Origin of the sequence: Arthrobacter sp. SW1 (assembly GCF_001766675.1) — a bacterium.
Taxonomy (GTDB): domain Bacteria; phylum Actinomycetota; class Actinomycetes; order Actinomycetales; family Micrococcaceae; genus Arthrobacter.
In genome coordinates, this window is record NZ_MJLT01000045.1 from 341,959 (window position 1) to 399,629 (window position 57,671).

Sequence of the window (57,671 nt, forward strand, 5' to 3'; positions counted from 1 at the left end):
CAGTACTTCCCGTGACCAAGGCCGAGCTCGAGCGCCTGCGCAGCAGCCTCGGCTAAAGCGCACGACGACGCGCTTCCGTCCTGGCGACACAGAAATGCCCTGGCGCTGCGGGAATTCCCGTAGCGCCAGGGCATTTGCGCAGCGTCACCCAAAAGGTGCAGCGCGTGCTTAGTCTTCCTCGACCTCGATATGCGTCGGGTCCAGGACGCGGCGCAGGAATTCCTGGGTACGCGGCTGCTGCGGGTTGCCGATGACCTGCTCGGCCACGCCTTCCTCGACCACCACGCCGCCGTCCATGAAGACCACGCGGTCTGCCACTTCACGGGCGAAGGCCATTTCGTGCGTGACCACGAGCATGGTCATGCCTTCACGGGCCAGCTTGCGCATGACGGCGAGCACGTCGCCCACCGTCTCGGGGTCGAGCGCCGAGGTGGGCTCGTCGAAGAGCATCAGCTCGGGGTTCATGCTCAGTGCGCGGGCAATCGCGACACGCTGCTGCTGGCCGCCGGAGAGCTGGTCCGGGAAGCGCTTGGCCAGGTGTCCCAGGCCCACGCGTTCCAAGTTGGCCTGGGCGATCTTGTCCGACTCTTCCTGCGAACGCTTGAGCACTTTGGTCTGCGCCACCGTGCAGTTGCGCAGCACGTCCAGGTGCGGGAAGAGGTTGAACTGCTGGAACACCATGCCCACCTTGCGGCGCATCTTGTCGATGTCCACATCGGGATCAGTGGCTTCGAAGCCGCCCACGTGGATGGTGCCCTGGTTGGGCTGTTCGAGGAGGTTGACGCAGCGCAGCAGGGTGGACTTGCCCGAGCCCGAGGGGCCGATCAGGCAGACGACCTCGCCGGGCTGGACGTCCAGGTTGATGCCCTTGAGCACTTCGTTGGAGCCGTAGGCCTTGCGGAGGTCCTTGATGGACACACCGGCGGCGTGCACCGTCCGGGCGCCGCCGGGAGTAGTGGTTTCGACGTCGTTCATGGCTTCCTGCCTATCGCTTGGTCCGCGCGCTGCGGCTCTCGAACTTCCGGGCCAAGAGGCTCAACGGGATGGTGACCACCAGGTAGAAGGCACCTGCCACCAGCAGCGGCGTCAGGCCGGCGCCCAGGCTGGAGATGCCGTCGCGGCCGAACTTGGTGAGCTCGTACTGCGAGGCGGTCAGGCCCAGCACGTAGATCAGGGAGGAGTCCTTGGTCAGCAGGATGATTTCGTTGGTCAGCGGCGGCAGGACGATCTTGAAGGCCTGCGGGATGATGATGGTCACCATCGCGCGCCACTGCGGCATGCCCAGGGAGCGTGCGGCCTCCAGCTGTCCCTTCGGAACAGCCTGCAGGCCGGCTCGGAGGGTTTCGGCGATGTAGGCCGCGGCCACCATGCCGAGGGAGACCATGACCACCACGAAGATGGGCCACTGGACGCCGAAGGCCAGGGGAACGCCGTAGCCGAAGGCGATGAAGACGAGCAGTGCCGGGATACCGCGGAAGAATTCGATGTAGCCCGTGGCGATCCAACGGTACAGCGGGAAGCTGGAGAGCTTCATGAGGGCCAGCAGCAAACCGCCGGAGAGGCCCACGATGAAGCCGAGGGCGGTGTAGATCAGCGTGTTGAGCAGGCCCACGGTGAAGATGCCCGGGAACATCGGGCCGATCTTGCCGAAGTTGAAGACGTTGGCGCTGATGGTCTTCCAGTCGGTGGCCAGCAGCAGGGCTGCGATGGCCACCACGAAGATGCCTGCCTGGACGTACAGGCTGACTTTGGCTCGTTGACGTGCGGTCATTGCCATGGTGTTCTCACATTCATATTGCGCAGCTGAGGCCCCGTGCAGCGTGCTTCACGGGGCCTCGCAGCGTATGTCTCTGGCCGGACGTACTTACTTGGCTGCTTCGCCGAAGTACTGGGTTTCGAGCTTCTTCAGCGTGCCGTCGTCGGTGAGGCGCTTGAGGGTGGCGTTGACCTTCTCGGCCATGGCCGTGTTGCCCTTCTTGATGGCGATGCCGAGCTTTTCACCGGTGGCGTAGTTCTCCACGCGCTTGAACTTGGTGTCGCCCTTGATGGCGTAGCCGAGCACGGACTGGTTGCCCAGGGCGGCGTCGATGGTGCCGGCCTTGAGGGCCTGGACCAGGAGGCCGGTGTCCTCGAACTGCTGGGCGTCGATGCCCTTGTCCTTGGCGTACTGGGCACCGGTGGTGGCCTGCTGCACGCCGACCTTCTTGCCCTTGGCGCCGTCGATGTTGGTGATGCCGGAAGCCTCGGAGGCGACCAGGGTGAGGTCGTCGGCGAGGTACGGGTCGGAGAAGTCCATGACGTTCTTGCGGGTGTCCGTGATGGAAACCGAGGAGATGGAGAGGTCACAGCCGGTCAGCGCGGTGCCGGTTTCGATGGCTTCGAAGGAGCTGTCCACGATGTTCAGCTCGGCGTTGAGGTCCTTGGCGATCTCGTTGGCGATGTCGATGTCGAAACCGACGATCTTGCCGTCCTTCTGGTACTCGAACGGCTCGTAGGGAACGTCGGAGCAGACAGTGAGCTTGCCGGCGTTGATCAGCGAGACGCTGCTGCCGCCGGCGGAGCTTGCTGCCGGGGCGGGTGCGCCGCCACCGCAGGCGGTCAGGGCGAGGGCGCCGGCTGCGAGGAGGACTGCGGCCTTGACTTTGGAGCTGCCGAGGAACGAACGGGAGATATGCATTTGTTTACCTTTTGTTGCGGGGGACGCGAAGCAAATCGGTCTTTAGTGTAGCGCTGACCATGAGATGTTCGTCACAGGAAACTAAGTTTCACTATTGGATAACCAATACGGGTCAAAAATCAAGCCCGCGCAGCCCGCTTCAGTCTGAGATCCCGGATTCAGCGCTCGATGCCGAGGGATTCGAGCATCGGACGGAACTTCGCCCACGTCTCCGCAAGCTCAACCTCCGGCACCGAGCCCTCCACGATCCCGCACCCGGCGAACATCCGCACCGAGGTCGGCGACTCGATGACCGCCCCGCGCAGCGCGATGCCCCACTCGCCGTTACCGGCCGCGTCCAGCCAGCCCACCGGACCGGCGTACGGCCCGCGGTCCATGTGCTCCAGGCGCCGGATCAGCTCGCCCGCCACCGAGGTGGGCGTGCCGCACACCGCCGCCGTGGGATGCAGGGCGTTGATCAGGGCCAGGCAGGTGGGCACATGCCCCTCGATATCTGCCAGTTCGGCCTTCACATCCGAAGCCAGGTGCCACACGTTCGGCAGTTCCAGGATGAACGGTTCGCTGTGCGCGTTCATTGCCTCCGAAAACGGTGCCAGCTGGGTGGTCAGCGACTGGATGGCGATCTCGTGTTCGTGCCGCTGCTTCTCCGAGCCGGCCAGCACCCGCTCGGCGTAGTCCATCGGGGAGCCGTCCACGCCCTCGGCATCGCGGCGGTCCAGGGTGCCGGCCAGCACGCGCGCCTGCGCGGTGCGGCCCTCCACCTGGATCAGCATCTCGGGCGTGGCACCCACCAGGCCGTCGACGCCGTACGTCCAGCACTCGCGGTAGTTGCGCGTCAGGTTCCGCAGCACCTCCGCCGGCCGCACGCCGTCGGGCAGGGTCGCCACGACATCCCGGGCCAGCACGAGCTTTTCCAGCTTTCCGGTGCGGATTTCCGCGACGCCGTCCGCCACCGCCTGCTTCCAGTCCTCCTCGCTCAGCGAGCCGCTCTTGAGCGTGAACCGCCCGACGCCGGTGCTGCCGCCCCCGGCCGGGGTGAGTCCGGTATCCGGGACATTGAGCCAGCCCGCCAGGGCGGCGCGGGCGCCCGCCTCGGTGAGTTCGACGTCGTCGAGCGTCAACTGGGTCAGCCAGGAGCGGCCGTCGCGGATGCCCACCACGATTTCGGGCAGGATCAGCCGGGACTCAAAAGGCGAAGTCTTGGAGAAAGCGAAGGTGCCGAAGGCCAGGGGGCCGGTACCGGGAATGCCCACATGGTCTGTGATGTCGGCCTCGATCACCATGTGCCGCCACCAGATATCGGCCTCGAGGAAACGCTCCGGGCCCGTGCCGGTGAAGCGGGTCAGTTCGCCGAAGGCCACCAAGCCGTCTTCGCGGCGCGTCCAGCACAGCGCGTCATCCCGTACCAGAAACGACGGCAGCCCCCCGGCGGTGAAGTCTTCATCGAGGGGGACTGTCAAGGTCTTCAAAGTGCTGGCGCGGAGCGTGGTGGTCATGATGGAACAACAGTACTCCGCGGAATGTCTGAGACAATTGCATGGTGAACCGAGCATCCTTGGAAAAGCGTCCGGACGAAGTTGCGACGATGTTTGACGATGTCGCCCCCAAATACGATGTCGTGAACGATGTCCTCTCCATGGGGCAGACCCGGCGGTGGCGCCGCGTGGTGGTCGAAGCCATGGACGTCAAGCACGGCCAGCGGGTCCTGGACCTCGCCGCCGGAACCGGAACCTCCAGCGAACCGTATGCGGATGCCGGCGTTGACGTGGTGGCCTGCGATTTCTCCCTCGGGATGCTCAAGGTGGGCAAGCGCCGCCGCCCGGACATCAACTTCGTGGCCGGTGACGCCACCAACCTGCCGTTCGCGGACAACAGCTTCGACGCCACCACCATTTCCTTCGGCCTGCGCAACGTCAACGAACCGCACAAGGCGCTCCAGGAGATGCTGCGCGTCACCAAGCCGGGCGGCCGCCTGGTGATCGCCGAATTCTCGGCCCCGGTGGTTCCGCTCTGGCGCACCATGTACACCGAATACCTCATGCGCGCCCTCCCGGCGATCGCCACCAAGGTGTCCTCCAACCCGGATGCCTATGTGTACCTCGCCGAGTCCATCCGCGCCTGGCCGGACCAGGACCACCTGGCCGCGTGGCTGCAGGAAGCCGGCTGGCAGGACGTCACCTATCGGAACCTCAGCGGCGGAATCGTGGCCGTGCACCGCGCCTCCAAGCCTGCCAACGGGCACTCGGACAGCGTTCCCGTGGCCAAGCTGCGCCGCCAGCTCAAGCCGCGCAAGGCGTCCTAGCGCCCGGGCTTCCAGACCGTCCCTGCATTAACACCAAGGCTGTTGTGAACGTACTGATTGTTGGCGCCGGGCCCGCCGGGTCCACCGCCGCGTATTACCTTGCCCGCGCCGGCATCGCCGTGACCGTGCTGGAGAAGACCAGCTTCCCCCGGGAAAAGGTCTGCGGCGACGGCCTCACCCCGCGCGCTGTCCGCGAGATCCAGAAGCTCGGACTGCCGCATGCCGAAGCGGACGGTTGGCGCCGCAACAAGGGCCTGCGCCTGATTGCCGGCGGCCGCACCATCGAACTGCCCTGGCCCGAGGTCTCCGATTTCCCCACCTACGGGCTGATCCGTACCCGCCTGGGCTTCGACGAGGAACTGGCCCGGCACGCCCAGGCTGCCGGCGCCGTCGTGCTGGAACGCCACAGCGTCACCGAAGCGCTGCGCTCCGAGGACGGCCGGGTGATCGGCGCCCGGGCCGCGATCCTTGACGAGTCCGGACGCAAGACGGGCGAAACGCGCGACTTCCACGCCGACGTCGTACTCGCCGCGGACGGCAACTCCACCCGCACGGCTGTGTCCCTGGGCATGCACAAGCGCGACGACCGTCCGCTCGGCGTCGCCGTCCGCACCTACTTCACGTCCCCGCGCACGGATGACGAGTGGATGGAAGGCTGGCTGGAACTTCCGGGTAAGTCCGGCAAGCCGCTGCCCGGCTACGGCTGGGTGTTCGGAGTCGGCGACGGCACCTCCAACGTGGGCCTGGGCATCCTGAACTCCTCCAAGGAATTCGGCAAGCTGGATTACAAGCAGGTCCTGCGCGAATGGACCGCCGGCATGCCCGCCGAGTGGGGCTTCACCCCGGAGAACCAGGTGGGGGAGATCCGCGGCGCCGCACTGCCCATGGGCTTCAACCGCACCCCGCACTACTCGCCGGGGCTCCTGCTGCTGGGCGACGCCGGCGGCATGGTGTCCCCGTTCAACGGCGAGGGCATCTCCTACGCCATGGAGTCCGCGCGCTTCGCCGCGGAGTTCATCATTGACGCCTCTGCACGTCGCGCTGCTGCGGGGGAGTACGACGCCGACGCGCACCTCGCGCGGTACGCGGACTACGTGCGGGATGAGTGGGGATCGCACTTCACGCTCGGACGGGTCTTTGCCGCGCTGATCGGCAAGCCGGCCGTCATGAAGCTCGCGCTGCGGACCGGCATGCCCCTGCCGCTGCTGATGCGCTTCGTGGTGCGCCTGCTGGCCAACCTCACCGATTCCTCCGCCAAGGGCTTCGAAGACCGCATGATCCGGGTCCTCGAATCCTTGGTTCCCGCCACCTCCAATATGACGCCTTCCGCTTCCACCGCGCCCGCGACGCCGGGCGGCGGCACCGAATCAGCGGTTTCCGCTGCGAAAAGTTAGGGTTAACCCTGTGACTCACTCTGCCGAACACAGCTGGACGCATGCCGGGCACGGATTGCCCAGCACTGCGGAACCCGCTCCCAGCACCACAGCCATCGCCACGGGGCTCCAGCTTCCCGCGGGATTCGCCGCCATCGCCGCCGACGCCGAGCTGGGCCCGGCCATCACCACCAATCTTGCCCGTGTGGAAAAGAAGCTCCGCGAGGCCATCGCCAACTCTGATCCGCTGGCTGACGCAACGTCGCGTCATCTGGTGGAAGCCGGCGGCAAGCGCATCCGTCCGCTGCTGACCCTGCTGTGCGCGCACCTGGGTGACGCCTCGCGCGCCGAAGTGGTGCAGGCCGCCGTCGTCGTCGAATTGACGCACCTGGCCACGCTCTACCACGACGACGTCATGGACTCCGCGCCCTTCCGCCGTGGTGCGCCGACGGCGCACGAAGTGTGGGGCAACTCGGTGGCCATCCTTACCGGCGACCTCATCTTCGCCCGTGCCTCGATCCTGGTGTCCGAACTCGGTTCCCGCGCCCTGGGTATCCAGGCCCGGACCTTCGAGCGCCTGTGCCTGGGTCAGCTGCACGAAACCGTGGGCCCTCGCGAAGACGAAGATCCCGTGGCCCACTACCTTTCGGTGATCGCGGACAAGACGGGCTCCCTCGTGGCTGCCTCCGGCCAGCTCGGTGCCATCTTCGCCGGCGCGGATGAAGCCTTCGAGGACGTGCTGGTGGAATACGGCGAGAAGGTGGGCGTTGCCTTCCAGCTGGCCGACGACGTCATCGACGTCACGGGCGTCAAGGTCAAGTCCGGCAAGTCCCCGGGCACGGACCTGCGCGAAGGCGTGCCCACCCTGCCGGTGCTCCTGCTCCGCAAGGCCGCTGCCGCCGGCGACCAGTCCGCCGTCTCGCTGCTTGAACTGGTGGACGGCGACCTGTCCTCCGATGAGGCGCTGGCCGAGGCCGTTGCCGGGCTGCGCGAGCACCCCGTGACGGCGGAGTCCTGGGTCATCGCGCGCCAGTGGGCTGCCGAGGCCGTTGCCGCGCTGGCCCCGCTGCCCGAGGGCGTGGTGAAGGATTCGCTGACCAACTTTGCGCACGCCGTGGTGGAGCGCAGCAGCTAGTTTTCCTGGCTGAGGCGGGCGTCCGGTCCCTTGGTGGGCCGGGCGCCTGTTTTTGTTTTGCGGGATTTGGCCGGGTGGCAGCGCGGATGGCAGCGAATTGCCGGCTTAAACGGAATGACCCCGGCTCCGAGCAACGCTACGAGTCAAAGCGCTGCGCGAAACCGGGGTCACAATCTCCGTTCGCATCAGACCCACCGGAGGCATTTAGTGAATCCGAGAAACAGCATATGACAGTTTTGTCATAGATGCAACTGTGGTGGTCAACTCTCATTTACTGGGTCGAAATGGCGTCGGCCAGGCCTACGGCGAGCGGCGCTCCTGACCTGCTATGGCTTGCTTGACCGCCGAAATCCGCCGGAATTGCCAGGACCTGCCGTGAAACAAGGTCAGGAAGGCAGCCTGAGTTGTCCACATACGGCACTTTCGGGCCCCGCCGTGCTTTATCCGGGTGCTGAAGTCGGTGCATGGATCTTGTTCAATTCGTAAACAGCCGCGGTGGCGTCGTCAGGACCGCTCAACTTCGAAAAGCGGGATACGGCCGTTCCGTGCAGAAAAAGGCTGTTGAAAGCGGCGCGATAGTTGTGCTTCGCAGGGGTGTGTATGCGGCGGGAACTCTGGACGCTGCCATCCTGGCTGCCGTGCTGGCCAATGCGAGGCTGACGTGCACTTCCGCAGCAATGACCTACAGGCTCTGGCAGCTACCGAAGCCCGCGAACGGCGAAGCGAAGTTCCTTCACCTGAGTTGTGGCAATGGCATCCCCAAAGCCATGGTCGTGGATCATGCTCCGTGCCTGCACCCCGCCCACCCTTATCTTCCGGTGGCGGGCCTTGCCGATGTGCTTCTCCGTGCGCTCCGCTGCCTGCCGGAACTGGAAGCACTTGTCATGGTGCAGTCGGCGGTTGGCCAGGGCGCCATCACCGTGGATTTCCTGCGGCGGAAGCTGCCAGGCAACCGGAACAGCGCGGCACAGAGCGTTGCTGGACCTGGTGATTCCGAGGGCGGATTCCCTGCTGGAGGTCCGCCCTGAGGGCCGGGTTGTTGCCTTTGAGGTTTTACTACGACGACGTCGTCCACCACCCGGAGCGCATGGTGGCCCAGGTGCTTGAGGTACTTGAACTCCAGCGGCGGGGAGCTTTCGCGTCTTAGTCCTCGTCGCTGAAGGCCCAGTCGAACATGTCGAAGACGAACTCGGAGAACGTTCCGTCTTCGCTCTTCCACTGTCCGCGGGCGTTGTTGCGGCGCCACACGATGGGGTCCGGCACGCTGAGGTCGGCTACCCGGAAGCCCCAGGTGAAGCGTTCCTCTTCGTCTTCGAGGAACATGAGGAAGCCTTCGTCATCCACTTCGAGTTCCTCGGGGTCCCAGAAGTAGTGGTAGGCCTCCATGAGGTCTTCGCAGCCGCCCAGCGCCAGGTAGAACTCGCGCAGCACCAGCGGGATGGTGAAGCTGTGGGCGGACAGGGCCTCGTCCAGCTCGGCGGCGCTAAGGCCGTCCTCTTCCTGCCATTCGTCCTCGAGATACTTCGGAACAAGCGCGCGGAACTTCTCGAGGAACATGTCAGTCATGGCTTCCATCCTAGCCAATCAGGAGCGGCCGAATTTCTTCCGCTGCCGGACCCTGACCTTGGTGCCGTGGGGTGTCCGGTACCAGCCGCGCACGGCCAGCGGGACCCGCCAGCCGTAGTGCCAGGCGGCCACCCGGAAGAGGAAGACGCCGCCGGCCACGAAGGCTGCCGTGGTGCCGTTGAAGTTGCCGCTGTGCCACAGCCATGCGGTCAGGGCGGCGCCCATGAAGGCGGGCAGGGCGTAGAGGTCGCGGTCGTTGAAAAGGGACGGCACCTCGTTGGCGGTGATGTCCCGCAGCACGCCGCCGCCCACTGCCGTCGTCACGCCCAGCAGCACCGCGGCCACCGGGTTCATGCCGGCCACGAGCGCCTTCAGTGTTCCGGTGATGCAGAACAGGGCGAGCCCGCCGGCGTCGAACAGGGTGAGCAGGGAGGTGAAGCGCTGGACGCTGAAGAACAGGAAGTACACCAGCGCGGCGGCCAGCAGCGGTGGCAGCACGTACACGGGGTTGCTAAATGCGGCGGGCACGCCGGTGCCGATGATGATGTCCCGGATGACGCCGCCGCCCAGCGCCACGAGGCTGGCCAGCATGATCGAACCGATGATGTCGAACTGTTTCCGGGCCGCCAGCAGCGAGCCCGATACGGCGAAGAAGAACACACCTGCCAGATCCAGCCATACCAGGGCCAGGTCGAAGCTGAACACGTGCGCGTCTCCTCGTCGTCGGGGTGGTGGTCATACTGGCGGGCAAGTACCGACTCAAGGTTACGCTGGGGGAATGAGCAACCCCGTCCTCATCGCCTGCGCCCACGGAACCCGCAACGCCGAAGGGCAGGCGGCCATCCGGCGCGTGCTCGCGGAGATCGCGGAAATGCGTCCGGGGCTGGAGGTCCTCGAAGCCTATGTGGATGTCCAGGAACCCGAGCTCGGCACTGTGGTGGCGGGACTGCCGGAGGGGGCGGCCGCCGTCGTCGTTCCGCTGCTGCTGGGGACCGGCTACCACGTGAAGGTGGACATCCCCAAGGCCATCAAGGACCGCCCGGAGGTCACCGCGGCACCGCCGCTGGGCCCGGATCCGCGGCTCGCGGAGCTGCTCGCCGAACGCCTTCGCGAGGCGGGACTGAAGGACGACGACGGCGTGCTGCTGGCCGCCGCTGGCTCATCACTGCCGGACGGCTCGGTGGATTCGGAGGAGCAGGCGCGCCTGCTCGCCGAACTGCTGCCGAACCCGGTGCGCGTCGCCTACGGTGCCAGCGCCGAACCCAACGTGCCCGACGGCGTCGCGGCCCTCCGCGCTGAACTCACCGGTGCCGAACTCGCCGGTGCGGGGCGCGTGGTGGTCGCCTCCTACCTGCTCGCCACGGGTTACTTCCACGACCAGCTGTTCAAGGCGGAGGCGGATGTGGTCACGGCGCCGGTGCTGCCCTCGCCGGTGCTCGCGGAGATCGCGCTGGAACGGTACGACGCCGCCGTCGCGCTCCGTCCGTAAATCCCCGGTAAGGCAAGGCTTACAGCGGCTTCGTGACGAAATGTTTCCCTAGGTGACTTAGCGTTTCCGGTCCTTTGTGACGCAATTCCGGCCACACCTACAGTCGATGCATGACTGATACAGCTCTAGCCGGAGCGTCCGCGGACCAGGCTGCCCCGAAGCGCCCTGCCCGGCCGTCCCGACCTGCCGCCAAGCCCCACGGCCAGTGGAAGGTTGACGGCACCACGCCGCTCAACGCCAACGAAACCTGGAAGCAGGAAGACAACGGACTGAACGTCCGCGAGCGTATCGAGTCCGTTTACTCCAAAGAGGGCTTCGACGCGATCGATGGCACGGACCTGCACGGCCGCTTCCGTTGGTGGGGCCTCTACACCCAGCGCAAGCCCGGGATCGACGGCGGCAAGACCGCAACGCTCGAACCGCACGAGCTCGAAGACAAGTACTTCATGCTGCGCGTGCGCATCGACGGCGGTGCCCTCACCACCGAACAGCTGCGCGTCATCGGCGAAATCTCGGTGGAGTTCGCCCGCGACTCCGCGGACCTGACCGACCGCCAGAACGTCCAGCTGCACTGGATCCGCGTGGAAGACGTCCCGGAAATCTGGCGCCGCCTCGAAGCCGTGGGCCTGTCCACCACTGAAGCCTGCGGCGACGTTCCCCGCGTCATCCTCGGCTCTCCGGTGGCCGGCATCGCCAAGGACGAGATCATCGATCCCACGCCGCTGATCCACGAACTCTCCGAGCGCTTCATCGGCGATCCGGAACTGGCCAACCTGCCGCGCAAGTACAAGACCGCCATCACCGGCCACCCGTCCCAGGACGTGGTGCACGAGATCAACGACTTCGCCCTGGTGGGCGTGGTGCACCCCGAACTCGGCGCCGGCTACGACCTCTGGGTGGGTGGCGGCCTGTCCACCAACCCGCGCCTCGCCGAGCGTCTCGGCGTCTTTGTTTCCCCGGACGTTGCCGCCGAAGTGTGGCTGGGCGTCACCAGCATCTTCCGCGACTACGGCTACCGCCGCATGCGCACCAAGGCCCGCCTGAAGTTCCTCATGAACGACTGGGGCCCGGCCAAGTTCCGCCAGGTGCTTGAAGACGAATACCTCGGCTTCAAGCTTCCGGACGGCCCCGCCGCGCCGAAGCCTTCCACCCCGGGCGACCACGTGGGCATCCACGAGCAGAAGGACGGCAAGTTCTTCATCGGCGTCACGCCCACCGTGGGCCGGGTCTCGGGTTCCATCCTGGTGAAGCTCGCCGACACCCTGGAAGCCCGCGGCTCGCAGCGCCTGCGCACCACGCCGCACCAGAAGCTCGTGGTGCTGGACGTGGACAAGCAGCAGGTGGAGCCGCTCGTGGCCGAACTGGACGCACTGGGCCTGTCCGCCCGCCCGTCGGTGTTCCGCCGCGGCACCATCGCCTGCACCGGCATCGAGTTCTGCAAGCTGGCCATCGTGGAAACCAAGGCCACGGCCGCCACCGCGATCGCCGAGCTGGAGCGCCGCCTGGCGGACCTCGTGGAGAGCAAGCAGCTGCCGCAGGCACTGTCCCTGCACATCAACGGCTGCCCCAACTCCTGCGCCCGCATCCAGACGGCGGACATCGGCTTGAAGGGCATGATGCTGCCGACCCCCGACGGCGATCCCGCCCCGGGCTTCCAGGTTCACCTGGGCGGCGGGCTGGCGAACAACGACCGCGCCGAGGCGGGCCTCGGCCGCACGGTCCGCGGCCTGAAGGTCACCGCCGAGGACCTGCCCGACTACGTGGAGCGTGTGGTCCGCAAGTTCGTGGCCGTCGGCGCCGAGGGCCAGACCTTCGCCGAGTGGGCACACTCTGCCGATGAGGGGGATCTCCAGTGACAGTAGCTACCAAGCGCACGGTCGAAGACCTCAAGGCGCTGGCCGCTGCCGGTGCCGAGGAGCTCGGCTGGAACGCCAAGGCAGAGGACGTCATCGCCTGGGTGGCCCGGAACTTCGAACTGCCCGCCGTCGCCGTGGCCTGCTCCATGGCCGACGCCGTGCTGCCGGCACTGGTCGCGGACCAGCTTCCCGGCGTCGAGGTCCTCTTCCTGGAGACCGGCTACCACTTCCCGGAAACCTACGCGACCCGTGACGAGGTGGCCGCGAACCTGCGCGTGAACGTGGTGGACGTCCTCCCGGAGAACACCGTGGAACAGCAAGACCGGCTCCTGGGCAAGGACCTCTTTGCCCGCGACGCCGCCCAGTGCTGCTCCCTCCGCAAGGTCCAGCCGCTGCGCCGCTCCCTGGCCGGCTACGAAGTATGGTTCACCGGCGTCCGCCGCGACGAAGCCCCCACCCGGACCAACACCCCGGTGGTCACGTGGGACGAGTCCTTCGGCCTGGTCAAGGTGAACCCGATGGTCGACTGGACCTTCGACGAACTGGTCCAGTACTCCGAAGACAACATCCTTCCCGTCAACCCCCTCCTGAGCCAGGGCTACCCGTCCATCGGATGCCAGCCCTGCACCCGCAAGGTGGCCCCGGGCGAAGACCCCCGTGCCGGCCGCTGGGCAGGATCCGACAAGACAGAATGCGGACTACACACATGAGCACTCAAACAAGCAACGAGGAACTGGAGCTGTCTGTGCTGGAGAACGACATCGCCGAGACGCCGTCTGCCGCCCAGGGAGTGGCATCGGGCCTGTCGGAGCCGCGCGCTGGGCTGATCGAAGATCAGCCGCGCGGCGAAGGGGCGGGGGCGGCAGGCGGCGTTTCGGGCCGTTTGAGCTCCTTGGACACGCTCGAGTCCGAGGCCATCCACATCATCCGTGAGGTTGTTGCCGAGTTCGAGCGTCCCGCGCTGCTGTTCTCCGGCGGCAAGGACTCCGTGGTCATGCTGCACCTGGCCACCAAGGCCTTCTGGCCGGGCAAGGTGCCGTTCCCGGTGCTGCACGTGGACACCGGCCACAACTTCCCCGAGGTCATCGACTTCCGCGACCGCACGGTGGAGCGCCTGGGACTGAAGCTCGTGGTGGGCTCCGTGCAGGAGTTCATCGACCGCGGCGAGCTCGCCGAGCGCGCCGATGGAACCCGCAACCCGCTGCAGACCGTGCCGCTGCTGGACGCCATCCAGCGCAACAAGTTCGACGCCGTCTTCGGCGGCGGCCGCCGCGACGAGGACAAGGCCCGCGCCAAGGAGCGCATCCTGTCCCTGCGCGACGAATTCGGCCAGTGGGACCCGCGCAACCAGCGCCCCGAGCTGTGGAACCTGTACAACGGCCGCCACACCGTGGGCCAGCACGTCCGCGCGTTCCCCATCAGCAACTGGACCGAGCTGGACGTGTGGCGTTACATCGAGCGCGAAGGCATCGAGCTGCCCAGCCTCTACTACGCCCACGAACGCGAAGTTTTCGCCCGTGATGGCATGTGGCGCGCAGTCGGCGAGGTCTCCCAGCCGCTGCCGCACGAGGAAGTCATCACCAAGCTGGTGCGCTACCGCACCGTGGGGGACATGTCCTGCACCGGCGCCGTCGAATCCGACGCGCGCACCGTGGCCGACGTCGTTGTCGAAGTCGCCGCCTCCACCCTCACCGAACGTGGCGCCACCCGCGCAGATGACCGCATCTCCGAGGCCGCCATGGAAGACCGCAAGAAGGATGGCTACTTCTAATGATTTCGACAGGCTCAATCACCGGGGCGACAGGCTCAATCACCGGGGCGACAGGCTCAATCAACGAGAACCTGCGCGAATCCACCCTGTTCCGTTTCGCCACCGCCGGATCGGTCGACGACGGCAAGTCCACCCTGGTGGGCCGCCTCCTGCACGACTCCAAGGCGATCCTCGCGGACCAGCTCGACGCCGTCGCCCGCACCTCCGCGGATCGTGGCTTCGGCGGGGAAAAGGGCGGCATCGACCTCGCCCTCCTGACCGACGGCCTGCGCGCCGAGCGCGAACAGGGCATCACCATCGACGTCGCGTACCGCTACTTCGCCACGGACCGCCGCAGCTTCATCCTGGCCGACTGCCCGGGCCACGTGCAGTACACCAAGAACACGGTGACCGGCGCGTCCACCGCGGATGCCGTCGTCGTGCTCATCGACGCCCGCAAGGGGGTCCTGGAGCAGACCCGCCGCCACCTGTCCGTGCTGCAGCTGCTGCGCGTCGCCCACGTGATCGTGGCCGTGAACAAGATCGACCTGGTCGATTTCAGCGAGGATGTCTTCCGCGCCATTGAGGCCGATGTGCAGCAGGTGGCGCGCGAGCTTGGGATCGGCACTGATGAATCAAATGCTGGCGGCGGCACCGATATCTTGGTCATCCCGGTGTCCGCGCTCGACGGCGACAACGTGGTGGACCGCTCCGACCGCACCCCCTGGTATAGCGGCCCCGCCCTGCTGGAGGTCCTGGAGACGCTTCCGGCCGCCGATGAGCTGGAAAGCCACCTGGAAAGCTTCCGTTTCCCCGTGCAGCTGGTCATCCGTCCGCAGGGTGCCTTGGCGCCGGATGCCGTGGCCGGCGGGCTCGACGTCGAAGCGTACCGGGATTACCGCGCGTACGCCGGGCAGATCACCGAAGGTTCGGTGAAGGTGGGCGACCAGGTCACCGTGCTGAGCCCGGGCCACGAACCCCGGAACACGACCATCACCGGCATCGATTTCGCAGGCAAGGAACTGCAGGAGGCTGCGGCCCCGCAGTCGGTGGCCATCCGCCTGGCCGAGGAGATCGACATTGCCCGCGGCGACACCATTGCCGCCGCCGGAACTGTCGCGGACAGCACCGCGGACCTGTATGCCTCCCTGTGCTGGCTGTCCCCGAAGCCGCTCCGCGAAGGCGCCAAGGTGCTGGTCAAGCACGGTACCCGTACCGTCCAGGCCCTGGTCCGCAACGTCAGCGGCAAGCTGGACCTCGGCACCTTCAAGGTGGAAGAAGCCTCCACCCTGGAGCTGAACGACATCGGCCACGCCCAGCTGCGCCTCGCCGCGCCGCTGCCGGTGGAGAACTACCTCCGCCACCGCCGCACGGGCGCGTTCCTGGTGATCGATCCGCTGGACGGCAACACCCTTGCCGCGGGCCTGGTCAAGGACCACCCGGGCGACCACGAGGACGAGCGCTACGTCATCTGAGGTTTATGCGCCTTGAAAGGTGCCGCTCATAGACCGCAGCCCGTTTGCGGAACCGGAACCACAAGGCTCCGGAATCGCGGACGGGCTGCGGTTTTTTGTTCCTTGACGCCCAGACATCGGATGTTTATGCTCGTGCTGAGCTGCGTGGAATCGACGCGGTGAACTGACGCAGTGACATGCCGATCCAGCGGGGAGCCGAATGCAGGACAACGACGCCCGGAAGGCCCGCCCGCTCAGGCTGGGCGCCAACTACACCCCCAGTCGCGGCTGGTTCCACAGCTGGCAGGACTTCGACGCCGACGAGGTCCGCCGCGACCTCGAATCCATCGCAAAGCTCGGGCTGGACCACATCCGGGTCTTCCCGCTCTGGCCCGAACTGCAGCCGTCCCGCAGCCTGATCCGCCGCAAGACCGTGGAGGACGTGGGCACGGTGGTGGACGTGGCCGCCGAGTTCGGGCTGGATGCGAGCGTGGACGTGCTGCAGGGGCACTTGTCCAGCTTCGACTTCCTGCCGGCCTGGCTGCATAGCTGGCACCGCCGCAACATGTTCACGGATCCGGACGTCGTGGCCGCGGAAGCTGAACTGCTGCGGGCCCTGGCCGCGGAACTCTCCGGCCGGTCCAACGCCCTGGGCCTCACCATCGGCAACGAAACCAACCAGTTCGCCGCACCGTGGCACCCGGACCCGCACCGGCTCTCCAGCGAAGAAGCCGGCAGCTGGCTCGGCACCCTCCTGGGCGCCGCGAAAGAGGCCTGGCCCGCAGGAACCCACCAGCATTCCTTCGATGACTCGGCGCTCTTCAAGGAGGACATGCCGTTCACGCCGCGGCACGCGGCCACCCTTGGTGACCTCAGCACCGTGCATTCCTGGGTGTTCGGCGGCGCAGGGGCAGCGCTACGGCGAACGGCACCCCGCGCTGGTCCATTTCGCCGACTACCTGGTGCAGTTCGTCACGGCCTTCGCCGCGGATCCGGCCCGCCCCGTCTGGGTCCAGGAAGTCGGCGCACCCGCCCCGTGGGTCGCCGCCGGGGACGCCGCGGACTTCGCCACCGCCACGGTGCGCCACCTCGCAGGCAATCCGAACCTCTGGGGCATCACCTGGTGGTGCTCGCACGATGTCAGCCGGGACCTTGCCGATTTCCCCGAGCTTGAATACTCGCTCGGCCTGCTGGACAGCAGCCGCAAGCCCAAGCCCGCCGGGCTGGCCCTGGCCGGACTCATCGGCGAGCTGCGCAGCTCACCACCTGCCGCCGTCGTGCCGGGCAGTTCAGTACACAAAACCGCCATGGTCATAGCGCTCGACGACGAACACAGCACCGCGGGCCGCAGCCGTTACGGCGTCACGGGGGAGTTCTTCGACGCATGGCTGCAGGCCGCCGTCGACGGTGAACCGCCCGCGCTGGTGCTGGAAAGCCGCGCCACGGACCCCGCCTACCTCGCCGCCCGCGGCATCACCAGCCTCATCGGCAGCCCCCTCCGAAAGTGAGTCCCATGCATTCCCTCAAGGCCACCCCCGAGCAGCTCGCCTGGCAAGCAGACCGCATGGGCGTCTTCTTCCATTTCGGCATCAACACCTTCCACGGCAAGGAATGGAGCGACGGCACCCTTCCTGCGCAGTCCTTCAACCCCACGGAACTCGACGCCGAACAGTGGGTCCGCACCGCGAAAGAAGCCGGCGCGAAGTACGTGGTGCTCACCACCAAGCACCACGACGGTTTCTGCCTGTGGCCCACCGCGCTCACGGAGTACTCGGTGGCGTCGTCGCCGTGGAAGGACGGCAAGGGCGATGTGGTGGCGGAGGTCGCCGCGGCATGCCGGAAGCTCGGCGTGAAGCTGGGCCTCTACCTGTCGCCGTGGGACCGGAACGCGGAGTGCTACGCCGATTCGAAGGCGTACGACGAGTTCTACCTTGGCCAGTTGCGGGAACTGTGCAGCAACTACGGGCAGCTCCACGAGCTCTGGTTCGACGGCGCCGGCTCCGAAGGCCACGAATACGACTGGGCACGGATCGCGGCCCTCATCGAAGAACTGCAGCCCGGTGCCATGGTCTTCAACATGGGCCGCCCCACCATCCGCTGGGTGGGCAACGAGGACGGCCTGGCCGCGGATCCCGTGGAGTACGTGGTGGAGCAGACGGATTTCTCCAACTACACCGTGGTGACCACCAAACTTGAAGAGGCCCTGTACCTGCCTCCCGAATGCGATGTCTCCATCCGCCCCGGCTGGTTCTGGCACGCGGACCAGGAGCCCAAGACCCTGGAGCACCTGCTGGCCATCTACTACCGTTCGGTGGGCCTGGGCGCGAATCTCCTCCTCAACCTGCCGCCGGACACCCGCGGCCTGCTCCCGGAGGAGGACGTGCGGCGCGTGCGGGAATTCGGCGCCGAGGTCACCCGCCGCTTCGGCTCGCCGTTGCCGGCTGCCGTGCGAGAGCTGGGGAAGGGGCGCTGGGAATTGGACTTCGGTGAGCCTGTCACGATCGACCACCTCCTGCTCGCCGAAGACCTCTCCGACGGCCAACGCGTGCGCGGCCACCGTGTCCTGTCCGACGACGGCCTGCTTGCCGCCGGGAAAACCATCGGCTCCCAGCGCATCCACGCCTTCCCGGCCGCCACAGTGCAGCGGCTCACCGTGGAGCTGGAAGCCGTCGACGGCGCCCGGCTGGCCGCCGTCGACGGCTTCCGGACCGGTGCCGAAAGCATCCCGGAGGTCGCCTACTTGGCGCCCACCGACTACCCGGAAGATCACTGAACCGGCACCCGTATGTGACGCTGCATGAAGTTGCGTGACCCCCGGTTTCCATGCCGTTGAACGGCAAACAGGCCAGTCCCTACTGTGAATCCATGACCACGATGGACTGGTCCTTGCCTGCCCTTTACGGGCGATGTTGCGGGACCTGATTTTTCAGCCCCAACCCGCACCATCTTCAAAGGAAACCTCCCATGTCACAGACCCCTGAGTCTTCGCAGCCATCAAGCGGCACCGTCCGCATCGTCGCCGGACAGAACCCCAAGCCCAAGGCCGGCCGCGGCCTCAAGGTCGGCATCGCCGTCGGACTCGCCCTGCTGATCGGCGCGGGCGCGGCCGTCGCCTCCGTCGTTGCGGGCAACGGCAACGCGGCACCGGCCGCGGCCCCGTCACCCGCCACCGAACTCAAGCTCGGCTACTTCGGCAACGTCACGCACGCTCCCGCACTGGTGGGCGTCAGCAAGGGCCTGATCGCCAAGGAACTGGGCAGCACCAAGCTCAGCACCCAGACCTTCAACGCGGGCCCCGCCGCGATCGAAGCCCTCAACGCCGGCGCCATCGACGCCACGTACATCGGGCCCAACCCGGCCATCAACTCCTTCGTCAAGAGCAACGGCGAATCCATCCGCATCATCGCGGGCGCAGCAGCCGGCGGTGCACAGTTGGTGGTCAAGCCGGGAATCAACTCCGCGGCGGACCTCAAGGGCAAGACCCTCGCCTCCCCGCAGCTCGGCGGCACGCAGGACGTCGCCCTCCGGGCTTGGCTGCTGAAGCAGGGCTACAAGACCTCCACGGACGGCAGCGGCGACGTCAACATCAACCCCACGGAGAACGCCCAGTCCCTGAAGCTCTTCCAGGACGGAAAGATCGACGGCGCGTGGGTACCCGAGCCCTGGGCCTCCCGCCTGGTGCTCCAGGCCGGCGGCAAGGTGCTGGTGGACGAGAAGGAGCTGTGGGAAAAGGGCGAGTTCGTCACCACCGTGCTGATCGTGAACAAGAAATTCGCCACCGAGCACCCGGAGACCGTCAAGGCACTCCTGAAGGGCCATGTTGAATCCGTGAAGTGGCTGAACTCCGCGCCGGCCGATGAAAAGGCCTCCGTGATCAATGCGGCGCTCAAGGACAGCGCCGGCAAGCCGCTGGCCGCGGACGTGATCGCCCGCTCCCTGAAGAACATCACGTACACCACCGACCCCCTGGCCGGCACGTACAAGAAGCTCCTGCAGGACGGCGTGGACGCCGGAACCACCAAGCAGGCGGACATCAACGGGATCTTCGACCTCCGCGGCCTCAACGAGGTCACCGGGACGAAGACCTCGGCAGCCGGCCTTGGTGCGGACTGACACCACGACCGACCACGTTGCCGGCCCGGGCACACCGCCCGGGCCGGCAACACCAGCAAACAGCAAGCAACGCAAAGGACGGGACCATGCCAGTCGTACTGGAACATCTGGGTAAACGCTTCGGCGACGGCGCCCCGGTGCTGGACGACGTCAACGCCACCATCGCGAAGGGCGAGTTCGTCGCGCTCCTCGGTGCCTCCGGCTGCGGCAAGTCCACCTTGCTGAACATCCTCGCCGGACTGGAACAGCCGACGTCGGGCGCCCTGGAAGTGCCGGCCGACGGCGCCGCCTTCATGTTCCAGGACTCCGCCCTCTTCCCGTGGCTGACCGCCCGGGCCAACATCGAACTTGCCCTGCAGCTGGCCGACAAGAACGCCGGCAAGCGCAGCAGCAAGGCCGAGCGCAGCGCCCGCGCCACCGAGCTGCTGGAGCTGGTGCACCTGGGCGGGGCCGGGGACAAGCGCCCCCACGAACTCTCAGGCGGCATGCGCCAGCGCGTGGCACTGGCGCGTTCGCTGGCGCAGGACCGGCAGCTGCTCCTCATGGACGAACCCTTCGCCGCGCTGGACGCCATCACCCGCGACCTCCTGCACGATGAACTGGAACGGATCTGGAAGGAAACCGGCCGGACCATCGTGTTCGTGACGCACAATGTGCGCGAAGCCGTGCGCCTGGGCCAGCGCGTCCTGCTGCTGTCCTCCCGCCCGGGCCGTGTGGTGGCCGAATGGGACGTCACCGAAGAACACCGTACCGACGCGGGCCGGGCCGGGGAACTGACCGCGACCATTACCCGCCGCCTGCGCGAGGAGATCCGCCGCCATGCCAACTGAACAGGACGTCCGCCCCGTGACTGATCCCAACGTCGAAACCGGTCACATCACCTCGCCCGTCCTCAAGGGCAATCCCGAGGACTTGCGCGACCTCGAAGCCGGCCTGGACAAGCTCCAGTCCGACACGCAGCGCAAGGCCGGCATCGATTGGAGCCGCGTGCTGCTGCCGGTCGCGGCCTTGGTGGTGCTGATCCTCGTGTGGCAGTTCTACGTGTCCCTCGGCGTGAAGCGCCGCGACCTGGTCCCCGGACCGCTCGACGTCCTCGGCCAAATGGGCGTGCTCTGGTCCGAAGGCAAGGTCCAGGAATCGGTATGGACCTCGCTGCAGCGCGGCGTATTCGGCTTCCTCATCAGCGTGGTGATCGCGACGCCGGTAGGCCTGCTGCTGGCGCAGACCGCGCCGTTGCGCCGTGCCTTCGGCCCGCTGATTTCCGGCCTCCAGGTGCTGCCGTCCGTGGCGTGGGTTCCGGCCGCCATCATCTGGTTCGGCCTCAGCGACGCCACCGTGTACTTCGTGGTGTTCATGGGCGCCATTCCGTCCATCATCAACGGGCTCATCTCCGGCGTGGACCAGATCCCGCCGCAGTACCGCAGCGTGGGCAAGGTCCTGGGCGCCAACCGGCTCCAGATGGCGTTGCAGATCATCCTTCCGGCGGCGCTGCCCGGCTACATCGGCGGCCTCAAGCAGGGTTGGGCCTTCTCCTGGCGCTCCCTCATGGCGGCCGAAATCATCGCCACCGGCGGCACCATCGGCTTCGGCCTGGGCTCGCTGCTTGACCAAGGCCGGCTCCTCTCGGACATGGCCACCGTGATGTCCGCCATCCTGTTCATCCTTGCCGTGGGCATCCTCATCGAGCTGCTGGTCTTCGGACCCATCGAGAAGCGGCTCCTGCAGCGCCGCGGCCTGCTGGCCGGCGGAACGCGCTGAGCGCCTCCTAACGCAACACCAGGGCATCGCAACATCAGGGCCCGACGGCGACCTCCCGCCGTCGGGCTTTTGCGTTTCCTTGGGCGGTTCTTCCGGTGGTTCGGCCGCCAAATCGATGGTTCCCTTCGAAAACGATGACGCGCACCATCGTTCCTGTAGCGAAACATCGATTCCGGGGAAACCCCGGGCCACCCGTGGCAGGAATTCCCCGGCCCGCACGCGCGTTGACGCGGACATGACTCCGCACCCGCAGCGCATCGGCTTCCTCTCCTTCGGACATTGGGGCCGTGCCCAGGGCTCCAGGGTGCAGACGGCCCGCGACGCGCTGCTGCAGGGCATCGAGTTGGCGGTGGCAGCGGAGGAGATCGGGATCGACGGTGCCTTCTTCCGCGTCCACCATTTCGCCCGGCAGCAGGCCGCGCCCTTCCCCCTGCTCTCGGCCATCGCGGCCCGGACCAGCCGGATCGAGATGGGCACCGGCGTCATCGACATGCGCTACGAGAACCCTCTGTACATGGCAGAAGAAGCGGCGGCCACGGACCTGATCAGCGGCGGCCGGCTGCAACTGGGCATCAGCCGTGGCTCACCCGAACCGGCCCTCAACGGAGCCGCAGCCTTCGGCTATGAGCCCGGCGACGGCGAAGACCCGGCAGCCATGGCGCGTCGGCACACCGAACTGTTCCGGCACGCCATCGCGGGCCGCGGCGTCGCGCAGGCAGACCCCGCCTACGCCGGCGGCGGTACCGGGCTCCTGCCCATCCAGCCCACCGCGCCCGGCTTGCCTGAACGCATCTGGTGGGGTGCCGGCACCCGGAAGACCGCCGTCTGGGCCGCGGAGCAGGGCATGAACCTCATGAGCTCCACCCTGCTGACCGAGGACACGGGCGTGCCCTTCGACCAGCTGCAGGCCGAACAGATCCGCCTCTACCGGGAGGCCTGGGCCGGTGCGGGCCATGGCTTCGAGCCGCGGGTTTCCGTCAGCCGCAGCGTCATTCCCGTGGTGGACGACGAGGACCGGCACTACTTCGGACTCCGTGCCCAAGTGGACGGCCGCGACCAGGTGGGCGTGCTGGATGGCGCGCTGTCCCGTTTCGGCCGGAGCTACATCGGCGAACCGGATGTCATCGCCGAGGAACTCGCCAAGGATGAGGCAGTGCAGGCGGCGGACACCCTGATGCTCACCGTGCCGAACCAGCTCGGCGTCGACTACAACGCCAAGTTGCTGGCCAACGTCGCGGAGCACATCGCCCCGGCACTGGGATGGACGCCCAAGGCCTGAACGCCACCCGGCGGTCAGGCCGGGACCGCTGATTTGGCCGGCGGGCCACATTCGCGGTCCTTTTCTTGTGCTGTCCGGACAACATGCGCGCATCGAAGGCTCGGTAATGTTTCTGGCTGTGCGCGTGCACGGAGCCACCCGGAACCTTCAATGGCGAAGGTCTCCCGGCCTGAAAATCAATGTGAGAGGAAGCGGCAGCTTCGTTGAAAGCCCTGGACCCCGACGACGACGGCGTCGTCACCCTGCTGAGCGACATCCTTGAGGACCTGGGCGTGGACAACGCGCGGCTGCTGCTGGCGCCGGCGGCGGACAACCGGACCGTACTCGAAACGCTGATCGTCGACGCCGAAGATGAAGCCGAAGTGCCTCCCGGCACCTTGGTGCTGCTCATCGGAGCCCGTGGCCGGGCCGCGCTGCCCGCGATACGGCGGATCGCCGCCCACCGGCCCGCGGCAGTGGCCATCAAAGGCAATGAGCACGACCTTGAAGCGGTGGCTGAAGTCCTGCAGCCCACGGGCGTGGGGCTGGTGGCGGTGGCGCCGGGCCTGCGCTGGGACAAGTTGGAGGGCGTTGCCCTGGACCGCGTCCGCGAACCCGGGATGCCGGCGGAAGGCACCGGCGCTGTTCACCGGGACCTTTTCGCGATCGCCCAGACCACGGCCACGCTGACCAACGGACACGTGGTGATCGAAGACCCGGCCAACAGGGTCCTGGCCTATTCACCGGCGTCCAACGACGTTGATGAGCTCCGCCGGCTTTCCATCCTGGCAAGGCGGGGACCGGAGCGGTACCAGAAGCTCCTCAAGGAATCGGGAGTGTACAAGCACCTCCAGGCCGCCGAGGTACCGGTCCACGTGGAAGCCAACCCGGAAGCCGGACTCCGTGAACGCGTGGCCATCGGCATCCACGCCGGAAGCCGCGTCCTGGGTTACATCTGGCTGCAGGAAGGCGCCGGCCCACTGGCTCCCAACACCGACCGGCTCATGATCGGGGCGGCACGGCACGCGGCGATCGAGCTGGCGCGCCACCGCAATGAACAGGCCCAATCGATGCGCGAAGACCGTGTATCCGGCCTGTTGAGCGGCACGGCCCAGGTACATTCGCAGGCCCAGGCCGCGGGCATCGACCCGGCCAGGCCTGCGGCGCTGGTCCTGGTGTCCGCCGGCGGGCTGGACCAGAGCCCCGCCGGCCTTCAGCTCCGCAGGGGAGAGCTGTCCAACCTGGCCTCCATCCACGCGGCTGCATATCGGCCTGGAGCAATAGTGGGGGCGCTCGGCACGGAGACGGCCATCATCCTGCCGGACCTCGACCCGGCAAAGTCGCTTCCGGCCATCAACCGCCTGGTCAACGTGATCGTGCGGGACGCCACCACGCACCTGCATTTCCAGGTCCAGGCGGCCGTCGGGCCGATCGTTCCGCGGCTGGACTCCCTGCACACCACCTTGGGGCACGTCCGGGGTGTCCTGAAGGTCATGGAAGCAAGGCCTTCTCTCCGGGTGGCCTCCTACAGCGACGTGGAAACGACCGTCCTGAGCAATGAATTGATGGAGCTGCTGGAGGCCAGGACATCCCTGCGGCACGAGGGAATCGCCACCCTCTGCACGCGGTACCCGGAGTTCGCGCTGACGCTGTTGAGCTACCTGGACTTCTTCGGCGACGTAAACCGCTGCGCGGAAGAGCTCGCCGTCCACCGCAACACCGTCCATTACCGTCTCCGGCGGGCATGCGAGGTGGCGGGCCTTGACCTGCAGTCCGCGGACGAGCGCCTTCTGGCCCACCTCCAAATCAAGCTGTGGAACCGCACCGGGAACAAGGGGTAACGCCGTGAACATGCAGAACCTCCTTGAGGACATTGCCGGCGCCGTGCAGTCGCAGCTCGGCCAGGGCCAGGTGGCTGACTACATCCCGCAGTTGGCCACCGTAGACCCGTACTGTTTCGGCATTTCCGTGGCCACCCGGGACGGGGAGGTCTACTCCGCCGGGGACGCCCGCACCGCCTTCTCCATCCAGAGCATCTCCAAGGTGTTTGCCCTCGCCCTGGTGCTGGCCCTCGACGGCGAAGACATTTGGAAGCGCGTCTTCCGCGAACCCTCCGGCAATCCCTTCAATTCCTTGATCCAGCTGGAAAGCGAAGGCGGCATTCCCCGGAATCCCTTCATCAACGCCGGGGCCATCGTGGTGACGGACAGGCTGCTCAGCATGACCGGCGACGCCGCCGGCGCCGTGCGCGGACTGATGCGGGAGGAGACCGGCAACGCGGGGATCGACGTGGACCCGCGCGTGGCCGGCTCCGAGCTCGGGAACAGCCACCGCAACGCGTCGCTGGCGCACTTCCTGGCAAGCTGCGGCAACCTGGAAAACCCGGTGGAGGACGTGCTCGACTCCTACGTGAAGCAGTGCGCGCTGGCCATGAGCTGCGAGGACCTGGCACTGGCCACCAGGTTCCTCGCCTCGAACGGCCTGCGGACGGACGGTACCCGCCTGCTGTCCCCGGCTCAGACCAAGAGGATCAACGCCGTGATGCTCACCTGCGGCACCTACGACGCCGCCGGCGAGTTCGCCTACCGCGTGGGCCTGCCGGGCAAGAGCGGCGTGGGCGGCGGCATTGTGGCGGTGGTTCCGGACAAGTGCGCCATCAGCGTGTGGAGCCCGGGGCTGGGCCGTTCCGGGAATTCCGTGGCCGGCGTTGCCGCGTTGGACGAGTTCACCACGCGCACGGGGTGGTCGGTCTTCTAGACGCAATGTGACGCCGGATTACCTCCCGTTAACCGGTGTTTCCGGGCCTTTGAAGCATGTTACGGCGCGGCCCTACAGTCTTTGCATGGCACTACAGGACATCTATCCCACGGCACTGCGCCTGCTCGGCCGCCCCGTGCTGGTGGTGGGCGGCGGCCCCGTTGCCGCGCGCCGCGCCAAGGGATTGCTCGACGCCGGGGCCGAGGTCACCGTCGTCGCACCAGTTGCCTCTCCCGCGCTCCGCGAACTCGCCGACGCCGGCCTGCTCGCCTGGGAGCAGCGGGACTACCGCTCGTCAGACGTCGACGGCGTGTGGTTCGTCCAGACCGCCACCGGCGTTTCGGAGGTGGACGCCCAGGTGGCCGCCGACGCCGAGGCGCAACGGATCTGGTGCGTCAACGCCTCCGACCACGAATCCTCCGCCGCCTGGACGCCCGCCGTCGCAGTTGTCGAGGACGTCAAGATTGCGGTGAACGCCGGGGGAGACCCGCGCCGCGCGATGGCGCTGCGCGACGCCGTCGCCACAGCCCTTGAAACGGGAGACCTCCCGCTGCGCCGGCACCGCCGGGTCTCGACAGGCTCGACCACCGGCTCGGTTGCCTTGGTGGGCGGCGGTCCCGGCGACACCGGGCTCATCACCGTCCGGGGCCGCCGGCTCCTGGCCCAGGCCGACGTCGTCGTGGCCGACCGCCTCGGCCCGCGCGAGCTGCTGAAGGACCTTGCACCGGACGTCCGCGTCATCGAAGTCGGCAAGACTCCTGGCCACCACCCCGTACCGCAGCTGGAGATCAACCGCATCCTCGTGGACGAGGCTCTGGCCGGAAACCGCGTGGTCCGGCTCAAAGGCGGCGACCCCTACGTGCTGGGACGCGGCGGCGAGGAAGCCGAATTCTGCCGGCAGAACGGCGTCGAGGTTGAAGTGGTTCCCGGCGTCACCTCCGCCATCTCGGTCCCGGCCGCGGCCGGGATCCCCGTGACGCACCGCGGACTGGCCAAGGGCTTCAGCGTGGTGACCGGCCACGAGGAGCTCGCCGAAGTCCCCGCCCGCCCGGACCACACTGTGATCCTGCTCATGGGCGTGGCGAAACTCCGCGGATCCGCGGCCGCCCTCGCGGCCGCCGGAATGCCTCTGGACACGCCGGTAGGTATCGTAGAGAACGGCTACATGCCCGAACAGCGCGTCACCATCGGCACCCTGGAAAGCATCGCGGACCAGGCGGAAGCCAGCGGTGTGGCCAATCCCGCAGTGGTGGTGATCGGCGACGTCGTGCGTGTCAGCCCGTACGCTCCCGAACATTTCAAGACCGCCGATTACAGCACTTTGACTCCCAACAAACCCCGGGCAGCAGCCCTCTAGCCCCTGCGCCAAACACAGCCCGCGCCGAAGAAAAGGAACACAGCCGTGTCATCAAGCACCACCGTAGGATCCATCGAGCGTCCGCTGCGCGTTGCCGTCATCGGCTCCGGCCCGGCCGGCGTCTACGCCGCGGACATCCTCACCAAGAGCGAAGCCGTCAAGAGCGGCGAGCTGAATGTCAGCATCGACCTCTTCGACCGTTACCCGGCACCCTACGGCCTGATCCGCTACGGCGTTGCCCCGGACCACCCCCGCATCAAGGGCATCGTCAACGCCCTGCACAAGGTCCTGGACCGCGGCGACATCCGCTTCTTCGGCAACGTGGACTACGGCACGGACCTCTCCATCGAGGACCTCCGCACGCACTACGACGCCGTCATCTTCGCCACCGGCGCCATCAAGGACGCGGACCTGAACATCCCCGGCATCGAACTCGAGGGCTCCTACGGCGGCGCCGACTTCGTCTCCTGGTACGACGGCCACCCGGACGTCCCCCGCGAATGGCCGCTGGAGGCCAAGGAAATCGCCGTGCTCGGCAACGGCAACGTGGCCCTGGACGTGGCCCGTGTCCTCTCCAAGCACGCCGACGACCTCCTGGTTACCGAAATTCCGGACAACGTCTACGCCGGCCTGAAGAACTCCCCGGTCACCGACGTGCACGTCTTCGGCCGCCGCGGCCCGGCCCAGGTGAAGTTCACCCCGCTGGAACTGCGCGAACTGTCCCACTCCAAGGACGTGGACATCATCCTCTACGCCGAGGACTTCGAGTTCGACGAAGCTTCGGACGAGGCCATCCAGACGAACAACCAGGTCAAGACCATGGTGGGCACCCTCACCAACTGGATCGCCGAACAGCCCGAGGACCTCTCCGAGCTCAAGGCCTCCCGCCGCCTGCACCTGCACTTCCTGCACAGCCCGGTGGAAATCGTGGACTCCGCCGAGGCCCCCGGCAAGGTGGCAGGCATCAAGTTCGAACGCACCGAACTGGACGGCACCGGCAACGCCCGCGGCACCGGCGAATTCATCGACTACCCGGTCCAGGCCGTCTACCGCGCCATCGGCTACTTCGGTTCGGCCCTGCCGGACGTCGAGTTCGACCACAAGAAGGGCGTCATCACCAACGACGGCGGCCGCGTGCTGGACGCTTCCGGCGAGCACGTTCCCGGTCTGTACGCCACCGGCTGGATCAAGCGCGGCCCTGTCGGCCTGATCGGCCACACCAAGGGCGACGCGCTCGAGACCGTCACCTACCTCCTGGAAGACCGCGAAAACCTGCCGTTCGCCGCCGTTCCGGAAGCGGACGCCGTCGTCGAACTGCTTGAGGCCCGCGGCGTGAAGTACACCAGCTGGGAAGGCTGGCTGGCACTGGACGCCCACGAGCTCGCGCTCGGCGCGGCAGCCACGGAGGCCGGCACCTCGCACGGCGTCGAGGTCGCCCGTGAGCGCATCAAGGTTGTCTCCCGCGAAGAGATGGTGGCCATCTCCCGCGACGGCGTCGCCGCGAACGTCTAACCCCAAAAGACAACGCGGGGTCACTTACGGCCCATTCCGGTGCTCCGGATGGGCCGTAAGTGACCCCGCGTTGCTGTTTAAGCGGCGGCTTAGCTGCCCAGCCACTCCGCGCATGAGTCCAGGTTCCGGTTGACGCTGTCGACGGCGGCGGCCGGGTCGCGTGCCTCGATGGCGTCCACGAGTTCGTCGTGGCCTTCGCCGGGGACGCCGTTGAAGCCGGCGCGCTGGCGCTGGACGAGGAGGTCGGCGTGCATGGCGCCGCTGAAGCTTGCGTAGAGCTCGTGCAGCAGCGGGTTGCCGGAAGCCTTGGCCACGAGGTCGTGGAACGCCCAGTCGGACTTGGCCCAGGTGACGATGTCCTCCGCGGCCCAGGCCTCGCGCCAGGCACGAAGCAGTCCGCGCATCGCCTCGATATCCGCGGCCGTCGCGTTGGTGGCTGCGAGGCGGGCGGCCTGCGTGTCCAGGGCCAAGCGGACTTCGAGCACGTGCTGCGGGGTGTGGTCCTTGTACATCCGCCGGGCCGCGCCGGACATTTCGCTGGTGGCGCGCACGTAGGTGCCGTCGCCGCGGCGGACTTCCAGCATGCCGCTGTGGGCCAACGCCTTGACCGCTTCCCGGAGCGTGCCGCGGGAGACCGAGAGCAGGGCCATCAGTTCCGGTTCGGCGGGAATCCGCTCTTCGAGGGGCCATTCGCCGGACTGGATCATGCCGCGCAGTCGCGCGGTGACCTCATCGGCCAGGACGGGGCGGTGCACGGAGGACAGGCTCATTTGACGGTCTTCGGTCCGGCCTGGGGCAGCACGCCCTTGGCGGTCATCAGGTGGCAGGAGGCCATGAGCGCCAGGGACGCCACGATCAGCAGGCCCAGCGGCAGAGTCCAGCCGCCGCTCGCGCTGTGCAGCAGCCCGACGCCGAACGGCCCGGCCGCCGCGATCAGGTAGCCCAGCGACTGGGCCACCGTGGAGAGCGCGGTGGTTTCCGCCGTCGAGCGCCCGCTGCGGCTGATCACCATCAGGACCAGCGGGAAGATGCCCAGGCCGAAGCCTGTGAGCACCGCCGGAACGGCGGCCCAGGACACCGGCAGGAGCAGCATGGCGACAATGCCGGCCAGGGTGCTGGAACTTGCCAGGTAGAACGCCGGACGCAGCATGCCCGGGCGGGAACCGAAGGCCAGCAGCACCATGCCCGCGAACACGGAGAGGATCTGCATGAGCCCGAACTGCAGGCCGCTTTCGGTGGCGCCCAGGCCGCGGCTGGTCAGCAGGTAGGCGAACCAGCTCATGACGCCGTAAGCCAGGAAGCCCTGGAAGGTGAAGACGGCGGTGATCAGCAGGCCGTGGCGGGTGCGGAGCAGGGGCCACATGGAGACCCGTTCGGCATCCTTACGGGACTTCCTGCGGTGGGTGTGCAGCACCATGGGAACGAAGCCCAACAGGGCGGCGACGCCCAGCAGCCCCCACGCGGCGAGGCCCAGCGACGGCGAACCCAGCTGCCCGGCCAGCGGAACACTGACGGACGCCGCGATGGTGGCGCCGGCGGACATGGTGAAGGTGTAGAGGCCGGTCATCATGGGGGTCTTCGCTGCGTAGTGCTCGCGGATGAAGACGGGCATGGCCACGTTGCACACGGCCAGGCCGCTCATGGCCAGCACGGTTCCGGCCAGCAGCACACCCGTGGTGGGAATGCCGCGGACCAGCAGGCCGGCGGCCAGCAGGGTGAGGGACACCAGGATGGCCTTCTCGACGCCGGTCTTCCGCACCAGCCACGGGGTGGCCAGGCCGGCGAAGGCGAAGCACAGCAGCGGAATGGTCGGCAGGATCGAGGCCACTACCGGGCCGTAGCCGAGGACCGCCTGCAGATCGTGGAACAGTGACGCGGCGCTGGTGATGCCGGCGCGTAGGTTCAGTCCGATCAGGGCAACCGCCACGACGCCGGCGACGACGACGAGCTTGCGTTTGGGGGCGGCAGCGGCGGCGGAAGTCATCGAGGCGGAAGCGGGCAGGGGTTGGGAAGGTATCGAAGTCGCCATGCTTTAAAGGTTAGACGTTTGACGTTTTCGATGCCGACTTTTGTGGTGAACCTCTCCTGGAGGCCTGGAGGCCTGGAGGCCTGGAGGCCGGCAGCTCTACCGTGGCTGGCGGGCACCGAGCCGCTGCACGGCCAAGGCCAGCCAGAGCTGCACCCGGTCCGCGGTCTGCGAGGGGTCGTAGCCGCTCAGCTCGGTGATCTGGGCCAGCCGGTACCGCACGGTGTTCCGGTGCAGGGTCAGTGCTTCGGCCACTGCCGCCACGGAGCCGTTGTGGTTCAGGTAGCTCTCCAGCGTGGCCACCAGCTCGGAACCGTGGGCGGCGTCGAACTTCTGCAGGGGCGTGAGGGCCTCGGCCGCCATGTCCGCCAAGGGGACGTCCTCGCTGGCCAGCAGCAGGGACGTCAGGCTGAGGCGCTCGGGTTCGTTGACGGGCAGGCCGTGCGCCACGGCGTCGCGCGCCTCGAAGTAGCTCCACCGCACGCCGTTGGGCTTCGTGTACGCGCCGCCGATTCCGATCAGCGCATGGATCCCCGCTTCCAGCAGGTGCTCGCTCAGGTCCTTGGCCAGCGCGCTCGCGGAACTGCCGTCGTCGGGCACCACCGTCACCAGGTCCTTCCCGACGACCGCACTCACCGCCCCTTCGAGCGATTGCGGCAGCGAGGTGCTGCCGAGCTGCTTGTGGTGGGCGCTGGAAACGGCGAGCAGCACCACATTCTTGCGGGTGCTGTTGATCCCGACGCCGGCCAGGCGGCGTGCTGCCTCGATGGTGTCCAGGGTGCCGTGGATGACGTCGTCCAGTACCTGCCCGGCCAGGGCCCGCTGGCTCTGGCGCTGCTTGACCATGTTGTTCAGTTCCACGCTGATGAGGTTCTGCGCGTAGCCGATGATGCCGGTGTCGCCGAAGGGCTGCTTCAACCAGAGCGTGCACGCATCCCGCCGGCCGGTGGGGATGGGGTAGGAGGACCAGTCCTCGGCGGTCGGTGCCGGCGCGCCCGCCGCGCTGTTGTACAGCTGGGCGCTGAACTGGGTGAGCGCGACGTCGGTGCGCAGCATGCTGCCCAGTTGCTTGAGCAGTTCGCCCAGGCCGCCGCCGGTGAGCAGCGCGCGGGCCAGGATCTGGTGCCCGGCGATGAGCCGTTCCAGTTTGGAATAGTGGTCCGCGGACTGGGACTCGGCCACCAGCTTGCCGATGGCAATGAACGGGGTCTCGTACGGGACCTCCACGAGGGGCAGCCCCCAGCGGTTCGCCTCGGCGATCAGTGCGGGCGGCACGGAGTCGTGGCTGAGGCCTGTGCCGAAACCGATGCCGACGGCTCCCGCGCGCTGCACCTGGCGCACGAAGCGGCGCTGTTCCGTGGCTCCGTTGAGCCGCAGCCCGGTGGTCAGGACCAGTTCGCCGCCGTTGAGGAAACGCTGCGGATCTTCCTGTTCCGTCACCGCTACCCAGCGGATGTCGGAGGTCCACGTGGTCTCCGCGAGGCCCGCTTTCCGGAGGTTCAGGGACGGCACGGCGAGCAGCGCGGAGAGTGACATTGCCATGGAATGAGGATAGCGCGGCACTGGTCATCCGCACTAAGAGAGGTACCCCCGGGTGTGCAGCTGGCTATTCCGTGGCGGGTGCCGCTGGCTTAGGCTCGAATGTGCTGTAAACAACACTGTGCTGCAGACAACACTTAGACACCGAAAGAGGGTTGTACACCGTGGTCCAAACCTTGCAGAACTTCATCAACGGGGAGTTCGTCACGCCGGCGGGTACCGAACTGCTGGACGTCGTGAACCCGACGAACGGCGAAGTGGTCGCAAAGTCGCCCGTCTCGGTGTCCGCCGACATCGACGCTGCCATGGACGCGGCCAGCGAAGCATTCAAGAGCTGGAAGCACGTCACCCCCGGCCAGCGCCAGCTCATGCTGCTCAAGCTCGCCGACGCCGTCGAGGCCAACAGCGACGAACTCGTCGAGGCCCAGCACCGCAACACCGGCCAGGTGCGCTCCCTGATCGCCTCCGAGGAAGTCGCCGCGGGCGCAGACCAGCTCCGCTTCTTCGCCGGCGCCGCCCGCCTGCTTGAAGGCAAGTCCGCCGGCGAGTACTTCGAGGGCCACACCTCCTACGTCCGCCGCGAACCGATCGGTGTTGTGGCCCAGGTGGCACCCTGGAACTACCCCTTCCTCATGGCCATCTGGAAGATCGGCCCGGCCCTGGCCGCGGGCAACACCGTGGTCCTCAAGCCCTCGGACACCACCCCCGAATCCACCCTGGTGCTGGCCCGCCTCATTGGCGAGATCTTCCCGTCCGGCGTGGTGAACGTGGTCCTGGGCAACGCCGCCACCGGCAGCCTCATGACCGAGCACAAGGTCCCCGGCCTGGTGTCCATCACCGGCTCCGTCCGCGCCGGCATCGCCGTGGCTTCCAGCGCAGCCAAGGGCCTCAAGCGCGCTCACCTGGAGCTCGGCGGCAAGGCACCGGCCATCGTCTTCAAGGACGCCGACATCAAGAAGAGCGCCGCGGCCATCGCCGAATTCGCCTTCTTCAACGCCGGCCAGGACTGTACCGCGATCACCCGCGTCCTCATCGAGGAGTCCGTGCACGACGAGGTCGTCGCCGCCATGGTCGAGCACACCAAGACCCTGCAGACCGGTTCGCAGAACGACGAAGACAACTACTTCGGCCCGCTCAACAACGTGAACCACTTCAACGCCGTCACCTCCGTGGTGGAAGCCCTCCCGGCACACTGCAGGATCGAAACCGGCGGACACCGCGCGGGCGAGAAGGGCTTCTTCTTCGAGCCCACCATCATCACCGGTGCCCACCAGGACGACGACATCGTCCAGAAGGAAACCTTCGGTCCGGTCATCACGGTCCAGAAGTTCACCACCGAGGCCGAAGCCGTTGAGCTGGCGAACGACGTCGAATACGCCCTCGCCTCCAGCGTCTGGACCACGGACCACGGCACCGCCATGCGCGTCAGCCGCGACCTGGACTTCGGCGCGGTGTGGATCAACACCCACATCCTCCTGACCGCCGAAATGCCGCACGGCGGCTTCAAGCAGTCCGGCTACGGCAAGGACCTCTCCATGTACGGCGTGGAGGACTACACGCGCATCAAGCACGTCATGTCCGCCCTGGACGCTTAACCGCACACCGGTGGTTGAGCCGGTGGTTGAGCTTGTCGAAACCCGAAACCCGAAACCCCGGATCTCGACAAGCTCGATCACCGGTGACAGGTTCGATCACCGCTGACAAGCTCGATCACCGGAGACAAGCTCGATCACCGGTGACAGGTTCGATCACCGCCAACGCCTCGAAACTCCGCAAAGAAAGAAACATCATGACTGCAACCGCACCTGAACTGACTTACCGCCTCGAGCAGAAGCGGAACATCGTCGGCACCTTCCCGGGCCCCAAGTCCCAGGAACTGGCCGCGCGCCGCTCCGCCGTGGTGGCTGCCGGCGTCGCTTCCGGCGTCCCGGTCTACGTTGAAGACGCCGACGGCGGCATCATCCGCGACGTCGACGGCAACTCCTTCATCGACCTCGGCTCCGGCATCGCCGTGACCAGCGTCGGCGCCTCCGATCCCGCCGTCGTCGCCGCCGTCCAGGAAGCCACCGCGCACTTCACCCACACCTGCTTCATGGTGACCCCCTACGAGGGTTACGTCGCAGTTGCCGAGCAGCTGAACCGCCTCACCCCGGGCGACCACGAAAAGCGCACCGTGCTGTTCAACTCCGGTGCCGAAGCCGTGGAAAACGCCGTCAAGGTGGCCCGCCTGGCTACCGGCCGTGACGCCGTCGTCGCCTTCGACCACGCTTACCACGGCCGCACCAACCTGACCATGGCGCTCACCGCCAAGGCCATGCCGTACAAGACCAACTTCGGCCCGTTCGCGCCCGAGGTCTACCGCATGCCCATGAGCTACCCGTTCCGCGAGGAAAACCCGGAGATCACCGGCGCCGAGGCTGCCAAGCGCGCCATCCTCGCCATCGAGAAGCAGATCGGCGGCGACCAGGTTGCCGCGATCATCATCGAACCGATCCAGGGCGAGGGCGGCTTCATCGTTCCCGCCGAAGGCTTCCTGCCGGCCCTGGCTGCCTGGGCCAAGGAAAAGGGCATCGTCTTCATCGCCGATGAGGTCCAGTCCGGTTTCTGCCGCACCGGTGAATGGTTCGCCGTCAACCACGAAGGCGTCGTCCCGGACATCATCACCATGGCCAAGGGCATCGCCGGCGGCATGCCGCTGTCCGCCATCACCGGCCGCGCAGACCTGCTCGACGCCGTCCACCCGGGTGGCCTCGGCGGCACCTACGGCGGCAACCCGGTTGCCTGTGCCGCAGCACTGGCTGCCATCGGCACCATGGAGCAGTACGACCTCAACGCCCGCGCCCGCCACATCGAAGAGCTGGCCTTCGGCAAGCTCCGCGAACTCGCTTCGGAAGTTTCCGTGATCGGCGACATCCGCGGCCGCGGCGCCATGCTGGCCATCGAGCTCGTCCAGGCCGGTTCCAAGGAACCGAACCCGGAGCTGACCAAGGCCGTTGCCGCCGCATGCCTCGCCGAGGGTGTCATCATTCTCACCTGCGGCACCTACGGCAACGTCATCCGCCTGCTGCCCGCGCTGGTCATCAGCGACGACGTGCTGCTGGACGGCCTTGAGGTCCTGGCCAAGGCCATCAAGGCCAACGCCTGACCAATAAACCTCCAGACGGACAAAGACGTCTGGCCTCGCAAAAGAGCGGACACAGCGATCCTGTGTCCGCTCTTTGCGTTAACGCGTTGACGCCTATCGCGACAGCACCACCCGCTTCGAGTGCCCGTGGCCGTCCAGGGCGAACTCGAGCGTCAGCGGCGCCGTACCGATCAGCGTGACTCCCGGATCGGCGTCGACGACGGCGGAGGCCGCCACGCCGTCGAGCGTCACCCGGGCGGTGGGCTGGGTGCGGCTCGGGTCGGAGAGTGCCACCGTCACCTGGCCGGCTTCCTCGCGGACCGCGAGGGAACAGGGCCCGCTGGTGATCACGCCCTGGACCGCTTGTCCGGCGGGGGTGGCGGCGAAGAAGTTCGCCAGGGTGAGGGCGTGGCTGCTGTCCCGGATCATCTGGGCCACGGCGTTGTTGGCCAGCACGGTGACCGTGGGTTCGTCCGATTCGGTGAGGGTCACCGAGTGCTTCGCCCCCGGCAGCACGATGTACGCGTAGCCGCCGCCCTGCGGGTCCTTGCCGTGGCGGTGCGTGATGGTGACATAGTCGCGGGTCTTCGGCTCGTCGCTGCCGCCGGTGTCCGAGCCGGAGTTGATGGTTTTCCAGTCGCCCATGCGCCGGATGACCTGCAGTTCGATGCCGCCGCTGACGTTTTCGCCCGGCAGGAACACGTAGCCGCCGTGGCCCATGATGTGGGCGTTGCGCGTGAGCGGGACCGCGGCGCTGCCCGCAGCGAGGACGCGCTGGCGGCTGTCGGTGCGGATTTCCGGTACGGTGCCGGGAGCGAAGGAACGGTTGTCCACGGTGGTGAACACCTCATGGCCGGAGGCGGAGGTAATGCCGGCGCCCAGACAGACCACCTTGTCGTCCAGGAAGAACCAGGACTTCCGGGCGCTCAGGGTCTTGTTGAAGTTCAGGTGGTCCATGCCCTGGATTCCCCAGCGGCCCTCCAGCTCGAGTCCGCCGGCGAAGGCCTGGAACGCCCGCGGGATGCCCGTGCCGTTCGCCGCGCCGCTGGGCCGCGGCTCAGCCGTCACGGTGGTTCCGGGCAGGCGGTAGGGGTCCACGGTGGGCCAGAAGTCTGCGCTGTACTGGTCCGGTGCGGCGGGGATGTAGTAGAAGGTCAGCCCGTCGCCCTGGTACCAGCCAAGGTTGTTCTCGAAGTTGCCCCATTCATAGCGGCCGATCCGCTTCGAGGAGATGTTGACCACCGCGCTGAAGGCCGGGCGATGGTGCACCAGGCGGTCCTGGTCGCCGAAGGCCTTGGTGTAGACGGGCGCGGGAGCGGCGACGACGGCCGGATCGGCCAGCACGGACGTCACCAGCAGGGACTTGGCAATGCTCTGGCCCGGCAGGCCGTACAGCGTGAGGCTCGCGCGTTCCAGCCAGCCCTTGACCAGCGAGAGGTAGCGTCCGCGGTAAGGTTCACCGGCGCCCGGGGCCAGCAGCAGGATGGCGGTGAGGGCGGCCGCCCCGTCCACATAGTCGGGGTTGCGCTGGCGGGATACCGCCCGGCCGCGCACGGCGTCCATCATCCGGCCGTTCCAGATGAACGGTGCGAACGAGGCCTCGACAGCGTCCAGCACCACCGACTTTTTCGGATCCGTGACGTCCCAGCTGCTGCCGCCCAGGAGGCCCAGGATTTCCGCGATGCCGCCGAGCGTCACCACCCCGTAGGTTCCCACGTAGGGCAGGTACGTGTGCTGGACGAAGGAACCGTCCGTGTAGAAGCCGTCGCCGCTGGTGACGTAACCGAACACGCTGTTGCGGCCGCCGCCCACGGTGTCGCTGAGCGCATCGCGGGCCAGGGCGATCTCGTCCGGACGGCCGTCCAGCATGCCGCGCAGGGCGCAGGAAAGCGCCTTGTCCGTGCGGTTGGCCCCGGTTTCGGCGAAGCTGCTGCCCTTGCCGCGCCAGTTCGGGTTGGGCGTGAAGTAGCGGGCCGCTGCCATCAGGGCGGTGCGCAGTTCGGCGGGGACGACGTCGTACAACAGCACCAGGGTATCCGCCGCTTTGCGGGGCACGCCGATCTCCCAGAACCACCAGTTGCCCGCGGCCGGCATGCCCACCTTGTAGGCCGTGGTGCTGAGGTAGGACAGGGCGGAGACGAGTTCGGACGCAAGGGCGGCGTCGCCGTGCTGGGCGGTGCCGGCGGTGCTGTAGGCGAGGGCCAGTTCGTAGACGCGGTTGAAGCTCACGCCCATGTTGCCGGTGGCGGCCGCGGCGCTGCCGATTCCGGTCAGCGGCAGGTCGGGCCAGAGCCCGGAGGTGCCGCTCGGCGCGATCATGGCACTGCGCGTCGCCGCGGCGCCCGCGCTCATGGCGTCCAGGGCCGCGGCAAGTTCAGGCACCGAGGCCGCGCTGCCGTCGCCGGCCAGCATCAGGCGGCGGCGGGAGATGAGCGCGGCCAGGGGATCTTCGGCGGCTGCCGCGGCGGCGGGTGCCGCGGCCGAAAGGACGGCGGCCGCGCCCATCAGGCCCAGCAGGGTGCGGCGGTTGAGGTGAAAGCTGTCGGGGGCGAACGGGGACACGGTTCCTCCAAGGTCGGGAAGGTGATCGGAGTCACGTTATGTCCGGATTCTGTGCGCCTTCAATGCAAATGAACAAAAGTGCTCAGCCGTTCCCGCGGCGGTGGAGTCCGGCATGCCGCACTGGGCACGGACCGGCGGGAACCGTAGAGTTCACTACACATCTGCCGTTGCTGAGCTACCCGAAGAGGGGTATTTACATGCGATACGTTGTTGGTTATTCGTCCACCGAGCGCGGCGCCGATGCCGTGGCCCTGGCCGCTTCCCTGGCACGGGCGCAGGACGCGAGCCTGGACATCGTCCACGTGGTCGATCCGCACACACCGTACAAAGGGCTGTATCCGGAGGGCACCGCCGCGACTCCGGCCGAGCAGGCCATCCTCACCGCCGAGCGGGACAGCCTCGCGTTGGTGCCCGACGGCGTCGAGGCCACCTTCCGCGCGCTCCCCGCCGAATCGTTCGCCGCGGGCCTGATCGAAGCCGCCGGCGACGACGCCGGGCTGATCGTGGTGGGTGCGGCCAGCAACGGACTGTTCAAGCGCTTCACGGTGGGCAGCGTGGCCAACGCGCTGCTGCACGCCTCGCCGGTGCCCGTCGCCTTGGCACCGCGCGGCTTCAACCGCACCGAGCCGGTCACCCGTTTCACCCTGGCTACCGGGCAGCGCTCCGGCGCCGATGCCGCCATCGGGACCGCGATCGGCGCCGCGAACCGGCGCGGAGTACCGCTGCGGCTGGTCTCCCTCGTCACCCTCGACGCCGGCACGGACGACAGCGGGGAAGCCGCCAACGCGGCGCACCGGCACGCCAACACGGTCCTGAGCGATGCGGCAGCGCGGCTGCCGGAGGGCCATGACGTGAGTGTCGCCGTCGCGCACGGACGCAACATCGAGGAAGCGATCGACAGCCTCGACTGGCAGGAAGGCGAGGTGGTGATCATCGGTTCGTCACGCCTCGGCGAGAAGAACAAGCTGTTCATCGGCAGCACCGCGAACAAGATCCTGCGCGCCCTGCCGGTCCCCATGGTGGTGGTTCCGCGGGAGTACGAGCGCGTGGATTCGATGCCGATCTAGGCCGTGCGTGCCTGCTTGCGGATGGCCGCGTTCTTGCGCGCGGTGCGGAACATGTCCACCGTGAGCAGGCACAGCGCCAGCCAGACGATGCTGAAGCCGATCCAGCGTTCGGTGGTCATGGTTTCCTTCAGCACCGTCAGGGCCACGATGAACTGCAGGAACGGAGCGAAGTACTGCAGCATGCCGATCGTGGTCAGCGGCAGGCGGGAAGCGGCGGCACCGAAGAACACCAGCGGCACGGCGGTGACTACGCCGGACGCCGCCAACAGCCAGAAATGCCCCGCCCCGTTCGAGGCCAGCGTCGCGGCTCCGGTGACGCCCAGGACGATCATGGTGGCGGCCGCGAACGGCGCCAGCACCACGGTTTCCACAGTGAGGCTTGCCACCGCGTTCAGGCGCGGCCCCACCCGTTTCTTCACGAAGCCGTACAGGCCGAAGCTGAATGCCAGCACCAGGGCGATCCACGGCAGCTTGCCGTAGGAAACAGTCAGGACGACGACGGCGACAAAGCCGGTGCCGACGGCGGCCCACTGCAGCGGGCGGAGGGTTTCCTTCAGGACGAAGACCCCCAGCAGCACCGAAACGAGCGGGTTGATGAAGTAGCCCAGGGAGGCTTCGACGGCGTGCCCGTTGGTGACGCCGTAGGTGTAGGTGAGCCAGTTGACGGCGATCAGCAGGGCTGCCGTCACCAGCGGCAGGAGGATGGACCGTTCCCGGAAGGCCGTGGCCAGCTGGCCCCAGCTCCGGGTGACCGCGATGAGGCCGGCACAGAACAGCAGGGACCACACCACGCGGTTGGCCACGATTTCCACGGCGCCGGCAGGCTGCAGCACCAGGAAGTACAGCGGAAGCAGGCCCCACAGACCGTAGGCGCCGATGCCGTACAGGATGCCCGTCGTCGTCTCACTGCGCTTGGCCTTGGGCGCGGTTGCCGGAGCGGGGAGCCCCGCCGGCGGGATGCTGTCGGGCAGGGAGACGTGGGCGTGATCGGGCGTAGGCACAGAACCAATAACATCATGCCCCGGCGGGCTATTCCTGAACGTCCGGTCGGACGGCTGTCTGGAACACCGGGCAGCCGCTTCCGGAACGGGCCGCTAGCTGAACTCGGAATTCAGGAAGCCCACCACGATTGCGGTCCACCAACAGGCCTGCGAAACCACCAGGCAGGCGAGCATATGGAAGCGCTGGCCGGCTCCGAGTCCGCCGAAGGGGGTGTCGGCGGGGAGCCGGACCAGACGCCGCATGAGGGGAATCAGCATAATTCCGTTGACGATCAGCACCAGCACGGCGATGAGCTTGACGACGGTCAAGGCCTTGCCGAGGTCCGGGTTCAGGAAGGCGCCGCTGGCCAGGAGAAGGACGAGCCCGGCCCAGATCAACGGGCCGGCCGCGCCGTCCAGGCGGACGGTTTCGGCCAGCTTCCGGCGGCCAAGCAGCCACAGGAATCCATGCCAGTCGACCACCAGGATGGCCCCGAAGGACAACACCATGGCCAGGACGTGCACCACCTTGCTGACCGTGTGCACTTGGCCTTCGACGTGCAGCACGGACGCCAGGAGAACGGAAAGCGCCCAGGTTCCGACGGCGGCGGCCGTCAGCCGCACGACCAGCCGGCGGGTGGCCTTGGCGGAAGCCGGGCTGTCGGCGGTGCCGGCATGTTCCGGGATGTAGCTCACGGTGTACCTCCTGCGGCCCTGCGTGCCTGGGACCGGTCCGCGGTGTCCGGCCAGGCGCGGTTCAGGGTTGGCTTGCGGAGTGGCGCTCCTGCAGATGGGCCAGCAGGGCCAGCTCCGGGTGGCCGGGATTCCTGGCGAGGTGGGCCCTCAGCCGGGCCCGGACGTCCTCCTTGCCCGGATCGCCGGCCTCCAGGACACTGCGGATGATCTCCGTGACCTGCACTTGCAGCAACAGCAATTCCGGGTCCGCGGGGGAGTAGAGGTGGGAATCGCCCGGACGGTACAGCTCCAGTCCAAAGAACGGCGTTCCAGCCATGGCCGGCCTCCTTTCGATCGATGCGCCGGCGTCAGCGCCGGCTGCCCTTGCCACCGGAACCGTTGTCGTCCCGGAACCCGCCCTTGTCGTCGAAAAGGGGGTCGTCGTAGGAATCGTGGGACGGGCCGTCATCGCTGCCCCCTGCCGAGGGGTAGGCGTGTTCCGGCGGGTAGGTGTAGAGCTTCATGGGCACGTGTTCCGCTTCCCGCGGGTGCTCGATTTCCACTTCCGTCTCTACTTCCGGAGCATCGTGGCCCGGGCTGCTGCTTGGGCTTGCGCTGCTGCTTGGGGCAGGGCTCGCGGTCGAGGTGGGCTGCGGCCGGGACGTCCGCAGATCATCCGTTGCGGTGCCGTGCGCGGGAGACCGGTCCTCAACCACCACCCCCGGGACCACTGTTGCCGGTGGCGCCGCGTTGGCCTGCCCCCAGACTGCGAACCCCGATGCCCCCAGGAGGAGCACACCGGGGAGGTACCACTTCTTCATCCGGATCACCTGTCCTTTCCTGTGCTCCTACTCTGGGCGCCGAACGTGAGATGCCGATGAAGCATCCATGAGAGTGTTCTCATCCTGCGGGGCGCTGCCGTGCGGCGTGCCCGGATTGACGAAGCGGTACCCCGCGCCGCGGACAGTGAGGATCCGTTCCTGGCCGAGCTTCGCGCGCAGGTACCCCACATAGACATCCACGACGTTGGAGGAGCCGTCGAAGTCGTAACCCCAGACGTGGCTCAGCAACTGCTCCCGCGAGAGGACTTTTCCCTGGTTTTCGAGGAAGGTTCTGGCCATGGCGAACTCCCGGGCGGACAGCTGCACCGTGGCCCCGGCTACGGTGGCACAGCGCAGCTCAACGTCCAAGGCCACATCACCGCAGGCCAGCGGCGGGGCGGCTTGTGCGCCCGGATGGTTCCTCAGCCGCAAGCGGATCCGCGAGAGAAGTTCCTCGAAGCGGAAGGGCTTGGTCATGTAGTCGTCCGCGCCGCCGTCGAGCGCTGCAACGGTGTCTTGGAGGGTTCCGCGGGCGGTGAGCACAATCACCGGAATCGGCGAGCCCATGGACCGGAGGGAGGACAGCACGGAAATCCCGTCCATCCGCGGCATGCCAAGGTCCAGGAGCATCAGGTCGAACTCGCCGGAGGTGCCGTAGTCCAATGCTTTGATGCCGTCTCCGACGGTGACCGTGGTGAACCCGGCTGCCTTGAGGCCTTTGGCGATGAAATCGGAGATCCGCGGTTCGTCCTCGGCGATCAGTATCCGCGTCATGGTGCTCCCTGGACGATGGCGGCCTGCCGGCTGCCGGGCGGTTCCACCAGGGCGTGGCCCGCAGGCGGGCTGCCTTCGGGGATCCACAACACGAAACGTGCGCCCCTTCCGAGGTCCGATTCCACCCGGAGCGAGCCTCCGTGCGCCTCCGCGATGGCCTTGACGATCGGCAGTCCGAGTCCGGAGCCTTCCCTGCCATGCGGCCGCCGGGCCCGGAAAAACCGTTCGAAGATGCGCTCCTGGTCTTCCGGCAGGATCCCGCACCCGGAATCCGCCACCCAGATTTCCAGCCCGGGCGGGGATGCTTCCGCCAGGGAGGCAGTGTCCGACGGCGGCTGGCCGGGTTCCGGGGTCCCCACCCACGCGGCGCCCAAGGCGATGGTGTCCTGCGGCAGCGTCGAACGCACGGCATTCGCCGCGAGTTGCTCCACCGCCTGCAGGAGCCTGTTGCGGTCCGCGAGGATCCGCCCCGACGGGTTGCCATCGATCCGCCACCGCCGGTCGGCGAGCACCTTGATCCGCTCCATGGCCGCCTCCAGGAACGCGCGTGTGTCGAACCAGGTGCCATGGATGAAATCCGGCCGGCCGCTGCGGGCCAGGACAAGGAGGTCGTCCACCAGGGCCTGCATCCGCTCCAGTTCCTCGAGCAGCAGGGCGCGCGTTTGTTCCACATCCCGCGGGTCGCCCGCCTGCAGCAGCTCAAGGTGGCCGCTGATGATGGTGAGGGGCGTACGGAGCTCGTGCCCGGCGTCGTCCAGGAACCTCCGCTGCTCAGCGAAGCCGGACTCCAGCCGGTCGAGCATGTGGTTGAAGTTGACCGCCAGCTGCGAGACGTCGTCGTCCCCGGCCGGAACCTTCACCCGGGTGCTCAGGTCCTCGAAGGTGATGTCCTCAGTGGCCCGGCGCAGCCGGTGGACCGGATCCAACAGGCGGCCCACCACCACGAAGCCCGCGCCGCCGGCCAGCAGCAGGATCGCCAGGGACGCCGCCCCGAATGTCCAGAGCGAGGCCAGGACTTCCTCCCGTTGCCGGCCGATTTCGTTCGATGCGAGGAGGATGCCCTGCTCCGGGCTTCCGGCGCCGGGATTCCCGGCGTTCCCGGTACCCAGGGCCACAGTGCCCAAGGCCACGGGGCTGATGGCCAGGCGGACCGTCCGGCCGTCGATCGACATGTCGCGGAAGACCGTCCGGCTGCCCAGGTGCTCGGACTGGATCCGCTCCAGCACATCGGTGGTGTTGAGCACGGTGGCTTGGTTGCCGGCCGGCAACAGGGTGGTGCCATCGCCGAGCATGGCCATCACCGATTCATGGCTCCCCGGGGTGGCCCCTTGGAGGAACGCGGTGAAGAGCTCCTCGAGCGAGGTGTACGGCCGTCCGTCCCGCGCACCTTGTTCGGCCACTGCCCGGAGCCGTGCCGACTGGCCTAGGAGTTCCTCGTTCACACGCTCGTTCAGTCGTGCCAACTGCACCGCGTGGGTCGAGGCACCGGAAGCCACAAGCCCCGCCGCCATCAGGGCCAACGCCGCCGCCAGGACCCGGAACCGAACGGAGCGCAGCTCCGCCCGGAGCGTCCCCAGCCATTGGGGAGCGGCGGAGCCTGCGTTGACAGCTGGCATGCGTGGATCCTCCCGACGGCGGCCTGCCCGGGTGCCGGTACGTACCGTCCGGACGGGCCGTTTCTTCCACGGTAGGTACGCCTGCTTGGGAAAATCTTTTGGTCCCCCGGACACGCGGCTGCCCCGCACTATCCGTGCGGGGCAGCCATGATCCCGGTGCCGGCGGGCTAGACGATGGCGTTCATGATGTTCCAGCCGTTGCCGACGAGGGTGCGGGGTTGGAATCCTCCGGTGCCGTTGCCGCGGTAGAGCCAGAGGCGTCCGCTGGTGTCGCGGGCGAGGACGTCGGCGCGTGCGTCGCCGCTGAAGTCGCCGGTGCCGGTGATGGAGGTCATGATGTTCCAGCCGTTGCCGATGAAGGTGCGGGGTTGGAATCCTCCGGTGCCGTTGCCGCGGTAGAGCCAGAGGCGTCCGCTGGTGTCGCGGGCGAGGATGTCGGCGCGTGCGTCGCCGCTGAAGTCGCCGGTGCCGGTGATGGAGGTCATGATGTTCCAGCCGTTGCCGATGAAGGTGCGGGGTTGGAATCCTCCGGTGCCGTTGCCGCGGTAGAGCCAGAGGCGTCCGCTGGTGTCGCGGGCGAGGATGTCGGCGCGTGCGTCGCCGCTGAAGTCGCCGGTGCCGGTGATGGAGGTCATGATGTTCCAGCCGTTGCCGACGAGGGTGCGGGGTTGGAATCCTCCGGTGCCGTTGCCGCGGTAGAGCCAGAGGCGTCCGCTGGTGTCGCGGGCGAGGATGTCGGCGCGTGCGTCGCCGCTGAAGTCGCCGGTGCCGGTGATGGAGGTCATGATGTTCCAGCCGTTGCCGACGAGGGTGCGGGGTTGGAATCCTCCGGTGCCGTTGCCGCGGTAGAGCCAGAGGCGTCCGCTGCTGTCGCGGGCGAGGACGTCTGCCCGTCCGTCACCGCTGAAATCATGCATGCCTCCCGTGACTCCGCCGGTCCCGATGACCACGGAACGGTTTGCCACCGCCCCCAGGTTTCCTGCGGCATCCGTCGCACGGACCTCGAAGGAGTACGCTCCGTTGACCTGGGCGTCGAAAGTCTTCGGTGACAGGCACGTGGGGTCCCACGTCGCGTTGTTCGGCAGCAAGCGGCATTCGAAGGCTGCCCCTGCCTCATTGACGGTGAAGCTGAATGTGGGCGTGCGGTCCGCCGTCGGCGATGACGGGAACGGGGGCACGATGGTGACTGCCGGCGCCGTCGTGTCCACCGTGAACGTCAACGTCCCCGAGGTGAGGGCGCCTGAGAGCGCCTGGACCGTGTGGGTACCGGGCGCCAGGGGTGAGCCCAGGGTCCGGGTGTAGCTGCCGCCGGTGACGCTAGCCGTAAACGGTGCTCCGCCGTCGATCCTCAGGGATACCGCGGTGACGCCGACCGGAACCGTTCCGTTGAACGTGGGCGTGGCGTCGTTGGTGACGTTGTCCGTGCTGGAACGGCCGGTGTCGCTCGCCGCGGCGAGGTCCGGAGTGGAGGGAGCGCCGTCCGCGGCCGCGGAGATCTTGCCCTGGACCGTGAAATCGCTGACGGTCAGGGTGTCGACCCCGGGGCCGCCGGCGTCAGGCCCGGTGATGACGACGGCGTTCGTTCCGGACGGCGCGCCGGTCACCGGACCGGGGGCGTTGAGGTTGCCCAGGTTGCCGGCGGTGGCGTTGACCTGCTTGACGAAAGCGGCCGTGGCGCCGTTGGCGAAGTCGCCCAGGAACGCCGCTCCCACACCCGCCCAGTCGCAGGGCTGTGCCGGCGTCGGCGCGCAGACGCCCTCGTCAATGGTGACGTTGACCTGCCCGAGCCCCGGGTCCTGGGGGTCCGCTTCGGCGGTGAAGACGTTCACGCCGTAAGGGTGGGTCACCGTGTAGCTGGCGTCAGGGACGAGGTTGTCGATCCGGAACCGCAGGCGGGCAAAGCCCATCTGGTCGCCGTCGATCACTGCTTCATTGGCGTGGGCGCCTTCCAGGGCCGCCTCATAAAGGCCGAGGTTTCCGCCGCTGGCTTCCGCCACGTACCAGAAGGCCTCGTCCGGGAAATTGTCCGGATAGGACACCGGGGCATTGGGATCCGGCGGCTGGGACAGGCAATCAGGGCCCGAGACGCAGAATTCCAGCTTCACGGTTCCATCCGAGTACCACGTGGGGAAGCCATTGGCCGGATCCACCGGCCCCATGCCGGCCACCGCGGCGCCGGCGGGTGCAAGCCCCAATGAGGCCAGGGCTGCGGCAAACATGGTGCCGGAGAGCGCTGCGGCCACCGGCCCGCGCGCGGCCCCGCGGCCCGTGTTGGGCGGCTTGGGACGGATCCGTTGTCCGGCCGTGGAACTGTGGTTCGTGGATTCCAGGAACATGGTGACTCCTTGTGGACACTCGATGGTGGCCCCCACTCAGCTTCGAGGCCAGCCGGGCGTTCGCGTCCCGACCCGTGCCACGATGCTCCGCGGACCTTGGATTAATCTCGGATTCTTTCCGTCCGCCTGCCCCCTTCCGGCTCTGTCCGCTGCGCTTCCGGACGTGGGCTACTCGGTGCGGCCGTCCACGGCACCCGGCATATGGCCCGTTCCATGGTTTTCCCAGCGTGGAAGGCCCAAAATCGGCCATGATCCGGCCGTGGGGGGCGGAGCCTGCGGCGTAAGGAGCAAGTACCCGGATCCGCAAACCAAGTAGTCCGGGACGGAAAAAGCAAGTACTCAGGTACCCGGAGCAAGTAGTGGCAAGGAGCCTGTCATGGAAAAACGAGTACTCGCTTCCCTTGTTCGCCTAGTGGTCGGGATATTGAATGAAAAGCGATTGGAAACCAGCTACATGGGGGTAGTTGTCATGATCGCACTAACCAGGAAAACGGAGGATGCAGGTCTCGACGACGACGTTGACGGCGAGTGCAAACTTCGGATCGACATCATCGGACCACTCAGGATCAGGCGCGGAGATATCGCACTCAGTGCCGCTGACCTGGGCGGGCCGAAACCACGGCAGGTCCTTGAAATCCTCTTGCTGAGCCTTGGCTCGGCGGTCTCAAAGAACAGGATCATGGAGTTGTTGTGGGAGGGCCGGCACCCGGCGGTAGCCCAGCCGACCCTGGAAAGCTACGTCAGCGTGCTCAGGCGGCATCTGCAGCCAGGAACGGGACGCAGTGGCCCCATCCGGACGGTCACCGGAGGATACATTGTGGACCGTTCGGCGGTGGACCTTGACCTGGACCGCTTCCAGGTGCTGACCACCCGGGCGGCCCACGCCGAGCCGGTGCAGGCCCTGGCTTTCCTCAGCGAGGCCCTTGAGTTGGCGCACGCTCCGCTGCTGGGCGACGAGCTCCTTCCCGCATGGGCGGAGGAGGAGCGGGCCTTGCACGCCACACAGGTGGCGGGCACGCGGGTGCTTGCCGCGGAGACCGCGCTTGCAGTGGGCGACGCCGGCAAGGCGATTGCGTGGGCGCGCGCGGCGGTGCAGGAAGACCAGCTCAGCGAACGTGCCTGGGCCGCGCTCATCCTCGGCCTCGAACAGCAAGGGGAGAACACCGAGGCGCTGAGGTGCCTGGACCGCTGCCGCAGGATCCTGGATGAGGAAATGGGCTGCGCCCCTGGCCCCGTCCTGAAAGCCGCGCAGGCCAGGCTCCTGGGCAGCACCTCGGGCGTGGATACCGCGGCTGCACCCGCACAGGCAACGCAGCCCCTTCAGGTGGTCCCGCCGTCGGCGCCGCCCGTTCCGGAACACGGACCGGCAGAACAGGCGGCAGGCCGGCTCAGGATCCTCACCGTGGACGACCACACGACCTTCGCGGAGCTGCTCAACGGCGCCTTGGACCGGGAACCGGATTTCATGAGCGTCGGCTCGGCCAAGACCGTGGAGGAAGCGGTCCGGATGTTCCAGGAGTTGCGGCCGGACCTGGTCATCATGGACCTGCACCTCGCGGACGGGTCCGGCCTTGACGCCGCCGGGCGCATCCTGGCCGAGGCCCCGGCAACCCGTATCGTCATGCTCACAGGCAACCCGCGGCAGGAAGCGCTGCGTGAGGCGGCAGTGCTCGGTATCTGCGCCTTCCTGCCGAAGGACGGGGCCCTGGGCACCATGCTGGACACCCTGAGATATGCCCGGGCGGGGAACATGATTGTCCATCCCGCCCTGGTGGCACAGCTCGGGCAGGGAGCCCCTGAGCACAAACTCCAGAGCGCCTGAGGAACCGGCAGCAATGTCCGGCCCGGGTATCCGCGGGCATTTCGGGCTGTACCGGGGCGGAGCTGCCGAGCGGCAGGAAGTCCAGGCAGCCATTGTCCGCTTTGTGCTGGCAGGAGTGGTGGCGCTGGTCCTCGTGGCGACGCCGGTGGCGTTCTGGATCCGGGGCGTCGCCGAGCAGCATGCCTTGGAGAGCGCAACGGTCATGACTCAGGGCGTGGCCGATTATGCGATGGCGCCGGTGGCCACCGAGCAGTTGCTGAACGGCGACCCTGCCGCAGTTGCGCTCCTGGACCAGAGATTGCGTCCCTGGCTGGAAGGCCGGGGAGCCATCCGGGTGAAAGTCTGGGATGCCCGCTCGCGGATTGTCTATTCCGATGTGCCGGAGCTGATCGGACGGACCTTCGAGCTGGACGGCGAGGCCAGGGCACTCCTGGCCGGCGGGCCGGCCACGGCCACGTTGGAGAAACAGGACAGCCCCGAGAACGGTTTCGAGGCATCGTCCGGTGAACTGGTGGAGGTCTATGTCCGGGCGATGGCGCAGAGCGGGGACCAGTTGATTTTCGAGGCCTACTACGACGGCACGCAGGTCCGCCGCGAGCAGGCGAGCTACCTGCTGGGGATCGTTCCGCCGCTGTTGCTGGCGATGTCCGCGCTCCAGCTCGCCCAGCTGATTCCGGCGGTCCGGCTGGCCCGCCGGATCCAGTCGTACCAGGCGGTGCGCCACAGCCTCCTGCGGCGTGCGATCGAAGCCTCGGACCTGGAACGCCGCCGGATCGCCCGCGAACTCCATGACGAAGTCATCCAGGACCTTTCCGGCCTGGCTTATGCCTTGGAGTCGGAGGAACGCCAAGGACCGGTTGCGGGACGCTCCCTGTTCACCAACGCGCGCACCCTGTTGCAGGACAATGTGCGCACCCTTCGAGCCATGACCAGTGAACTGTATCCGCCCGACCTGGGGGAGCTGGGGCTGAAGGCCTCGCTGCTGCGGCTTGCGATGCCCCTGCAGGAACACGGAATTTCGGTACGCGTCGATGTTCCGGACGAGGTGGACCTTGACCGGGAACGGACGGCGATCTTCTACCGGGTGGCGCGGGAGGCGCTGGCGAACGTCATGAAGCATTCTTCAGCCCAGTCCGCGGAACTGCGGCTCATGAACGACGGCGGGCGCGTGCAGCTGCTGGTGACCGACGACGGCCGGGGATTCGATCCCGCCAGCCCGCCGCCGGACGGACACCTGGGCATGCGGATCCTCCGGGACACGATCATCGAGGCCGGGGGCACGCTCGAAATCCACTCCGGCCCGGGCCGGGGGACCACCGTGACGGTCTCGCTGGGAGCCACGGCCCCGGCGGTGCGGTGAGCGAAATCGGATCCGCGCCGTCCCGGGTCCTAGACTTGGAGGGTGTGCTGCCCAACAGGGCGCAGCCCCGGACCAGGAGGCTCCATACGGTGTCCAGCTCTGCCGAAACCGCAGCATCCCGCCCACTGCGCGTGGCCATCATCGGCGCCGGCCCGGCCGGCGTCTACGCCGCGGACATCCTGAGCAAATCCAGTGAGGTCAAGGACGGCCACCTCGAGGTCAGCATCGACCTTTTCGAGGCCTATCCCGCCCCGTACGGCCTGATCCGCTACGGAGTGGCCCCGGACCATCCGCGCATCAAGGGCATCGTGAACGCCCTGCACAAGGTCCTGGACCGCGGGGACATCCGCTTCTTCGGCAACGTCACCTACGGCCGGGACCTCACCCTGCACGACTTCCGTTCCTTCTACGACGCCGTCATCTTCTCCACGGGCGCCATCAAGGATGCCGAGCTGGATATTCCGGGCATTGAGCTGGAGGGTTCCTACGGCGGCGCCGACTTTGTGTCCTGGTATGACGGGCACCCGGACGTTTCCCGTGAGTGGCCGCTGGAGGCCAAGGAAATCGCCGTCATCGGCAACGGCAACGTGGCCCTGGACGTGGCCCGCATGCTGTCCAAGCATGCTGACGACCTGCTGGTCACCGAAATTCCGGACAACGTCTACCAAGGGCTGAAGAATTCGCCGGTGACGGATGTGCACGTCTTCGGCCGCCGCGGCCCGGCCCAGGTGAAGTTCACGCCCCTGGAGCTGCGCGAACTGTCCCATTCAAATGACGTGGACATTGTGCTCTACCCGGAGGACTTCGAATTCGACGAAGCCTCCGATGAAGCGATCCGCAGCAACAACCAGATCAAGACCATGGTGAACACGCTCACCAACTGGCTGGTGGAGGAACACGCGGAATCCGAACAGCCGTCTTCCCGGCGCCTGCACCTGCACTTCCTGCACAGCCCGGTGGAGGTCCTGTCCGAGGACGGTTCCGGCAAGGTTTCGGGCATCAAGTTCGAGCGCATGCAACTGGACGGCACCGGCAACGCCAAGGGCACGGGTGAATTTATCGAGTATCCGGTCCAGGCCGTGTACCGGGCCATCGGTTACCACGGCTCTGCCTTGGACGAGCTGGAGTACGACGCCCGCCGCGGCGTGATTCCGAACGACGGCGGCCGCGTCCTGGGAGCCGACGGCAAGCCGGTGCCGGGCATCTACACCACGGGCTGGATCAAGCGCGGCCCGGTGGGCCTGATCGGCCACACGAAGGGCGATGCCTTGGAGACCATCGGCTTCCTGCTGGAAGACCGGCTCTCCCTGCCGCCGGCGGAGACCCCGGACCCGCAGGCAATCGTGGACCTGCTCGAGGAACGCGGCATCGAATACACCACCTGGGAAGGCTGGAACCGGCTCGATGCCCACGAAGCGGCGTTGGGCGCGCAGTGGACCGCGGAGAACCCGGACCGCGGAATCACGCGCGAACGGGTCAAGGTGGTTCCCCGCGAGGACATGATCCGGATTTCCCGCGGCTAAGGACTGACGTGGATTCGCCCGACGACGCCTTGGAACTGCTCCAGCGGCGTGCCCGGGCGGGCCACGAACACCTGGACGGCGGGACGTTCCCGCCTCCCGGGATCGGCGGGCTGCCCGGACTGCGTCCCCTGGTCCGCGAATCTTGGCAGCGTTCGCTGGCATTGCGGGCCAACCCGGATTCGGACGCCGCCCCGCTGGCCATGGACCTGGCCGAACTGGACGATTACCGCCGCGGGCATCCCCTGGCCGCCGTCATGCCGGTGATCCGGAAGCTGCTGGTCCAGCCCAGCCACGACAGCGGGCTGCTGGTGGCCGTCGGTGACGGGCAGGGCCGGCTGTTGTGGGTGGATGGCGACCCCGCCCTCCAGAAGCGGGCCGAAGGCATGCTGTTCGTTGCCGGCGCCGATTGGTCCGAAGCGTCCGTAGGCACCAGCGCGCCCGGAACGGCCCTGGCCTTGGGACACAGCATCCAGATCTCCGGTGCCGAGCACTACACGCGGGCGGTGCATCCCTGGAGTTGCACGGCCGTCCCGTTCCACGACCCGGATTCCGGGGCCCTGCTGGGCGTCGTGGACATCACGGGCTCGGAAACCGCGGTAGCCCCGCACACGCTCTCGCTCGTGGAGGCGACGGTCGCTGCGGCGCAGGCCCACCTGCGGATCGAGCGGCTGCAACGTCTCCAGGAAGGAGGCCGCCGCAAAGCCGCCGCGCGTGGGACCAGCCGCCGCAGCAAGGATTCCGGCGGCCTCCCAGGCGCCCTGTACCGCAACAGCCTCCAGCTCCTCGGCCGGGAGCAGGCCCTGCTCAGCATCGGCGGCCGGACCATCCAGCTGTCCGCCCGCCACAGCGAAATCCTGGCGCTCCTCAGCCTCCACCCGGAGGGCCTCAGCGCGGAAGAACTGTGCGCCAGGCTCTACCCCGGGGAGGGCTCAACGGTCACCCTCCGTGCAGAAATGGTCCGCTTGCGCAAGGTCATCGATGAGTTGGACCCCGCAGCGGTCCCCGCCTCGCGGCCGTACAGCCTGCCGGTGGAACTGTTCCCGGATTCCGGCCAGGTGCTCGGCTGCCTGCAACGCGGGGCCCACCGGATCGCCCTGGAGATCTACCGCGGCCCCGTGCTGCCGCGCTCGGAGGCGCCCGGCGTCGTCGAACTCCGCCGGCGGGTCTCGGCCCTCCTGCGGGAAGCCGTCCTGACGGACGGCAGCGCGGACACCCTGCTCAAGTACGCCGCCCTTCCGGAAGCAGCGGACGACGGCGAGGTGCGGCTTGCCGCCCTCAAGCTCCTTCCGCCGCGCTCACCCAAGCGGGCCGCCGTCGTCGCTGAACTGGAACGGATCGAATCGGAACGGAGCTAGCAGCAAGAGCGCGGCAGGCCATGCAACCTGCCTGCAACCTTCGGGCTCCTACGCTGAAGGCGCAGTCAAGCACCGACCATGCGCAGCAAAGGAGCTAGCAATGGCAATCTACGCACAGCCCGGCACCGAGGGATCGAAGGTCACGTTCAAGGACCGCTACGAAAACTGGATCGGTGGGGAGTGGGTGGCCCCGGTCAAGGGGCAGTACTTCGAGAACATCACCCCGGTGACCGGCAAACCGTTCTGTGAGGTGGCCAGGGGCACGGCCGAGGACATCGAACTGGCCCTGGACGCGGCACACAAGGCCGCGCCGTCGTGGGGCAAGACCTCTGCCGCCGAGCGCGCAGCCATCCTGAACAGGATTGCGGACCGCATCGACGAGAACGTCGAACTGCTGGCGGTCGCCGAAACCTGGGACAACGGCAAGCCCGTCCGGGAAACCCTCAACGCGGACATCCCGCTGGCCGCGGACCACTTCCGCTACTTCGCCTCCGCCATCCGCGCCCAGGAAGGCCACCTGTCCCAGCTCGACGACGACACCACCGCCTACCACTTCCACGAGCCGCTCGGCGTCGTGGGCCAGATCATTCCGTGGAACTTCCCCATCCTGATGGCCGTCTGGAAGCTGGCCCCGGCGCTCGCGGCCGGCAACACCGTGGTCCTCAAGCCGGCCGAGCAGACGCCGTCGTCCATCCTGGTCCTGATCGAGCTCCTCGGTGAGCTGCTGCCGCCGGGCGTGGTCAACATCGTCAACGGCTTCGGCGTGGAGGCCGGCAAACCGCTCGCCTCCAGCCCGCGGATCCGCAAGATTGCCTTCACCGGCGAGACCACCACGGGCCGGCTGATCAGCCAGTACGCCTCCAACAACCTGATCCCGGTCACCCTGGAACTGGGCGGCAAGAGCCCGAACATCTTCTTCGACGACGTCGCCGCGCAAAACGACGCCTTCTACGACAAAGCCCAGGAAGGCTTCACCCTGTTCGCCTTCAACCAGGGCGAGGTCTGCACCTGCCCCTCGCGCGCGCTGGTCCAGGAGGGGATCTACGACTCCTTCATGGCCGACGCCGTGGCCCGCACCAACAGGATCATCCAAGGCAACCCGCTGGACACCGACACCCAGATCGGTGCGCAGGCCTCCAACGACCAGCTGGAGAAAATCCTCTCCTACATCGACATCGGCAAGCAGGAGGGCGCCAAGGTCCTCACCGGCGGCGCCCGGGCGGAACTTCCCGGAGACCTGGCCGGCGGCTATTACGTGCAGCCGACCATTTTCGAAGGCCACAACAGGATGCGGATCTTCCAGGAGGAGATCTTCGGCCCCGTGGTGTCCGTGACCCGCTTCAGCGACTACAACGATGCCATCGGCATCGCCAACGACACCCTCTACGGCCTCGGCGCCGGCGTCTGGTCCCGCAATGGCAACGTGGCGTACCGGGCAGGCCGTGAGATCCAGGCCGGCCGCGTCTGGGTGAACAACTATCATGCCTACCCGGCCGGCGCGGCATTCGGCGGCTACAAGTCCTCCGGCATCGGCCGCGAAAACCACGCCATGATGCTCGAGCACTACCAGCAGACCAAGAACCTGCTGGTCAGCTACAACGAGAACAAGCTGGGATTCTTCTAGGCCATGTCCCAGGCACTTGACGCCGCCGTGACGCTGCCCGGGGAAGACTTTTCCCGGGTGGCGCTCACGGCGGACGCCCTCGAACTGCTGCGCAAGCTCCGGCGGCAGCACGGGCCGTTGATGTTCCACCAGTCCGGGGGTTGCTGCGACGGCTCGTCGCCCATGTGCTACCCGGCAGGGGAGTTCGCCACCGGGGAATCCGATGTGCTGCTGGGCGTCTTCGAGATCGACGACGGCGGCTCCGGTGACGCCGGGGCCGGCGGCCCCGGGGATCCCGCCGGCGGCACGGACCAGGCGGGCGGCCCCTGGCGCCTGGAGTTCTGGATGTCCCGTGAACAGTTCAGCTATTGGTCCCACACCCACCTGACGGTGGACGTGGTGGATGGACGGGGGAGCGGATTTTCGCTCGAGGCCCCCGAAGGCAAGCGTTTCCTGATCCGTTCGACCCTCATGGACTGGCCAGTGCCCCCGCTGTAGTCCGTGGGACGGGACCACCATGCGGTTACCGGCCGCATGGTGGTTCCAAGGTTTTCCCGAGAACACCTCTACACGATGGAGTTATTCCGTTCGTTAGAGGGGCAGGTGTTCGGTGGAGGCAAAGAGTTGGGTCCTGCGCGGCAAAGTCCAGGCAGGCGGCAAACGGGCAAGCGGCGTTCATTACAGATGGCTTGCTGCGTTCGGCGCGCTGCTGCTGACGGTGTCCATGGGCTTGCCCGTGGTGGCGGCGCAGGCGGTCACCGCTCCGGTGGGTGCTGGGTTCACCGTCACCCCGTCGGACCTGGCGTACATCCTGAAGCAGATCAAGATCGCCGAAGCGCACGTCGCCAACACCACCTCCGCCACCGGTCCCTGCAGGGCTCTGCTTGGAAGCGGCCCCAACCAGCTGCCCAGCCCGCTGGTTTCGATGGGCCTGCGCACCGTGGATGGCAGCTGCAACAACCTGCAGGCCGGGCAGGAACGCTACGGTGCCGCGGACGAGGTGTTCCCGCGCCTGGTCTCCGGCTCGTTCCGGCCGGCGGAAAGCGGCTCCTTCGGAGGGCCGCCGTCGCCTACCAGCTACGCGCAGAAGTCCGGCAGCGTCTTCGATACCCAGCCGCGCACCATCAGCAACCTGATCGTGGACCAGACGTCCACCAATCCCGCAGCCGTGGCGGCAGCCGGGTTCCCGTCCCGTTCCCAGGGCGGTGACGGCGTCGTACCCTGCACCACTGATCCGCGGCCCGATGCCGAACCGCCGGTGGCCGGCTCGCCCGCTGGCTGCGTGCCGTCCCACGAGACACTCTTCATTCCCAACATCACCACGGATGTGGGCCTGTCACCGCCCTACAACTCGCTGTTCACCATCTTCGGCCAGTTCTTCGACCACGGCGTGGACCAGACGGTCAAGGGCGGCGGCACGGTGTTCGTCCCCTTGAAGGCAGATGACCCGCTGGTCGCAGGGCCGGACCACGTCCCGGGCAATGCCGACGACCTTCCCCCGCAGCGGCGCTTCATGGTGCTGACCCGCGGCAAGAACCAGCCCGGCCCTGACGGCGTCCTGGGCACCTCCGATGACATCCAGGACGCGCTCAACACCGATTCGCCGTGGGTCGACCAGAGCCAGACCTACACTTCCCACCCCTCGCACCAGGTGTTCCTGCGGGAGTACGTGGACAACGCCGCGGGACGGCCTGTCTCCACCGGCCAGCTGCTCGGAGGTCCGGCCGGACCCGCTGCGGACGGCATGGCCACCTGGGCATCCACCAAGGCGCAGGCTTCAGCCCGCCTGGGCATCCAGCTCCTGGACAAAGACGTAGTGGACGTCCCGATGATCGCGGCCGACCCTTACGGCAGGTTCATTCCCGGTCCGGCCCGCGGCCTGCCGCAGTTCGTGACCACCACGGGCCTGGTTGAGGCAGACCGCAGCGCAAACGGTGGACGCGGCACCTTGGTGCCCGCCAACGCCCTGCATTTCGAGACGCCGTTCCTCACGGACATCGCGCACCATGCCGATCCTTCGCCGCAGGATACGGACCACAACCCGGCCACGCCGCCGGTGCCACCGGCCCCGGACGCCAACACGACGCCGTCGGCGGATTTCACCGCCCAAGCGCCCGGCAGCTACGACGACGAAATGCTGAACGCGCACTTCATTGCCGGCGATGGGCGGGTGAACGAGAACATCGCCCTGACGGCCATCCACCAGGTGTTCCACTCCGAACACGACCGTTTGGTGGCGGACATCAAGCGGGTCCTGTCCAATGACACCTCGACGGCGGGAACCGCCGCGCTGAAGGAATGGAAACTTGCCAGCGGGGCGGCAGGGTGGAACGGCGAGCGCCTGTTCCAGGCCGCGCGGTTCATCACCGAGATGGAGTACCAACACCTGGTGTTCGAGGATTTCGCGAGGAAGATCCAACCGGGGATCAACCCCTTCGAACCCTTCGCCTTCTCGCAGACCGATATCAACCCCGCGGTCAAGGCGGAGTTCGCGCACGCCGTGTACCGCTTCGGGCACTCGATGCTGACGGACACCATTTCCCGCCGCAACGAGGACCTCCCCGGTCCTGACGGGATCCACGGCACGTCCGATGACATCCGCGGCTCGCAGAATGACATCCCGCTGCTCAAGGGGTTCCTCAACCCCCTCGCCTACACGGATGGCGGCCCGGCCGGCACGCTGACCTCCGTCGAAGCCGCGGGCAGCATCGTGATGGGTATGTCGGACCAGGTCGGCAACGAACTGGACGAGTTCGTCACGGAGACCCTGCGCAACAAGCTCCTCGGCCTGCCCCTGGACCTTGCCACCATCAACATCGCCCGGGCCCGTTCCGAAGGCGTTCCCACCTTGAATGAGCTGCGCCGCGGGCTGCACGCTTCCACCAACGACGGCCAACTGGCCCCGTACGCGAACTGGATCGACTTCGGCGAAAACCTCAAGCACCCGGAATCCCTCATCAACTTCGTGGCCGCCTACGGCAAGCACCCGACCATCACGGGCGCCGGCACAGTGGAAGGCAAGCGGACGGCGGCGCGCCTGATCATCAGCCCTGACACCCTGGCCGGGGAGTCCGCACCGGCCGACGCTGCAGCGTTCATGAACAGCACGGGCGCGTGGGCGAATAACGGAACGTCGTCCCGGACCGGCCTCGACGACGTCGACCTCTGGATCGGCGGACTGGCCGAACGCACCAACCTGTTCGGCGGCATGCTCGGCAGCACCTTCAACTACATCTTCGAGCAGCAGCTCACTGAACTGCAGAACGGGGACCGGCTGTATTACCTGGCCCGCACCCCTGGCATGAACCTGCGCGCCCAGCTGGAGGGCAACTCCTTCACGGAACTGGTCATGCGCAACACCAACGCCAAGGCACTCAAGGCGGACGCGTTCGCCACCGCCGACTGCAAGTTCGAACTGAAGAACCTGGCCGGCACCCCGGAAGGCTATGCGGGTTCGGGCAATACCGTGGCGGACGATTCCGCCTCCGAATGCAATGAGTCCGCCCTGCTGCTCCGCATGCCGGACGGGACCATCAAGTACCGGGCCGCCAACAGCGTGGACGTCCCGGGCATCAACGGCCAGTCCGTGTTCAACGGAACCGCCGGCCGGGACCGCGTCCATGGTGGCGTGGACAACGACACCTTCTGGGGCGGCGAAGGCAACGACGTCATCGAAGGAAACGACGGCGCCGATGCCGTGCTCGGCGGCGAGGGCGACGACGTCGTGACGGACTCCGCCGGCGACGACGTGCTCAAGGGCGGCCCCGGCGACGACGCGATGGACGGCGGCCCGGGACTGGACCTCCTCCTGGGCGGTGACGGCAAGGACTTCATGAACGGCGGCGCCAACAGCAACGAGACCTTCGCCGGCGAAGGCGACGACCTCGTCATCGCCGGGCAGGGCCTGGACGCCGTCATCGGCGACGGCGGCGACGACTGGGAGGAGGGCGGCGACAGCCCGGACCTGCTGATCGGCGATTCCAGCAACCTGTTCTTCCTCGACGATTCGCAACGGCCCGGACACGATGTCCTGCTCGGTCAGGGCGGTGACGACGACTACGACATGGAAGGCGGGGACGACATCGGCCTGGCCGGCCCCGGCGTCGAGAAGGTCGCGGGCGCCTCCGGATA

The 57,671-nt window shown here is 67.5% G+C and carries 48 protein-coding genes (2 of these 48 only partly in view); 31 read left to right on the plus strand and 17 right to left on the minus strand.

The window, feature by feature from the left end; translation table 11 throughout:
- Window positions 1-56, plus strand: partial view of an immunoglobulin-like domain-containing protein gene (locus BIU82_RS14935; RefSeq protein WP_070350227.1) — the 3' end only. Its footprint begins 2,185 nt before the window's first position; only the last 56 of its 2,241 coding nucleotides appear in the window; the start codon falls outside the window, past its left edge; it ends in the stop codon at window positions 54-56.
- Between the two features lie 112 nt (window positions 57-168).
- On the opposite strand, the gene BIU82_RS14940 is transcribed toward BIU82_RS14935, so the two are convergent.
- The 4 genes from BIU82_RS14940 to BIU82_RS14955 form a co-directional block, all read right to left on the minus strand.
- Complete coding sequence (locus tag BIU82_RS14940; protein ID WP_070350228.1) at window positions 169-975, minus strand: amino acid ABC transporter ATP-binding protein; 807 nt, start codon at window positions 973-975, stop codon at window positions 169-171.
- 10 nt (window positions 976-985) lie between these two features.
- Window positions 986-1,777, minus strand: a complete 792-nt coding sequence (locus BIU82_RS14945) for an amino acid ABC transporter permease (RefSeq protein WP_070350229.1) — start codon at window positions 1,775-1,777, stop codon at window positions 986-988.
- A gap of 87 nt (window positions 1,778-1,864) precedes the next feature.
- The gene (locus BIU82_RS14950) at window positions 1,865-2,677 is read right to left on the minus strand and encodes an ABC transporter substrate-binding protein (protein WP_070350230.1); all 813 of its coding nucleotides are present in this window, start codon (window positions 2,675-2,677) and stop codon (window positions 1,865-1,867) included.
- Between the two features lie 158 nt (window positions 2,678-2,835).
- Window positions 2,836-4,173: an isochorismate synthase gene (locus BIU82_RS14955; protein WP_070350231.1), complete on the minus strand. Its 1,338-nt coding sequence runs from the start codon at window positions 4,171-4,173 to the stop codon at window positions 2,836-2,838.
- Window positions 4,174-4,217: 44 nt separating this feature from the next.
- On the opposite strand from BIU82_RS14955, the gene BIU82_RS14960 reads away from it, so the two are divergent.
- From BIU82_RS14960 to BIU82_RS14975, 4 genes are all read left to right on the plus strand, one after another.
- Window positions 4,218-4,979 (plus strand): demethylmenaquinone methyltransferase, encoded by a 762-nt coding sequence (locus BIU82_RS14960; protein ID WP_083292384.1) that lies wholly within the window; start codon window positions 4,218-4,220, stop codon window positions 4,977-4,979.
- Window positions 4,980-5,023: 44 nt separating this feature from the next.
- Entirely contained in the window at window positions 5,024-6,373 is a 1,350-nt protein-coding gene (locus tag BIU82_RS14965; RefSeq protein WP_139146632.1) for a geranylgeranyl reductase family protein, read from the plus strand.
- A 10-nt stretch (window positions 6,374-6,383) separates the two neighbouring features.
- Window positions 6,384-7,487, plus strand: coding sequence for a polyprenyl synthetase family protein (locus BIU82_RS14970; protein WP_070350433.1), 1,104 nt, complete (start codon window positions 6,384-6,386; stop codon window positions 7,485-7,487).
- A 464-nt stretch (window positions 7,488-7,951) separates the two neighbouring features.
- Entirely contained in the window at window positions 7,952-8,515 is a 564-nt protein-coding gene (locus tag BIU82_RS14975; RefSeq protein WP_253182796.1) for a type IV toxin-antitoxin system AbiEi family antitoxin domain-containing protein, read from the plus strand.
- Between the two features lie 115 nt (window positions 8,516-8,630).
- Here the strand turns inward: BIU82_RS14975 and BIU82_RS14980 are convergent, their stop codons facing one another.
- On the minus strand, window positions 8,631-9,053 hold the full coding sequence (locus tag BIU82_RS14980; protein WP_070350434.1) for a hypothetical protein: 423 nt from the start codon (window positions 9,051-9,053) through the stop codon (window positions 8,631-8,633).
- A gap of 18 nt (window positions 9,054-9,071) precedes the next feature.
- The gene (locus BIU82_RS14985) at window positions 9,072-9,758 is read right to left on the minus strand and encodes a trimeric intracellular cation channel family protein (protein WP_070350232.1); all 687 of its coding nucleotides are present in this window, start codon (window positions 9,756-9,758) and stop codon (window positions 9,072-9,074) included.
- 73 nt (window positions 9,759-9,831) lie between these two features.
- Between BIU82_RS14985 and BIU82_RS14990 the strand changes: the two genes are divergently transcribed.
- The 16 genes from BIU82_RS14990 (at window position 9,832) to BIU82_RS15060 (ending at window position 28,357) form a co-directional block, all read left to right on the plus strand.
- Window positions 9,832-10,542 (plus strand): sirohydrochlorin chelatase, encoded by a 711-nt coding sequence (locus BIU82_RS14990; protein ID WP_070350233.1) that lies wholly within the window; start codon window positions 9,832-9,834, stop codon window positions 10,540-10,542.
- A 110-nt stretch (window positions 10,543-10,652) separates the two neighbouring features.
- Window positions 10,653-12,398, plus strand: coding sequence for a nitrite/sulfite reductase (locus BIU82_RS14995; protein ID WP_070350234.1), 1,746 nt, complete (start codon window positions 10,653-10,655; stop codon window positions 12,396-12,398).
- Window positions 12,395-13,108 (plus strand): phosphoadenylyl-sulfate reductase, encoded by a 714-nt coding sequence (locus BIU82_RS15000; RefSeq protein WP_070350235.1) that lies wholly within the window; start codon window positions 12,395-12,397, stop codon window positions 13,106-13,108. Before BIU82_RS14995 ends, BIU82_RS15000 begins: the two co-directional genes overlap by 4 nt.
- A complete protein-coding gene (gene cysD / locus BIU82_RS15005) occupies window positions 13,105-14,169 on the plus strand; it encodes a sulfate adenylyltransferase subunit CysD (protein WP_253182797.1) in 1,065 nt (354 codons plus the stop codon). Before BIU82_RS15000 ends, cysD begins: the two co-directional genes overlap by 4 nt.
- Window positions 14,169-15,623 (plus strand): GTP-binding protein, encoded by a 1,455-nt coding sequence (locus BIU82_RS15010; RefSeq protein WP_253182798.1) that lies wholly within the window; start codon window positions 14,169-14,171, stop codon window positions 15,621-15,623. The genes cysD and BIU82_RS15010 overlap by 1 nt, the downstream gene beginning before the upstream one ends.
- Window positions 15,624-15,822: 199 nt before the next feature.
- Entirely contained in the window at window positions 15,823-16,776 is a 954-nt protein-coding gene (locus tag BIU82_RS15015) for a hypothetical protein (RefSeq protein WP_216099029.1), read from the plus strand.
- Entirely contained in the window at window positions 16,682-17,110 is a 429-nt protein-coding gene (locus tag BIU82_RS20060) for a hypothetical protein (RefSeq protein WP_216099030.1), read from the plus strand. Before BIU82_RS15015 ends, BIU82_RS20060 begins: the two co-directional genes overlap by 95 nt.
- A gap of 5 nt (window positions 17,111-17,115) precedes the next feature.
- A complete protein-coding gene (locus BIU82_RS15020) occupies window positions 17,116-18,375 on the plus strand; it encodes an alpha-L-fucosidase (protein ID WP_070350236.1) in 1,260 nt (419 codons plus the stop codon).
- A 191-nt stretch (window positions 18,376-18,566) separates the two neighbouring features.
- Window positions 18,567-19,715 (plus strand): ABC transporter substrate-binding protein, encoded by a 1,149-nt coding sequence (locus tag BIU82_RS15025; RefSeq protein WP_070350237.1) that lies wholly within the window; start codon window positions 18,567-18,569, stop codon window positions 19,713-19,715.
- A gap of 86 nt (window positions 19,716-19,801) precedes the next feature.
- Complete coding sequence (locus BIU82_RS15030) at window positions 19,802-20,545, plus strand: ABC transporter ATP-binding protein (RefSeq protein ID WP_070350238.1); 744 nt, start codon at window positions 19,802-19,804, stop codon at window positions 20,543-20,545.
- The gene (locus BIU82_RS15035) at window positions 20,535-21,473 is read left to right on the plus strand and encodes an ABC transporter permease (RefSeq protein ID WP_070350239.1); all 939 of its coding nucleotides are present in this window, start codon (window positions 20,535-20,537) and stop codon (window positions 21,471-21,473) included. The genes BIU82_RS15030 and BIU82_RS15035 overlap by 11 nt, the downstream gene beginning before the upstream one ends.
- Window positions 21,474-21,708: 235 nt before the next feature.
- The gene (locus BIU82_RS15040; protein ID WP_070350240.1) at window positions 21,709-22,752 is read left to right on the plus strand and encodes an LLM class flavin-dependent oxidoreductase; all 1,044 of its coding nucleotides are present in this window, start codon (window positions 21,709-21,711) and stop codon (window positions 22,750-22,752) included.
- A gap of 203 nt (window positions 22,753-22,955) precedes the next feature.
- On the plus strand, window positions 22,956-24,572 hold the full coding sequence (locus BIU82_RS15045) for a helix-turn-helix domain-containing protein (protein WP_070350241.1): 1,617 nt from the start codon (window positions 22,956-22,958) through the stop codon (window positions 24,570-24,572).
- 4 nt (window positions 24,573-24,576) lie between these two features.
- Window positions 24,577-25,488, plus strand: a complete 912-nt coding sequence (locus BIU82_RS15050) for a glutaminase (protein WP_070350242.1) — start codon at window positions 24,577-24,579, stop codon at window positions 25,486-25,488.
- An 85-nt stretch (window positions 25,489-25,573) separates the two neighbouring features.
- Complete coding sequence (cobA, locus tag BIU82_RS15055) at window positions 25,574-26,845, plus strand: uroporphyrinogen-III C-methyltransferase (RefSeq protein ID WP_070350243.1); 1,272 nt, start codon at window positions 25,574-25,576, stop codon at window positions 26,843-26,845.
- A gap of 45 nt (window positions 26,846-26,890) precedes the next feature.
- The gene (locus BIU82_RS15060) at window positions 26,891-28,357 is read left to right on the plus strand and encodes an FAD-dependent oxidoreductase (protein WP_070350244.1); all 1,467 of its coding nucleotides are present in this window, start codon (window positions 26,891-26,893) and stop codon (window positions 28,355-28,357) included.
- Between the two features lie 89 nt (window positions 28,358-28,446).
- Here the strand turns inward: BIU82_RS15060 and BIU82_RS15065 are convergent, their stop codons facing one another.
- From BIU82_RS15065 to BIU82_RS15075, 3 genes are all read right to left on the minus strand, one after another.
- The gene (locus BIU82_RS15065; RefSeq protein WP_070350245.1) at window positions 28,447-29,127 is read right to left on the minus strand and encodes a FadR/GntR family transcriptional regulator; all 681 of its coding nucleotides are present in this window, start codon (window positions 29,125-29,127) and stop codon (window positions 28,447-28,449) included.
- A complete protein-coding gene (locus BIU82_RS15070) occupies window positions 29,124-30,386 on the minus strand; it encodes an MFS transporter (protein WP_070350246.1) in 1,263 nt (420 codons plus the stop codon). Before BIU82_RS15070 ends, BIU82_RS15065 begins: the two co-directional genes overlap by 4 nt.
- A gap of 96 nt (window positions 30,387-30,482) precedes the next feature.
- The gene (locus BIU82_RS15075; protein ID WP_070350247.1) at window positions 30,483-31,925 is read right to left on the minus strand and encodes a PucR family transcriptional regulator; all 1,443 of its coding nucleotides are present in this window, start codon (window positions 31,923-31,925) and stop codon (window positions 30,483-30,485) included.
- A 161-nt stretch (window positions 31,926-32,086) separates the two neighbouring features.
- Here BIU82_RS15075 and BIU82_RS15080 point away from each other — a divergent pair, with 161 nt between their 5' ends.
- Both BIU82_RS15080 and gabT read left to right on the plus strand, forming a co-directional pair.
- Entirely contained in the window at window positions 32,087-33,517 is a 1,431-nt protein-coding gene (locus tag BIU82_RS15080) for a gamma-aminobutyraldehyde dehydrogenase (RefSeq protein ID WP_070350437.1), read from the plus strand.
- 194 nt (window positions 33,518-33,711) lie between these two features.
- Entirely contained in the window at window positions 33,712-35,067 is a 1,356-nt protein-coding gene (gene gabT, locus BIU82_RS15085) for a 4-aminobutyrate--2-oxoglutarate transaminase (RefSeq protein ID WP_070350438.1), read from the plus strand.
- 93 nt (window positions 35,068-35,160) lie between these two features.
- Here gabT and BIU82_RS15090 read toward each other — a convergent pair whose 3' ends face one another.
- Entirely contained in the window at window positions 35,161-37,608 is a 2,448-nt protein-coding gene (locus BIU82_RS15090; protein WP_253182799.1) for a polysaccharide lyase 8 family protein, read from the minus strand.
- Between the two features lie 197 nt (window positions 37,609-37,805).
- On the opposite strand from BIU82_RS15090, the gene BIU82_RS15095 reads away from it, so the two are divergent.
- The gene (locus BIU82_RS15095) at window positions 37,806-38,675 is read left to right on the plus strand and encodes a universal stress protein (protein ID WP_070350248.1); all 870 of its coding nucleotides are present in this window, start codon (window positions 37,806-37,808) and stop codon (window positions 38,673-38,675) included.
- Here BIU82_RS15095 and rarD read toward each other — a convergent pair.
- The 7 genes from rarD to BIU82_RS15130 form a co-directional block, all read right to left on the minus strand.
- Window positions 38,672-39,634 carry an EamA family transporter RarD gene (rarD, locus tag BIU82_RS15100; RefSeq protein WP_253182808.1) on the minus strand — a complete coding sequence of 321 codons (963 nt, stop codon included), beginning with the start codon at window positions 39,632-39,634 and terminating at the stop codon, window positions 38,672-38,674. The two genes, BIU82_RS15095 and rarD, sit on opposite strands and share 4 nt — an antisense overlap.
- A gap of 135 nt (window positions 39,635-39,769) precedes the next feature.
- Window positions 39,770-40,351, minus strand: a complete 582-nt coding sequence (locus BIU82_RS15105) for a hypothetical protein (RefSeq protein ID WP_253182800.1) — start codon at window positions 40,349-40,351, stop codon at window positions 39,770-39,772.
- A 61-nt stretch (window positions 40,352-40,412) separates the two neighbouring features.
- Window positions 40,413-40,667 (minus strand): hypothetical protein, encoded by a 255-nt coding sequence (locus BIU82_RS15110; protein ID WP_070350250.1) that lies wholly within the window; start codon window positions 40,665-40,667, stop codon window positions 40,413-40,415.
- A 31-nt stretch (window positions 40,668-40,698) separates the two neighbouring features.
- Window positions 40,699-41,151: a hypothetical protein gene (locus BIU82_RS19760; protein WP_139146633.1), complete on the minus strand. Its 453-nt coding sequence runs from the start codon at window positions 41,149-41,151 to the stop codon at window positions 40,699-40,701.
- Window positions 41,152-41,178: 27 nt separating this feature from the next.
- Window positions 41,179-41,925, minus strand: a complete 747-nt coding sequence (locus BIU82_RS15120; protein WP_070350252.1) for a response regulator transcription factor — start codon at window positions 41,923-41,925, stop codon at window positions 41,179-41,181.
- Window positions 41,922-43,541, minus strand: a complete 1,620-nt coding sequence (locus BIU82_RS20255; protein ID WP_070350253.1) for a HAMP domain-containing sensor histidine kinase — start codon at window positions 43,539-43,541, stop codon at window positions 41,922-41,924. Before BIU82_RS20255 ends, BIU82_RS15120 begins: the two co-directional genes overlap by 4 nt.
- Before the next feature lie 167 nt (window positions 43,542-43,708).
- Complete coding sequence (locus BIU82_RS15130; RefSeq protein WP_070350254.1) at window positions 43,709-45,877, minus strand: FG-GAP-like repeat-containing protein; 2,169 nt, start codon at window positions 45,875-45,877, stop codon at window positions 43,709-43,711.
- A gap of 469 nt (window positions 45,878-46,346) precedes the next feature.
- On the opposite strand from BIU82_RS15130, the gene BIU82_RS15135 reads away from it, so the two are divergent.
- The 7 genes from BIU82_RS15135 to BIU82_RS15165 form a co-directional block, all read left to right on the plus strand.
- Window positions 46,347-47,699, plus strand: a complete 1,353-nt coding sequence (locus BIU82_RS15135) for a response regulator (RefSeq protein ID WP_083292385.1) — start codon at window positions 46,347-46,349, stop codon at window positions 47,697-47,699.
- A gap of 13 nt (window positions 47,700-47,712) precedes the next feature.
- Window positions 47,713-49,059, plus strand: coding sequence for a sensor histidine kinase (locus tag BIU82_RS15140; protein WP_070350256.1), 1,347 nt, complete (start codon window positions 47,713-47,715; stop codon window positions 49,057-49,059).
- 89 nt (window positions 49,060-49,148) lie between these two features.
- Entirely contained in the window at window positions 49,149-50,582 is a 1,434-nt protein-coding gene (locus BIU82_RS15145) for an FAD-dependent oxidoreductase (RefSeq protein ID WP_070350257.1), read from the plus strand.
- Between the two features lie 8 nt (window positions 50,583-50,590).
- Window positions 50,591-51,937 carry a GAF domain-containing protein gene (locus tag BIU82_RS15150; protein ID WP_070350258.1) on the plus strand — a complete coding sequence of 449 codons (1,347 nt, stop codon included), beginning with the start codon at window positions 50,591-50,593 and terminating at the stop codon, window positions 51,935-51,937.
- Window positions 51,938-52,037: 100 nt separating this feature from the next.
- On the plus strand, window positions 52,038-53,561 hold the full coding sequence (locus BIU82_RS15155; RefSeq protein WP_070350259.1) for an aldehyde dehydrogenase family protein: 1,524 nt from the start codon (window positions 52,038-52,040) through the stop codon (window positions 53,559-53,561).
- Between the two features lie 3 nt (window positions 53,562-53,564).
- The gene (locus BIU82_RS15160; RefSeq protein ID WP_070350260.1) at window positions 53,565-54,038 is read left to right on the plus strand and encodes a DUF779 domain-containing protein; all 474 of its coding nucleotides are present in this window, start codon (window positions 53,565-53,567) and stop codon (window positions 54,036-54,038) included.
- Window positions 54,039-54,150: 112 nt separating this feature from the next.
- Window positions 54,151-57,671 carry the 5' portion of a peroxidase family protein gene (locus BIU82_RS15165; protein ID WP_083292369.1) on the plus strand. The gene runs 2,053 nt beyond the window's last position, so only the first 3,521 of its 5,574 coding nucleotides appear in the window; it begins with the start codon at window positions 54,151-54,153; the stop codon falls past the right edge of the window.

What these genes read in the sequence shown, in the direction of transcription:
- BIU82_RS14940 (WP_070350228.1), bottom strand. Translation starts at nt 975, where the DNA reads ATGAACGACGTCGAAACCACTACTCCCGGCGGCGCCCGGACGGTGCAC.
- BIU82_RS14945 (WP_070350229.1), bottom strand. Translation starts at nt 1,777, where the DNA reads ATGGCAATGACCGCACGTCAACGAGCCAAAGTCAGCCTGTACGTCCAG.
- BIU82_RS14950 (WP_070350230.1), bottom strand. Translation starts at nt 2,677, where the DNA reads ATGCATATCTCCCGTTCGTTCCTCGGCAGCTCCAAAGTCAAGGCCGCA.
- BIU82_RS14955 (WP_070350231.1), bottom strand. Translation starts at nt 4,173, where the DNA reads ATGACCACCACGCTCCGCGCCAGCACTTTGAAGACCTTGACAGTCCCC.
- BIU82_RS14975 (WP_253182796.1), top strand. Translation starts at nt 7,952, where the DNA reads ATGGATCTTGTTCAATTCGTAAACAGCCGCGGTGGCGTCGTCAGGACC.
- BIU82_RS14980 (WP_070350434.1), bottom strand. Translation starts at nt 9,053, where the DNA reads ATGACTGACATGTTCCTCGAGAAGTTCCGCGCGCTTGTTCCGAAGTAT.
- BIU82_RS14990 (WP_070350233.1), top strand. Translation starts at nt 9,832, where the DNA reads ATGAGCAACCCCGTCCTCATCGCCTGCGCCCACGGAACCCGCAACGCC.
- BIU82_RS14995 (WP_070350234.1), top strand. Translation starts at nt 10,653, where the DNA reads ATGACTGATACAGCTCTAGCCGGAGCGTCCGCGGACCAGGCTGCCCCG.
- cysD (WP_253182797.1), top strand. Translation starts at nt 13,105, where the DNA reads ATGAGCACTCAAACAAGCAACGAGGAACTGGAGCTGTCTGTGCTGGAG.
- BIU82_RS15010 (WP_253182798.1), top strand. Translation starts at nt 14,169, where the DNA reads ATGATTTCGACAGGCTCAATCACCGGGGCGACAGGCTCAATCACCGGG.
- BIU82_RS15015 (WP_216099029.1), top strand. Translation starts at nt 15,823, where the DNA reads ATGCAGGACAACGACGCCCGGAAGGCCCGCCCGCTCAGGCTGGGCGCC.
- BIU82_RS15020 (WP_070350236.1), top strand. Translation starts at nt 17,116, where the DNA reads ATGCATTCCCTCAAGGCCACCCCCGAGCAGCTCGCCTGGCAAGCAGAC.
- BIU82_RS15025 (WP_070350237.1), top strand. Translation starts at nt 18,567, where the DNA reads ATGTCACAGACCCCTGAGTCTTCGCAGCCATCAAGCGGCACCGTCCGC.
- BIU82_RS15030 (WP_070350238.1), top strand. Translation starts at nt 19,802, where the DNA reads ATGCCAGTCGTACTGGAACATCTGGGTAAACGCTTCGGCGACGGCGCC.
- BIU82_RS15035 (WP_070350239.1), top strand. Translation starts at nt 20,535, where the DNA reads ATGCCAACTGAACAGGACGTCCGCCCCGTGACTGATCCCAACGTCGAA.
- BIU82_RS15040 (WP_070350240.1), top strand. Translation starts at nt 21,709, where the DNA reads ATGACTCCGCACCCGCAGCGCATCGGCTTCCTCTCCTTCGGACATTGG.
- cobA (WP_070350243.1), top strand. Translation starts at nt 25,574, where the DNA reads ATGGCACTACAGGACATCTATCCCACGGCACTGCGCCTGCTCGGCCGC.
- BIU82_RS15065 (WP_070350245.1), bottom strand. Translation starts at nt 29,127, where the DNA reads ATGAGCCTGTCCTCCGTGCACCGCCCCGTCCTGGCCGATGAGGTCACC.
- BIU82_RS15070 (WP_070350246.1), bottom strand. Translation starts at nt 30,386, where the DNA reads ATGGCGACTTCGATACCTTCCCAACCCCTGCCCGCTTCCGCCTCGATG.
- BIU82_RS15075 (WP_070350247.1), bottom strand. Translation starts at nt 31,925, where the DNA reads ATGGCAATGTCACTCTCCGCGCTGCTCGCCGTGCCGTCCCTGAACCTC.
- gabT (WP_070350438.1), top strand. Translation starts at nt 33,712, where the DNA reads ATGACTGCAACCGCACCTGAACTGACTTACCGCCTCGAGCAGAAGCGG.
- BIU82_RS15095 (WP_070350248.1), top strand. Translation starts at nt 37,806, where the DNA reads ATGCGATACGTTGTTGGTTATTCGTCCACCGAGCGCGGCGCCGATGCC.
- BIU82_RS15110 (WP_070350250.1), bottom strand. Translation starts at nt 40,667, where the DNA reads ATGGCTGGAACGCCGTTCTTTGGACTGGAGCTGTACCGTCCGGGCGAT.
- BIU82_RS19760 (WP_139146633.1), bottom strand. Translation starts at nt 41,151, where the DNA reads ATGAAGAAGTGGTACCTCCCCGGTGTGCTCCTCCTGGGGGCATCGGGG.
- BIU82_RS15120 (WP_070350252.1), bottom strand. Translation starts at nt 41,925, where the DNA reads ATGACGCGGATACTGATCGCCGAGGACGAACCGCGGATCTCCGATTTC.
- BIU82_RS20255 (WP_070350253.1), bottom strand. Translation starts at nt 43,541, where the DNA reads ATGCCAGCTGTCAACGCAGGCTCCGCCGCTCCCCAATGGCTGGGGACG.
- BIU82_RS15130 (WP_070350254.1), bottom strand. Translation starts at nt 45,877, where the DNA reads ATGTTCCTGGAATCCACGAACCACAGTTCCACGGCCGGACAACGGATC.
- BIU82_RS15135 (WP_083292385.1), top strand. Translation starts at nt 46,347, where the DNA reads ATGATCGCACTAACCAGGAAAACGGAGGATGCAGGTCTCGACGACGAC.
- BIU82_RS15140 (WP_070350256.1), top strand. Translation starts at nt 47,713, where the DNA reads ATGTCCGGCCCGGGTATCCGCGGGCATTTCGGGCTGTACCGGGGCGGA.
- BIU82_RS15155 (WP_070350259.1), top strand. Translation starts at nt 52,038, where the DNA reads ATGGCAATCTACGCACAGCCCGGCACCGAGGGATCGAAGGTCACGTTC.
- BIU82_RS15160 (WP_070350260.1), top strand. Translation starts at nt 53,565, where the DNA reads ATGTCCCAGGCACTTGACGCCGCCGTGACGCTGCCCGGGGAAGACTTT.